The sequence below is a fragment of the Rothia sp. HMSC065G12 genome (assembly GCF_001811455.1).
In the GTDB taxonomy this organism is placed as follows: domain Bacteria; phylum Actinomycetota; class Actinomycetes; order Actinomycetales; family Micrococcaceae; genus Rothia; species Rothia dentocariosa.
Genome location: NZ_KV804814.1, coordinates 56456 through 114126, shown reverse-complemented (window position 1 = coordinate 114126; position 57671 = coordinate 56456). Strand labels below are relative to the sequence as shown.

Sequence of the window (57671 nt, the reverse complement as noted above, 5' to 3'; positions counted from 1 at the left end):
TCTGGACGGGTGAAATGGCAGGGTGGGTAGTGTCTGCCATAGAGAATACTCCCGCCTTGAAAATCGCTCGCCATGTGAGCGGACAGAGATAAGGAGAAATAGATGAGTTATGAGCTTTTGACGAACCGTAAAACCGAGAATCGTCATAAAAATTACCGCCAGGTCAACGATATTTTCTTCCTTGTTGTTCACTGGTGGGACGATAAAAAAGGACTGTCTTTTGATAGCAATGTGAATTTTTTGTGTAAGAATAACAATAAAGTTTCCGCACACTATGTTTCGGAGGGCGGTCGCGTAGCGCAGATCGCAGAAAACGAGGATGTAGCGCTTCATGCGGGTAACTGGAATATGAACGTTGCTTCAATCGGAGTCGAGAACCGTCCTGAGGCTGACTCCGATGACTTTGCGACCCTTGCCGAACTTATCGTAGATATTGAAACCAAGATTGGGCATACACTCTATATCATCGGACATCGGGATGTTGTCAGCAGGTTATGCCCCGGCGTGTACTATCCCCGCATTCCAGAGCTGATTAACCGTGTAAATACCATCAAGTCTCAGCGCGGAAACGCTCCCGCTCCTTTGACCGAAGAACAACGTGCAGATATGCTTTCTCGACTGCAGAACATTAAAAATAACCCCGGGTAGCTGTTATCGTGAGCGGTGGTGGAAGCCCCATTTTCAATGCTCACCGTGCTTTAGTCGTAACATCATGCTCATAGATACGAAGGTGTACCGTTGTCCGCAAAAACGGTACACCTTCGAGCTCTGTGATAACCAAGAGTTTTCCTGAACCTGCGTGCACTCCAAGCTAACCAGGTCAGGTGCGCACTTCGCCTCTGCACCCTAGAGAACGAGCCGTCGGCTAAAAGGCTCGTCGCAAGAAAATCCAGTGGATTTAAAGCTGCTTTAACGCTAGAATATTCGTTTGTGTATGCGCATGCTCACGCTTTCATGCGCCCGCACGGGTGACCGCGCCACGGTCACCGTCTGCTGGCGTACGCTCCTGTACGTCAGTTTCCCAGCTAAGAAAAGGACCCTAACATTGGCTCCCAAGAAGAAGGTCACCGGCCTTATTAAGCTGCAGATCCAGGCAGGCGCCGCTAACCCGGCTCCGCCCGTCGGCCCGGCACTGGGCTCGCACGGCGTGAACATCATGGAGTTCTGCAAGGCATACAACGCTGCTACCGAATCGCAGCGCGGTAACGTGATCCCCGTTGAAATTACCGTATACGAGGATCGTTCCTTCACCTTTATCACGAAGACCCCTCCAGCTGCTGAGCTTATCAAGAAGGCTGCTGGCGTTGCTAAGGGCTCGGCTGTTCCCCACACCACGAAGGTTGGTTCTATTACCGAGGCTCAGGCACGCGAAATTGCTGAGACCAAGATGCCCGACCTGAACGCGAACGACCTAGACGCCGCAACTAAGATCGTTGCCGGTACCGCTCGTTCCATGGGTATTACCGTCGAGTAATTAAGCCGTTTTCGGCACCGCGGTTTTCCGCATTTTAACTTGTAAATGCCCACGTTTGGGCGTGGGATGTGGCAGAGTCGAGCGCGGCTCACGAGACCACAACTGCATAAGGAGATAAGCAGATGGCAAAGCGCAGCAAGGCGTACAAGGCGGCTGAAGCCAAGATTGAAGAGGGCAAACTATACACCCCCGCTGAGGCAGTAGCCTTGGCGAAGGAGACTTCCTCCGCTAAAACTGATTCAACCGTTGAGGTAGCTCTGCGCCTCTCGGTTGACCCCCGTAAAGCCGATCAGATGGTTCGCGGCACCGTGAACCTTCCCCACGGCACCGGTAAGACTGCTCGCGTGGTTGTTATCGCAGCTGGCGATAAGGCAGCCGCAGCTGAGGCAGCGGGTGCTGACTTCGTGGGTTCGGACGAACTGATCGCTAAGATCGCTGGCGGCTGGACCGACTTCGATGCGGCAGTTGCAACCCCCGATATGATGGGCAAAGTTGGTCGCCTGGGTAAGGTTCTGGGTCCCCGTAACCTCATGCCGAACCCCAAGACCGGCACCGTGACCATGGACGTTGCGAAGGCTGTTGCAGACATCAAGGGTGGCAAGATCGACTTCCGCGTTGACCGCAACTCGAACCTGCACTTCATTATCGGCAAGGCATCCTTCTCCGCCGAGCAGCTGGAAGAGAACTTCAACACCGCTCTGGAAGAGATCAACCGTTTGAAGCCTTCCTCGGCTAAAGGACGCTACATCTCGAAGGCTACCGTTGCGACCACCTTCGGCCCCGGCATTCCGGTTGATCCCGCATCCGTAGTTTCGGCTGCAGCCTAAGGTTGGGATTCTAGGAAGCCTGTGGGCTTCTCAGATGTGAAAGAACCCGCCGCCCATGCGTACTGCACGCACGGGCAGCGGGTTTTCTTTATTCTGGCACCATATCCCACAAGATTTGTAGAAGAACCACCCAGCCTGAAGCAGGCTGGGTAACGAGCTAGAGGAACACGCTTCCGTTCCACTTTTTCGCTCCCATGGTATTTCCCAGCGGTTCTGCCGACATATCTATTCTGGATGAAGCCGCCGGGAATAAACGGAGCTTCTTTCCCCTTATGTTTCGTGGCGTTAAAACGCTGACACACGATCTTCGCATCGCTCTCGAAGGGGCGAGCGCCGCCGTATACTGTGCATATACCCCGGGAGGATTACATGAGTACTGCCGCCGCGCATCCCGTACCTTTGGGTACGCCTACCACCACAAAACCGTTCCCTATTCCGACGAGCTATTTTTCGGTAGCGCTGGGAACGAGTGCGCTGGGGTTGTCGTGGCGGTACGGTGCTACCGCAAATTTGGTACCGTCCTGGGTAGGGGAGAGTATACAGGCGCTCGCTTCGGCAACCTGGCTGGCGCTGATCGCGGCGTTTGCCGTCAAACTTATAACCCGTCGCGATGCGCTCCAGAGCGAACTTCGAGACCTCGTGATGTGCTGCTTTTTGGCGCTGGTTCCGGTCACCACCATTGAGGTCGGGATATCCGCATACCCCTATATGGCACTGCTCGGATACGCTTTGATTCTTATCGGTGTGCTGGGGCAGCTGGCATTTTCGATGTACCGCACCGCCGGACTCTGGCGTGGAACGCATACGGTTGCGGCGACAACCCCGGTCATCTACCTGCCAACGGTGGCCGCGAACTTTGCCTCCGCGTCCGGGTTAGGGGCGTTGGGGCACCGCGACTGGGCGATGCTGTTCTTCGGTATGGGGCTTCTCTCGTGGTTTAGCGTGGAGGCTGCAATCCTGGGCCGCCTGCGCACCGAACCTGCATTGGATCCTGCAGTACGCGGCATTATAGGGGTTCAGCTAGCCCCTCCGTTTGTGGGCGGTAATGCCTATCTGGCAGCTAATGGCGGGCACGTGGACTGGGTTTTCCTAGTGCTCACGGGTTATGGGGTACTTCAGCTGCTGTTCCTGCTTCGCTTAGTGCCGTGGGTTCTCAAGGCCGGGTACACCATGAGTCTGTGGGGATTCTCCTTCGGATTGGGCGCTATGGCGGGCACCGGAATGCACCTGGTCGCGGTTTCTCAGCTCGTGCAGCTCGGCTGGGCGCTGTGGATTCTTGGCACCGCACTGATCGCGGTGCTTTGGTTCGGGATGCTGATGCTGGCAATACGCGGCAGGCTTTTAGTGCGGTAGTTTCATCGAACACAGATCCTCAGGAACGTGCGGGCTGTAGCGCTGCTTTTCGGGTAGAACGCCGGGAGGTCATAATAGAAGCATGACAACTCAAGGTTCAACACCTCAACCTTCCTCAACGACGACTCACGGCGGGCTTCAGATTCGTGGCGTCGCGAAGAGTTTTGGGGCGGATGCTCACGTTCTGCGTGAGATCGACCTTGAGGTGGAGCCGGGCGAGATGGTGTCGCTGGTGGGTGCATCCGGAACCGGTAAATCTACGCTTTTGCGCATTATTGCGGGGCTTGAGGGAGCCAATGCCGGGCGTATTACCTATGCGGGCCAGCCGTTGAGCGCCGGGCAGGTAGGATTCGTTTTTCAGCACCCGATTCTGTACCCACATCTGTCGGTTCGTAAGAATATTCTTTTTCCAACTACCCTGCGCGGCTACCGCCAAAAGGTCGATAAAAATTACTATACGGATCTTATGGACGCGCTCCAGATTGGCGAGCTTCAGCACCGCAAACCCCAGGAACTCTCAGGCGGGCAGGCGCAGCGTGTGGGTATTGCGCGTGCCCTCATTCGCAAAGCACCTGTGGTTCTTTTCGATGAGCCATTGGCGAGTGTTGATGAGGAACTGAGTGCAAGTATTCGGGCGGATATTGCGCGTCTGCACGCCGAATACAAGTTCACGGGGCTGTACGTGACGCATGATCAGAATGAGGCGCTACAGCTTGGGCAGCGCGTGGCGGTTATGGACGCCGGTTACCTGGTGCAGGTCGATACCCCCGAGCATCTGTTGGCAAATCCGCATACGCTGCAGGCGGCGCGGTTGACAGCATCGCCAGCTCTGAACGAACTGACTCTCACGGAGGGGCAGCATCTTCCTGCTGGGGCTTCGCTCTATGTGCGTGCAACTTCGCTGCGGCGTGTAGAGGGCATTGTTGAGAACCCCTTGGAGAATACGATACCGGTGCAGGTTCAGGGGGTACTCCCGCAGGTGGGCGGCACACTCTACCGCGCTGTAACGCAGGCAGAGGCGACTTTATATGCCGCGTCGCATGACGGTTCGGCGCGAGTTCCTCTGAAGGTTTCCGGTGGGCAGCCCCTCGAATTTTTTGAGCCGGATGCGCTCGCGCTGCCCGTCCTTACATCGGGGGAGCGGGTACAGGTTCAGGTTCCCCCGCATCACTGTTTTATCTTTGCCGACGGCATGCGGCACTATCTGTAAAGCACAAGGTCCTAGAACTTCACCGGCCTCATGAACATAATGAGCTAAAGCAACCAGAACAGGCCTGGTCAGAAAATCGTTTTTATGGACGACAGGCCGAAGAACGGTTTTTCGCATAGGTACGCTTTCTGGGAAGGAAGAACTTGCTTTTGCCGATTTAACCTGTCATGATGATTAGACCAAAGACCGCCGGTCTAGAGCTATGTGCTGTGCGAATTTCGGTATCTTACCGTCACGAAATACAGCATAATCTCTGATAAGAGCAGATTTCCTATCGGGAAATCGCCGCCCGCGCAGGTGCCCGATGTGACAGTTGCATCCTATATGGATGCATTTTCATGCTGTCTGCCTCGTACGTCTGCGCGTCGGGGCATTTTTTATTGCTCCAAATACTGCACTTATTCGGCGACCTTACAAGAATCGGAAGAAGGAACTACCATGGCGACTCAGGAAAAGATCGCTGCAGTATCCGAGCTGAAGGAACTCTTCGAAGCCTCGAACGCAGTCATCCTGACCGAATACCGCGGTCTCACGGTGGCACAGCTCAAGGAGCTGCGCCGCGCACTCGGTGCTGAGACCGAATACGCCGTGGTGAAGAACACGCTTGCTGCTATTGCAGCAAAGGAAGTTGGCATCAACTCGTTTGAGGGTCAGCTTCAGGGTCCTTCCGCGCTGGCATTCATCAAGGGTGACCTCGTTGATGCCGCTAAGGGACTGCGTGACTTTGCCAAGGCAAACCCCCAGCTTATCGTGAAGACCGGTTACTACGAGGGTGAAACCCTGACCGAGGACGATGTGAAGCGCTACGCTGACCTCGAATCTCGCGAGGTTCTGCTGTCCAAGGTTGCCGGTGGCGCAAAGGCTGCTATTGCCCGCGTTGCCCAGGCTGTGGATGCACTGCGCGTCAAGCTGGAAGAGCAGGAAGGCGCAGCCCCCGCTGCAGCCGAGGAGGCTTCGGAGGAAGCATAAGCTCCCCGCACCTCACCGCGTGAAAACGCACCAAAACTTCAACCCGCCCGCCCGGGCAGGGTACTAATAAACCAGACCGCGGGCAAGACCCGCACCTGATAGTGAAGGAGCCACACATGGCTAAGCTGTCCATCGAAGAACTCATTGCAGCTTTCAAGGAACTGTCCCTCGTAGAGGTTTCTGAGTTCGTTAAGGCATTTGAGGAAGAGTTCGACGTTACCGCTGCAGCTCCCGTTGCAGTTGTAGCAGGCGGCGCTGGCGGCGGCGACGTTGCTGAAGAGAAGTCCGAATTCGACGTTATCCTCGAATCCGCTGGCGACAAGAAGATCGCCGTGATTAAGGAAGTTCGTGCCCTGACCTCCCTCGGCCTGAAGGAAGCAAAGGACCTCGTTGACGGCGCACCCAAGCCCATCCTCGAAGGTGCTTCCAAGGAAGACGCTGAGAAGGCTAAGGAGCAGCTTGAGGGCGCAGGCGCAACCGTTACCCTCAAGTAATCGATTTCTTCTCGATTCTTATTACGCTGGGCGGCGCATCCACTACGGATGCGCCGCCCAGCGGCTTTTTAATCCTTAAACACGAAACGTGTTGTTCTTACAATACACAGGAAGGAATCTAACCCCGGAGAAACCTTTAAGCTGTACGCCAGCTGTGGCGATGCTGAGTCTGCCTGTACATCGGACAATAAGAGGCGCATGACCCTAGGGAAGGCGTTCATAGGCTGGTATGATAAACGCTTGAACCCCCACGCAGAGGTATATTGCCAACAGCCGGGGGGAGCAGAGCACAGATATCTGAGAGTTGGAAAGATCGAGACCATGAGCCCGAAGAAAACCAAGACCTCAAAGAACGCATCGAAAGCACGCCCCGAACGAGACCTAGCCCTTGAGGCACAAGACGTTCTGGATACCTTCGGCGCTGCTGTTCGAGCGGACCGCGACTATCCGGCGCTGCATTTAGCGCCTCCGGTAGGAAGACTGAATGACCCCAACGGACTGGTCTATGACGGGCACAACTACCACGCCTTCTACCAGTACTCGCCGCTTCACCCCGAACGCAAAGTGTACTGGCGCCACGCCGTGAGCACCAACCTCGTAGATTGGAAAGACGTGGGGACCGCGCTGGTTCCGAATACCCGCTACGATTCCCACGGATGCTACTCGGGCTCGGGTATTCGCGTGAAGGGTGGTTTCGAGTTCTTCTACACGGGCAACGTCAAAGACTCCAAGAATAAGCGTGAAGCCTACCAGATTCTTGCCACCGCAGGTAAAGATGCGAGCCCCGTTCGCCAGCTTCCGCCGCTTATTTCTGGTCCTCACGATGGCTACACTGCTCATTATCGTGACCCTCACGTATTTGAGCGCGACGGAAAATGGTGGATGGTCATCGGCGCGCAGCGCAAAGATAAGACCGGCGCCGTGGTCGTGTACACCTCAAAGGATCGCCGCGACTGGAAATTCAAGGGCGAGCTGGGTATCAAGGCTAAAGAACTTGAGAAATGCTACATGTTCGAGTGCCCCTCCCTGCTGCAGCTGCGTGACGAAGTCACCGGCGAGATACGGGATGTGCTCATCTTCAGCCCGCAGGGTTTAAAACCGATGGGGGAGAAGTACCTCAACATCTACCAGAGCGGTTATATTGTGGGTAAGTTCAACCCGAAAACCCTCAAATTCAAGGTAGAAACCCCCTTTACTGAGCTGGATGCGGGCTTCGAATTCTACGCCCCGCAGACTATCTCGGGCACCGGAATCTCAGCGGCTCAGGACGCGCCCCACGACGAAACTGTGATGATCGCCTGGTTCGGCAATGCCGAGCAGGACGACCAGCCGTCCTGGTCGAAACGCTGGGTGCATATGATGACCTTCCCCCGCGAACTGCACTTGCGAGACGGTAAGCTCTATCAGCATCCTGTGCCTCAGCTTGACGACGCCATGCCGCTTCAACCAATCGAGCCAGACGAGAAAGGCAAGCTCAAAGAACTTAAGGATGCGCGCGTCTTCCGTCTACGCGGCCGCGTGAACGTTGCCGATGAGCGCGTGAAAATCAAGATTAAGGATACGCACGGCGTGGCGCTGAGTATCGTACTGGATCAGGATTTCGTGCAGATGGATCGCGGCGGAACCCGCTACACCGAGGGAGGCAGCCTGCGCCGCCGTACCCTCAAACGCGCTAAGACCCGCCAGTTCGAGCTGCTCGTCGATGGCTCGGCCGCCGAACTCTTCGTGGGCGGTAAGCTTGCGGCTTCGCTGGGTGCAGAGGTATTTAGCGCCCGCACCTTCTTCAAGGGTGAGAAACGCCGTGTTCGTCTGACCGGCGGGAAGGTTCTTTCGCTGGAGTATGCTCGGAAAAACTAGCCCCATTAGGGAGTTTCATAAGTAGAAAAAATATATTGTGCAGGAGCCTGGGGTTTCATGGTCCCAGGCTCCTATCTTTGGGTATACTGCATGCTAACATGTCAAGCGATTGACATATCACGAAACGGTGATTTTTCACCGCCTTTAACACAGACAGCACCTCGGGGTGCCAATCCAAAGGAGAGTAGCGTGGACCACAAATCAGTGGCAGAGCGCGTGCTGCAGGATGTCGGAGGCGTGGACAACATCCGCGCGGCGGCTCCTTTTGGACTGCTAGCACTTTATCCCTAAGGTTGCTAAGAGCGATACTGTCAAACGCGGTGATATTCTCGCCGAGTTCGATATTCCCGCCATCAAGGATGCCGGGTATGTGCTGGTGACCCCGCTGGTCATCACCAACGCGAAGAAACTCACCACCGCCGTACGTGATGCACAGACTTCGGGTGCCTCGGTTGCTGCCGGTGACAACCTGCTTCAAGTTGGCTTCAAAGAGAAAACTTCGGCATAGATTTCACTGAGCGAGACATAAATTTACGCTTAGAGGTGCATAAAGTGCGTGGCACCCCATCACGAAAATCTCTGATGGGGTGCCACGTTTTTCGTTGTGGTGACAATGGTTTCGCAGAATTCCGCGTTACATTGAATGGGGTGTGACGCTGTAGGGAAATGTGTCGTACCTCCTTGTTCGTTTCTGGTGAGTTAGATAACGTTATATATGTCAGTTTTTTCTGCATAAAAATGCAGAGATTGAGAGGGGATTGAGAACCCAGCCCAGCCGATAGCCAGTACCCATGAAAGGTGATCATCATGAATACCACCCCGTACACCGTCCGCCAAGCTCGTCCAGAAGAAATATCGCAGGTTCTTGACACGCTCACCGAGGCGTTCCTGAACGACCCCTATATGTACAAGGTCTTGGGCGAAAAACCGCAGGAAGATAAACTGCGCGCACGTTTTGAAGTCCAGCTCGAAGGCACTTATCTGCCTCGCGGATGTGTAGACGTCGCCGTTGATCTCGACGGAAAGATTCTGGGTACTGCCCTGTGGCTTTCCCCCGAAAATCAGCAGACCGATGTCAAACAAGAGCTTCGAGATAACGCGAAGTTCATGAGGATCTTGGGACCACGTACTATGCGGCATGTGATGGCTGAGAATCGTGAACTGCACAAGTACCGTCCGAAGTTTAAGCACTGGTATCTGCACACGATTGCGGTACGAAAGGCAGCTCAGGGTCTTGGGGTTGGAACGGAGCTCCTGCGCCACGCGATTGACCGTTTTGACGGTACCGCCGCATATTTGGAGGCATCCACCCCACGCAGTGCCGCTCTGTACGAGCGTCTTGGGTTCATTCCTATGGGCACCTTCGCCTCGGGAGACCCCTATATGGGCATGCTGTACCCTATGAATCTTGAAACCGCTCAGGATGATGAGCACAGCGTATCTGTCCGTGAAGAAGACTCTCACGACGAGGGACATTTCATGATGCGGGAGCTCGCCGGCTCCTCCTCATAGAACGTACCCAATTCATCGCCGCGTGTCTTGAGCACTCGCAATTCTGACGTTGCGAGGGTTCAAGACACGTATTTTTATCTGAAATATTTGAGAGGAAATACCTTAAAGCTTGAGCGGTCGTTTGGGCATATTAGACACGTGATACGGTGTATGCACAACACTCAATCTCGTGCAGGCCGCACCGTGCCACCCAACCGCAGGGTTACCGGCAGAATATCCTCACCGCCCCTAGCATCTGCGGGTTCTGCATCTTCCTCGGTCTCGGCTGCGATCGCCTCCGTTAAACGCCGAACGGCACGCTCGGCAAGAGCATCAATCGGCTGCACCACGCTCGCAAGTTCGGGCAGAAGCGTGTGAACCGTATCCGTGCCGTCAAAACCTATAACCTGAAATTCCTCGGCACTTGCACCCGGCGGCTCTGAGCCCAAGCCAAGGCGAGCGACGCATAGGTATCATTCGATGCGAAAACCGCCTCAACGGGTTGGGCGCCGCGATGCGCATCAAGGTATTCGTACAGCATGTTGCGCTGATGCTCCGATGACTCGTGAAACCCAAGCTCCAGAAAATCCGGTGATAGCCCGGCGGCGGTGAGTGCATCCGCATAACCTCTCTGCCGTAAATTCTGTTCACTGAGGGTCGAGGTAATGTGCAGTATACGCCGCGCCCCAGTGCCGATCAGATGCTCGGTCGCTTGCCGTGCGCCCGCATAATTATCGGAACGAATATTGGGGTAAGGACCGGTTTCGGGGCGATCAATAGCCACCAGCGGCGCCTGTACCTGAGGAAGCTGCGCGACAGCCTGCGAATGAGAGCCGGTAATAATTCCGTCCACCTGATGGGCAAAAAGCATATCTAAATAACGGTGCTCAAGCTCTGGCTGCTCATCGCTATTGCACAGAATCACCCGGTAACCCGCGTTCGCCAAACGCGACTCCAAACGGTACACCATTTCCCCATAAAAAGGATGCGCCACGGTCGGAAAAATAAGCCCGATAATATGCGAACGCCGTTCCTGAAGCGAACGGGCAATGGCATTAGGGCGATAACCTAGCTCGCGGATAGCCGTAAAAACCTTGTCACGAGTCTTCTGGCTCAAATAGCCGCGGTTATTCAACACTCGCGAGACTGTCGTGGGCGAAACCCCGGCACGGGCGGCAACATCGCCGAGTTTGGGCTGTGCCATAGCGCGTCCTTTCGCGTGTCAGATAATCTCCCAACACTATACAGCCTCCCGGATGCACCGAGAACCCTGTGCGAGCACGTGTTTACAGTACGGAATATCTTCCCTCGTGCGGCAAGTTTTTTACTGAGCGGGGATCGGGGTACTGAGGTAACGCGGCCCGTACAGCAGAACGATGTGCGGGCTAGAAAACAGGCACGAGAATTGCGTGCGTGCCCGCCCGCTGGCCGGTCGCATCCACGAGAGCGAAGTGGGTCGCCTGAGCCAGCCCTGAAAGCATATGAGAGGCTAGAGCGTCCAGAGGATACGCCTTACCCTCAGAAACCCGCACCGGCATGAGACGATGCTGAGAACGTTTGCGCAGAGGCGGAATATCTGTAGCGAGTTCGGCCCGATCAAGCGCTGGAATCGGCAGACCGCGCAGCCCCGCCAGGATTACGGGAAGATACGAATATAACGCCGTATACGCCGCTAACGGGTTACCGGGAAGACCCAGCACCAAACGCTCTTGTCCCGCATTCATACCCTCAGTGGGCGCGGGAATCTTTGCCGCCAACGCTGGATGCCCCGGTCGCACCTGCACCGACTCGAAAATATACTCGGCACCAATATCAGTAAGCGTCTGCCGCACCATGTCTACCCCGGACGTGCTCGACCCGCCCGTAAAAATCAGGATGCGCGCGGTCGAAGTCGTCACAAAGGTGTGGAATTCTTCGGCAATATCCGCAAGCCGTGCGGAAGGACGCACCTCGCACCCGGCGGCGGCGAGAGAGACTTCCAGAAAACCTCCGAACGCATCCCGAACCTGACCAGGAGAGGGCATGCCGAAGGTAATAACCTCGTTCCCCGTGAAAGCGCACCGCACCGGAACGTTCTTAAGCACGGGAAGCTCGTCAAAACCATTGACTCCCAAGAATGCCGCGCGCTGCGCCGTAATAAGATCGCCGCGAGAGCTTAGAATCGCGCCGGGAGAAAGCTCCGCGCCCGCATACCGGATATCTGTTCCGGGCTTCGGGGCAGTGTAACCCTCCGCCATGTCAAGATAGTGAATTCCCGAACCGAGCGCACCAGCACCCTCGTACCGGTGGGAATGCTCCTCACGCACAATCGCCTCGGTCCCCTCGGGCAGAAGCCCACCCGTGAGAATCGGGGTTGCCTCCCCAGCGGCAATCGGAACCGCCAGACGGTGAACGTTTGTGCGCGCATCCTCGGGGTAATCCGGCGATACGAGACGCCAGGGCGGTGCACCGGCGACCGCATACCCGTCCATCGCCGAAGAACTATAATGCGGCACAGGCATGCGCGCCGTCAGGTCTTCCGCCACATACCTGCCGATGGTCGCCTGCAGGGGGAGAGCCTCGGTGCTCAGCGTTGGGGTGAGCGCGCTCGCGGCGGTGTGAAGCAGTTCGCGTGCTTCATGCCAGGAAACGGCGGGTGGATGGTGGTGAGACATGGAATCCTCTGCTGAAGTTGATAGTTATTAGTAGTCGAGCCAGCGTGGAGTGCTGTAGCCGAGTTCGTGCGCCTGCTCCCAGGTATCGACGTCGGCAGTATGCGCGGGATCGAGCTCGACGGCGACCGGGGCAAGACGCTTCACAAAAGAGCGCACGGAGGCGTTTGTGCTGCCCTCTGCAAAGACTTCGCGTAGGGGTGCGAACCGGTAGATGCCAACGAGCGGTTGGAAGACTCCCTCCGCTACGCCCCAGTACCCCAGAGTTTCGGTTGATGCATCTACTATGTGCGCGAGAAGTTTCTTCACTGCGGGCGTTATCTGCGGGGTATCTACCCCCAAAATAAGGCACCACGCGGGAGGGGCCTTCTCGCGCGCCGCATAGGCTGCCGCGAGTTTTTCGAGTCCGGCATGAAGCGCCGCCGCAGGACCGGAATAGGGAGGGTCTTCGCGCGTATGCAGTGCATCCGATGGCACCGGCAAGGTTTCGGGGCCTACGACTACGCGCAGCTGTGCCTGCCCGGCGGCATCAAGCGCGCGTTCCAAAAGAGTGTGGGAACCATTGGAAAGTCCGGCCTTCGGGGTGTGATTGAGACGCGAAGATTTACCGCCCGCCACAATAATGGCGCAGAACGTGGGAATCTGGGCGGCGCGGGTTACCGAATGCTGGGTTCGTGTACCGTTATCCGGCGCACGTAATGGGTCATGTGGTGTGTGCACAGAGGTGAGACCTTCCGGGATGATAGCAGCAAGGGTAGCGTGGTGTGCATCCTGGCGGAAAACATGAAGCAACCGCCAAAAGCGAACGACAGCCCATAAGTCTGAGTTTACCCGCCAGCAAAGGGCGGCAGAACGTCTACGCGCGCATTATCGGTGAGCACGGTATCGAGCTCGGAACGGGTACCGTCGATCAGGAACGAGCACTGGTGCATAACCTGCGCGAGGGTCATGCCGGAGGCAGTTTTCCCGGTAAACGCCTCACCCAATTTTTCGACGAGCGCACGCAGGGTCGGCTCGACCAAATCTGTAAGGCTCACCTGTGTCTCGGCAACGCCGGATGCGGCACGTGCGGCAGCGAAGAAATGTATCTGCACGTTTTAACCTCCGATAGCGCTCATTGAGCGGCTTGCTTGAGCGAACTCTTCAATATCGAAATCAGCGTCTTCTTTGCCGTGAGCGCGCGGCTTGAACCACATACCTTCGCGCCACCGCAAGGCAATATCGCGGTCGCTGGCACCCGAACGCAGCAGGTCGAGCAGGTCGGTTTCGGAATCCGAGAAGAGGCAGGAACGGATTTTGCCGTCGGCGGTCAGGCGAGTGCGGGTGCACGCTCCGCAGAATGATTCGGTGACCGAGGCAATAATGCCCACGCGCCCAAGCGAAGCGGCATCTTCGCGCGGGAATCCGGCACTGTCGAGGGCGGTACCCAGCGGGTAGACCTCCCAAAGCTGGGCGGGGGAGTCGCCGCGTTTTTCGGCGACCGTGCCCAGAACGAAGTGTTCGGAGAGCATCGTGCGAATCTGTGCCGCCGTAATCGTTCCTTCACGCGTCCATTTGTGATCGGCATCTAGCGGCATCTGCTCGATAAACCGCAGCTGGTAGCCGCCGTCAAGTGCCCATTGCAGAAGTTCGGGGGCCTGAGCGTCGTTGATACCGGGCATGAGCACAGCGTTAATTTTGATGGGTTTTAGACCCGCTGCTGCCGCGCCGTCAATACCTTTAAGAACCGACCCCAGCTTATCGCGGCGGGTCAACTCGGCGAAGGTTTCGGGGCAGATGGTATCGAGCGAGACGTTAATACGGCTCAACCCGGCATCGGCGAGCGCCTGCGCACGTTTTTCAAGTCCTATGCCGTTGGTGGTGATCGCCAGCGGAATCGTGGGGTGTTCGCGGTGAATTCGCCCGATAATATCGACGAGGTCTGCGCGCACCAAGGGCTCCCCGCCGGTAAAACGAATTTCTTCGACTCCAAGTTCACGAATGGCGATGTCGGCAAGGCGTGCAATTTCAGCGGATGTCAGCAGATTATTTTTAGGCAGCCACTCCAAACCTTCGGCAGGCATGCAATAAATGCAACGAAGATTACATTTATCAATCAGCGAAATCCGCAAATCGGTGGCGATGCGCCCCCACCTATCTAAGAGCGGACCGCGGTTTGTAATATATGGGGTCTTGCGTGCGGGTTTATGTAAGGGCTTTTGGGCGTCACCAGAATTTTCGGGCGTAACAAAAGCCGTGTTCGCATCCTGCTCAGAAGCTAAGGTGCGTAACACGGGGCCCGCAATAAGCTGTGTCCGGCCTGAACCGGCGGTGTATGCCATGGAATGACCTCAAAGAAAATTCGTATATTAGAGGTGACAATTAGATTATTCCATGTCTGCGGGTATGAGGATAGTGTGCGTACCTTAAGTTACATCGAGCGCAAACGTACGGCACATTATTATCGCGGCGGGAATGCACGTTATTGTGCGTCATCACACCACAGGAAAGAAACATACACTATGAAAACTTCGTTGAAGGTTGCCAGTGCCAGCGCGGCACTTTTTGCCTCTGTCGCCATGACCGGATGCGGCTCCAACTCCTCTAACACCGATGCGTCTGCCTCTGCTTCTTCGGCAGCATCCGGATCCGTGTCTGGCAAGGTTGAGGTCTATGCGGCTGCTTCCTTGCGCAATGCGGGTACTGAGCTGAAGGAAGCATTCGAGAAGGAAAACCCCGGCGTTGAGATCACCTACTCCTTCGAAGGTTCATCCAAGCTGGTGCAGAAAATCGAGCAGGGCGCAAGCCCGGATCTCCTGATTACCGCCGATACCCAGAACATGGATAAGGCGGCTAAACTCGATGAGTTAAAGGACGCCAAGCGCGAGGTTATCGCCACCAATAAGCTGGTACTGGTCACCGCCGAGGGTAACCCCGGCAAGATTAACTCGCTGGACGATTTGAAGAACAGCGAAGGTGTTGTCGCCGTATGCAAGGTGAATGTACCCTGCGGTACCCTGGCGGACGAAGAGCTCAAGAAACACCATATTGAGCTTAAGAACGCGACCACCGAAGGCAATGTGAGCGAGGTGACCACCAAGGTCACTACCGGTAACGCGGATGCTGGCTTCATCTATACGACTGACCTTGCCGCCGCTAAGAAAGACGGCAAGAACCTGGGCTCGGTAGACCTGCCGGATGTTCCCAAGAACGAGTACCCCGCAGCACTGACCACCAAGGGTTCTTCCTCCGACGCTGCGAAGAAGTTCAACGAATGGCTCTCTTCGGATGAAGCCCAGAAGATTCTGGCGAAGTACGACTTCGAGTCTCCTCAGGCAAACTAGAATCTTCAGCGCACAACAGCTGTCACGTAACGGTCGCCTCCTGAAAGAACCTTGCGAGATTCTTGCAGGAGGCGGCTGTGTCGCCGCAGATTCCGAAAGACGTACCCGTGAAGAAACATACCGCTTTCACCGCCGTTCCCCGCTACTTTGCCGTTCCCGCACTCCTGGGTTTCCTGCTTATTCTGGGCCCGCTCGTGGGTTTGCTGTACAACATCCCCTGGATGCGCCTGCACGACATTATCGACAAAGAAGTTCTCGACGCCGCGCGTCTCTCGCTCACCACTGCCAGTATTTCGACGCTGATTTGCGGGCTTTTAGGCGCCCCCTTAGCGCTGGTGCTCTCTAAAGTGCTCAGCCGCTCGCGCCTGAAAAAATTTGGGGGAGTACTGTACGCGATTATTTATACGCCCGTGATCCTCTCCCCGGTGGTTTCGGGTTTGGGGCTACTCTTCTTCTGGGGACGTAAGGGCATGATCGGTGAGCATCTGTACCACTTGGGCATCATAATTCCTTTTACACCCACCGCAGTTATTCTTGCCCAAACTTTTGTGGCTCTGCCTTTCTTCGTGGCGACCGCCGTAACAACCCTGCAGGCTATTCCTGAAGAATATGAGCAGATAGCTCGGGTGGAAGGGGCAAAATCCTCCGAAATCACCTATAGGGTGCTCCTTCCCTTAGCAGCACCGGGAATTGCCACCGCTTTCCTGCTTTCCTTCGCACGTGCGCTCGGCGAATTCGGTGCCACCGTCACCTTCGCGGGTAATGTGCAGGGCAAAACCGAAACTATTCCGCTCGGTATCGAATTGGCGATTGCCGGCGGAAGCATGAGCTCCGCATTGGGTAACGCCCTCATGCTCATAAGCCTGTACGTGTGCATCTTTGGGCTGCTTGGCCTATTTTCCGTGGTGAAGAAACTGCGTGCCAAAGCCTCTTACAATAGCTAGTAGATAATTCATCACCATTTGGGAGTACAGATGCACAAGCCCCAGTTCGATGGCACCCCCAGCACCGAAGAGTATCGCGCCTATCTGGCGCTTTTACTGCGTGATACTTTTATTGGTCGCGCCGAAAATCTGCCGCTGGCGCGTGCTACCGACCGTATCCTTGCGCAGGATGTGCTGTCCAGGCTTGATGTACCGAGTTTCGATAACTCCCAGATGGATGGTTACGCCCTAACCGCCGAGGGCGCCAGCCGTGAGAACCGCATCTTTACGGTGGGGCGTGAAATTCCGGCGGGGCGGCCGCTGCAGCGTTCGCGCGCATCCGACGATTTAACCTACCCGATTATGACCGGTGCCCCCATTCCTAAGGGATATGTTGCGGTGGTGCCGGTTGAGCATTCTGAGCGCATCGAATATCCAGACTTACCCGAATCCTTCGGGCGTCCCAGCGAAAAAATTAGGCTCCCTAAAGCGCCCAAAGGGCAGTTTATACGTCGCCGTGGCGAAGACGTGGTGGCTGGGCAAATCATGGCGCGCTCTGGCGAACGCGTGACCCCCGCGTTACTGGGTACACTCGCCGCACAGGGGTATACCCGCGTGACAGTCGCTTGCGGGCCGCGTGTACTGGTGTGCACCGGCGGCGACGAGATTCGCCCCACCCTCACCGAAGACGGCGACGATACGGCCACAGAGCTCGCCTATGGCCAGATTTATGATGCTAACGGTCCCATGCTCACCTCAATGCTGGTCGAGGACGGCGCTGTGGTGCGGCGCATATCGATCGGAGACGACCCGGAGCTTCTGATCGAGCACTTGCGGGAAGAATATGAGACTTTCGCACCGGATATTATTATCACCTCCGGCGGGATCAGCCACGGCAAATACGAGGTTGTGCGCAATGCCATCGCTATGGCACCGTCTTTGGGGCTGCCAATTCCGCTTAGCTGGTTCGGACATGTGAGCCAGCAGCCTGGCGGTCCGCAAGGCGTGAATGTGCTGGATTTCAACGGGCACCGTCTGCCCATGATTTCTTTCCCAGGCAACCCTGTCAGTACCCTTATTTCCTATGTGCTGATGCTTCGCCCCTACCTGCGCGCGGGCGGTCCCTACGGTACTCCACACGAGGTTGCTTCGCGCATGGCGACTCTCGAAAATGCCCCGCGCGGCGTGCTCGTCATTGATAAACCGCTGACAGCACCGGCTAATAAACGCCAATTTTTGCGCGGTAACCTAGCGATGGTTGAATCCGAACCGGGAACCTACCAGGTGGAGCTATACCCCGATGTTTTGCCCGGATCGCATCTGCTGCATCACGCTGCGACCGCCGATGTGCTCATCGAACTGGCGCCGGGCACCACGTACACTGGGGGAGAAGCGGTGCGGTACCACCGCATCCGGCTTACGGATAACTAAACCCGGCTGAACCCTCACCCCAACACAGACCTTAAGGATAAACCGTGACTGAGAAGAATCTTCACCCCGATGCGGCACAGCCAGCTCAAGACTTGACTCATGTGCGCGCCGACGGGTCTGCCCATATGGTTGATGTGACTTTGAAAGACGTCACCACACGCACGGCGCTCGCTGAGGGAACCGTGCACACTCGTGCCGATGTGATCGCCAAGATTTTTGATGCCGATTTGCCTAAGGGTGATGCCCTGCCGGTTGCGCGTGTGGCGGGTATCATGGGCGCTAAACGTACTCCGGATATTATTCCGCTGTGCCACCCGCTGCCGCTGGGTAAAATTACTCTGGATTTTGAGCGTGGCGAGGACTATGTGCGCATTGTGGCGTCGGTGAAAACCCGGGGCGTTACCGGGGTTGAGATGGAGGCGCTGACCGCGGTCTCGACCGCAGCGCTGACGATTTTCGACATGATTAAGGCGGTCGATAAATACGCCGTGATCAGCAATATTCGGGTACTAGAGAAATCTGGCGGAAAATCCGGTGACTGGGCTGTTTAGCGTTTCGCACTTTGCTATTTTGTGAAGCCCCAGAAGGAAAACCTATGAACAACAGCATGAGAGGGAGCACATCGTGAGTGCAGAAGAAATCCAGCTTCCCGAGAATCTGACCGGGCTTGTTATCGTGGCGTCTACTCGCGCCGCCCGCGGTATCTATGAGGATAAATCGGGGCCTATCGCGGTTGAATGGCTGCGTTCACGCGGGTTTAAGACCCCGGACGCCGTCGTGATCGAAGACCGGCAGATTATCGACTACTTCAACTCCCTCATTGCCGATGGGAAGAAGAATAATAACCTGCCCACATTTATTCTCACCAGCGGCGGTACCGGGCTGAACACGGACGATCAGACCGTAGAGGCGGTACGCCCGCATCTGGATAAGGAAATCCCCGGAATTATGCACGCTTTCTGGGCGAACGGTCTGCAGAACGTATCTTCCGCCGTGCTCTCACGTGGGGTTGCGGGCGTGATCGATAAAACCTTCGTGATGACTCTGCCCGGGTCGCGCGGCGGAGTTAAAGATGGAGTGAAAACCCTGGACCCACTCGTGGAGCATATTTGCCGCCAGATGGAGGACTATCATGACCACTAAGCCGCAGGGGCTCGACCACAGTGGGGCGCATGGCGCTGAGCCCACCGGATCGGTAGTCATTTTCACCGATATTACCGAGGAAGCCTTAGAGCCGCTCGCCGCCGCCGCGAAGACTCAGGTCATGACAGAGGCCATGGGCGCCCTTGTTGTATTCGACGGCATTGTACGCAACCATGATCACGGCAGCGCGGTGCGCGGGCTTTCTTATAGTGCGCATCCGCAGGCAAAAGAATATATTGCGCGTGTTGTGCAGTCTGTAGCGGATGAGCTGGAGGGGGTTCGTCTGTGGGCAGTTCACCGCGTCGGTCCTATCGCTATAGGAGAGTCTGCGCTGACGGTGCTTGCCGCTGCGGCACATCGTGGGCGGGCCTTCGAGGCCTGCGAGGCGGTGGCTGACCGTGTGAAAGCCCAGGTTCCCATTTGGAAAGAACAGGAGCTGACAGACGGCAGCACCGAATGGGTGGGCATAGACACCTAGAGACTCAACACATATTCCCGCGAAAGATACCATCAGGATGAGCTTTATCCCAGACCCCGAAACCGCGCCGGATCCCGTAACTCAGCTGAGCGCGGCCGAACGTGCCTTCTATGCACGTCAGCTGATTCTGCCCGAGATCGGCATGGCGGGGCAGCTGAAGCTGAAGGCGGCACGGGTTGCGGTGCTCGGCGCCGGCGGGCTTGGTGCCCCCGCCCTGCTCTATCTTGCGGGAGCCGGGGCGGGCGAGATTATCATCATCGACGATGACTCCATTGAGGTCTCAAACCTGCACCGGCAGGTCATTCACACTTATGCACGGTCGGGAAACTCGAAGGCAGAGTCGGCTGCCGAAACGATGCGCGCGCTTAACCCCTTCATCACGGTGACCGTTATCCGAGAACGCCTCACCGACAGTAACGCTTTGACGCTCCTCACTGGCACGGATGCGGTGCTTGATGGCAGCGATAATTTTGAGGCTCGCTATGCGGTTTCGGCTGCGGCACAACAGTTGGGTATACCGCATATTTGGGCGGCAATGCTGGGTTTCGACGCACAGCTCAGCGTATTCTGGGCAGGTCATGGGCCGGTCTATGAAGACCTCTACCCGCAGTCCCCCGCACCGGGAAGCGTTCCTTCGTGCAGTACCGCCGGGGTTATCGGGGCGCTCGCCGGGGTAGTGGGCTCAGCGATGGCAATGGAGACTATTAAGGTCATCACGGGTTCCGGAAAGCCGCTGCTAGGTGAGGTTGGGCTATACTCCGCGTTAACAGGAAAATGGGAATATATACCTCTCTTAGCTTCGATGCAAGCAAAACCTAAGAAATCGGTAGAAACTCACCCTCAAGAGAGTCAAGACACTAAAAATCACTTAATATTTCGTCATAATTCAGGAAAATTGACGGGTAACCATCACACGCAAAAGTTAGAAGACATAACCCCTGTTCAAGCCCGGCAGCTTTCGCAGCACGAAAAAATGACTCTTGTCGACGTTCGTGAAGCTATCGAGTTTTCTTCTTTTGCGATCGATGGGGCAATCAATCTGCCTCTGACAGAAATCTTGGAAGCCGCCCGCGAAGGCCATCTTGCCGCGAAAATCCGCGAAAAAATTGACCCCGCATCGAAATATCTTGTGGTCTACTGCACGGGATATACACGGGCGTTGGAAGCGGCGCGGGATATTGCTGCCGCTACAGATACTCCCGTGCGTGTTTTAGTAGGTGGAATTTCCGGTTGGCTTACGGTCTGAATAACCCTATGGGTTCCCTAAAATAGAGAATATTTTTATATCGTATTTGGCATACCAATTTTGCGATATATTGGCTGTATGGAACAAGCATCACAAACCAAAGGTCCGGATGGACCCCTTACCGATCAGCTGATCAAATTCGGTAAGTTCTTCTCTCGCTGGGACGAGACTGATGACGGTCGTGCGGTTTTCCGTGAAGGCGGTCGCAAAGGCGATACCTTCTACCGCGACCGCTGGAGCCATGATAAAGAAGTTCGCTCAACCCACGGTGTGAACTGTACTGGCTCTTGCTCATGGAAGGTGTATGTCAAAGACGGCATTATCACCTGGGAAGCACAGCAGACCGACTATCCCACAGTCGGTCCCGACCGCCCCGAATACGAACCGCGCGGATGCCCCCGTGGCGCTGCATTCTCGTGGTACACCTACTCGCCGACCCGCGTGAAATACCCTTATGTGCGCGGTCTGCTCCTCGAAATGTACCGCGAAGCAAAAGCCCTGCACAGCGACCCGGTTGAAGCATTCCACTCCATCGTCTCCGACCCCGTCAAACGCAACCGCTACATCAGCGCGCGCGGTAAAGGCGGATTGGTGCGCTCCACCTGGGCAGAAGCGCTCGAAATCGTAGCCGCCGCCCACGTGCACACCATTAAGTACTACGGACCCGACCGCTGCACCGGCTTCACCCCGATTCCCGCAATGTCGATGGTCTCCTTCAGTGCCGGTGTGCGCTTTATCCAGCTCATCGGCGGCGTGATGACCAGCTTCTACGACTGGTATGCCGACCTTCCCGTAGCATCGCCGCAGGTCTTCGGCGACCAGACCGACGTACCCGAATCCGGTGACTGGTGGGATGCTTCCTACCTCATCATGTGGGGGTCAAACATCCCCGTCACCCGTACCCCGGATGCCCACTGGGTTGCCGAGGTGCGCTACCGCGGTACCAAGGTTGTCTCAGTCAGCCCTGACTATGCCGACAACACCAAATTCGCCGACGAATGGTTGCCCGCACAGGCAGGTACCGATGCTGCGCTCGCAATGGCTATGGGTCACGTGATTCTCAAGGAAAATTACGTGGATCAGCGCGTGGAGTTCTTCGAAGACTTTGCCCTGACCTACACCGACCTGCCCTTCTTGGTTACCCTCGAAACTCGTGAAGACGGCACGAAGGTTCCCTCGAAGTTCCTGACCGCCGCATCCCTGGCGGGGGAGCAGCACCAGGAAAACGCCGATTTCAAGACCGCCATGATGGATCGCGAAACCGGCGAGGTCTTTGTTCCCAACGGTACGATGGGTCACCGCTACTCCGAATCCGATCAGGGTAAATGGAACCTTGAATTGGACGGGCGCAAACCCATTCTCTCGATTCGCGATCTGCCGCAGGGCGAGTCCGCCGCTGTCGAGATCAAGATGCCGACCTTCGATAACCCCAAGGGCCACGGCGACATCATGACCCGCGGCGTGCCCGTCACCTACGTTGAGGGTCAGGAAGTTACCACCGTCTTCGACTTGATGCTTGCTACCTACGGTATCGGTCGCCCCGGCTTGCCCGGCGACTGGGCCAAGGATTACGAAGACTGGTCGATTCAGAACACCCCGGCATGGCAGGAGCAGATTACTTCAGTTCCGCCGGAGGCCGTTATTCGCGTGGCGCGCGAATTTGCGCAGAACGCTATTGACTCTCACGGTCGTTCTATGATTATCTTCGGTGCCGGTATTTGCCAGTGGTACCACGCGGATACAACCTACCGCGCTATCTTGGCTCTGCTGAACCTGACCGGCTGCCAGGGCCGCAACGGCGGCGGCTGGGCTCACTACGTGGGTCAGGAGAAGGCACGTCCGCTCACCGGTTTGACCAATATGGCAAACGCTTTGGACTGGAGCCGCCCGCCGCGTCATATGATCGGCACCGGTTTCTGGTACATGCATACCGACCAGTTCCGCCAGGACGGTTACTCCACCGATTACCTGCAGTCCCCGCTGGGCACCGGCGAGCTCAAGGGAGTACACACTGCGGATGTTGTCGCGCGCTCCACCCGTATGGGCTGGATGCCGTTCTACCCGCAGTTCCCCGAGAACTCGCTCGACCTCGCCGATAAGGCAGAGGCGGCAGTAGCGCGCGGAGAAGCCAAGGATAATGCCGATTATGTGGCACAGCGCCTGAACTCCGGCGACCTTGAATTCTCTGTTGAAGACGTCGATAATCCCGTGAACTGGCCGCGTACCCTGATGCTGTGGCGCTCAAACCTCTTCGGTTCCTCCGCTAAGGGTGAGAGCTACTTCCTCAAGCACCTTGTCGGCAGCATGGACAACGTGCAGGGCGCCGATCATGAGGAATCCATTCCGCGTGAGGTCACCTGGTACCAGGAAGCACCGCAAGGCAAGCTCGATCTGCTGGTCACCTCGGACTTCCGCATGACCACCACGACCCTGCTTTCGGATGTTGTGCTCCCCACCGCTACCTGGTACGAGAAGCACGATATTTCCTCGACCGATATGCACCCCTTCCTGCACGCGTTCTCGCCTGCTATCGACCCGCCGTGGGAAGCACGAACCGATCACGATACCTTCAAGGCTCTCTCATACGAGTTCACACGCCAGGCCAAGAAACACCTGGGCACCCGCAAGGATATTGTTTCGGTTCCGCTCCTGCACGATACCCCCGGTCAGATCAAGCAACCCGGCGGTCATGCACCCGACTGGAAGAGCACTCCCGGCATGTTAGGTGTTCCCGGTAAGAACATGCCGAACTTCATGACTGTCGAACGCGACTACAGCGCGATGTACGATATGTACACCTCTGTAGGCCCGCTTTTCGACAAGGTTGGTGCCACCACCAAATACGTGACGTACGATCTGAAGGACGAAGTCGCTCAGATGGCGAAGGAATTTGGTGTAATGGACTCCGGTAAGGGCGCGGGTCGTCCTGCACTGGATACCGACACCAAGCTCGCCGAGTCGATTTTGCGCATCTCTGGTACTTCCAACGGTGAGGTGGCCCTTAAGGGCTTCAAGGAACTTGAGAAGCAGACCGGTCTGCACCTGATGGATCTTGCCGAGGGTAACGAGGAACGTAAGATTACCTTCCCCATGACCCAGGCAGCCCCACAGTCCGTGATGACCTCTCCCGAGTGGTCCGGTTCGGAAACCGGCGGCCGCCGTTATGCGCCGTTCACCGTGAACATTGAAAAGAAGAAGCCGTTCCATACCCTAACCGGTCGTATGCACTTCTTCTTGGATCACGACTGGATGCACGAAATGGGCGAGGCGCTGCCGATTTACCGTCCCCCGCTGGATATGACCGGGCTCTTCAAAGAACCCGAAATCGGTACTACCGACGGCGTTTCGGTTGCAGTGCGTTACCTAACCCCGCACAACAAGTGGGCTATTCACTCCCAGTACTTCGACAACCAGCATATGCTGACCCTCTTCCGCGGTGGTCAGACTGCCTGGATGAGCCCCCAGGATGCCGAGAAGATCGGCGTCAAGGACGGCGAATGGATCGAATGTGTGAACACCAATGGTGTGTTCGTGGGTCGTGCGGTTGTCTCGCACCGTATGCCTGAGGGCGTGTGCTACGTGCACCACGCTCAGGAGCGTATGATGACGCCGAAGACCGAAACCACCGGCAAACGCGGCGGTATTCACAACTCGATGACCCGCATCCTACTCAAGCCGACCCACATGATTGGCGGCTACGCACACCTGGCATTCGCTTTCAACTATCTCGGACCGACCGGCAACCAACGTGACATTGTCTCGTATATTCGCCGTCGCAAGTCGCAGGAGGTTACATTCTAATGCGTGTTATGGCACAAGTTGCAATGGTGATGGCGCTTGATAAGTGCATTGGCTGCCACACCTGCTCCGTGACCTGTAAACAGGCATGGACAAACCGTTCCGGTACCGAGTATGTGTGGTTCAACAACGTTGAGACCCGCCCCGGTCAGGGCTACCCGCGCCGCTACGAGGACCAAGAAAAGTGGAAGGGCGGCTGGGTGCTGAACAAGCGTGGTCGTCTGGAGCTCAAGAGCGGTAACCGCTTCCAGAAGCTCTTCTCCATTTTCGCCTCGCCGATTCAGCCCGAGCTCAGCGACTACTATGAGCCCTGGACTTACGACTACCAGAATCTCACCACCGCACCTCTAGGCGATGACTTCCCCGTGGCTAAGCCGGTATCGATGATTACCGGTCAGGACGCCAAGATTCAATGGGGCCTGAACTGGGACGATAACCTGGGCGGCGCCCCCGAGCACGGTCACCTTGACCCGCTTGTGGAGAAGGTGCGCAAGAAGGCTGAGGACAAGATTAAATTCGAGTTCGAGCAGACCTTCATGTTCTACCTGCCGCGTATTTGTGAGCACTGCCTGAACCCGTCCTGTATGGCGGCATGCCCCTCCGGCGCTATCTACAAGCGAGCCGAGGACGGCATCGTGCTGGTCGATCAGGATCGCTGCCGTGGCTGGCGTCAGTGCATTACCGGCTGCCCCTACAAGAAGGTGTACTTCAACCACAAGACGGGTAAGGCAGAGAAATGTACGTTCTGCTACCCCCGTATCGAGGCCGGTATTCCGACCGTATGTGCCGAGACCTGCGTGGGTCGTATGCGCTATATCGGTATCTTCCTCTACGATGCAGACCGCGTGACTGAGGCAGCATCCGTTGCCGATGAGAAGGATCTGTACGAGTCGCAGCTTTCGCTTATGCTCGATCCTTCGGATCCCGAGATTATTCGTTTGGCACGCGAGAACGATATTCCCGAGGCGTGGATTACCGCAGCCCAGAAGTCGCCCGTGTACAAGCTGGCGAAGGAATGGAAGGTTGCGCTTCCGCTGCACCCCGAATACCGCACCATGCCGATGGTCTGGTACGTTCCGCCGCTGTCGCCGATTGTGGATCTGCTCAAGGACCAGGGACACGATGCTGAGAACAGTCAGAACCTGTTCGGCGCGATCGAGGCGCTGCGCATCCCCGTTGAATACCTTGCTGAGCTGTTTACCGCTGGCGATACCGAGGTCGTGACCTTCGTGCTCAAGCGCCTAGCCGCAATGCGCGCCTACATGCGTGACATTAATTTGGGCGGCGAAGGCAATGAAGAGATCGCAAACTCGGTGGGTATGACCGGTGCACAGATGTACGAAATGTACCGTCTGATGGCGATTGCTAAGTACAACGAGCGTTATGTGATTCCTCCGGCTCATATGGAGGATGCGCATAACCTCGAAGAGATGGGATGCTCGCTGAGCGTTGATGGTGGTCCCGGCATGTACGGTGACGCATTCAATGACATGGAAGGTCGCCCGACCCCCGTTTCGACTGGCGTATATGAGAGCTCTAACAAGGTGAGCCTCTTTAGCTGGGATGGGAACTCGCGTCCGGATGGTCTGTTCCCGAATACCACCGGAAAGAAGTAAGTAGTGGCTGGATTCTTTTCCAAGCTTATGGGCAAAGCCGATTCCGGGAATACCCCGGAATCGGCGCAAGCCGCGCACGATAACATTGATCCGTTTGATCGTGACTATGGTGCAGGTGAAGACCGAGACTCGGTGATTTACCAGGTCAGCGGCATGCTGTTGAGCTATCCGACGGAAGAAACTCTTGATCTTCTGCCGGAGTTTACGCGCTTGGCGCAGGCAACTGAGAATCCCGATTTCGTGCAGGCCGTGCAAACCGTTGCGGATTGGCTTACGGCTCGCGAGCTTGAAGAAGTTCAGAGTGACTACGTGCAGGAATACGACCTCTCCCGCAGGCACGCTCTGCACCTTTCTTACTGGACGGATGGCGATACTCGCCGTCGCGGCGAAACCCTTCTTCGATTTAAGAAAATGTATCGCGATTCGGGGATGCTCACCCGCCTTAACGGGGAACTTCCCGACTATTTACCTCTCGTCTTGGAGTTTGCGGCGCTGGTGGATCGTCGCCAGGGTCGCGCAGCGCTTCAAGCATACCGTCCCTCATTAGAGCTGCTTCGTTTAGCGCTTCGGGACGGAGACCTCCCACACTACGGGTTATTACAGAGTATCTGCAATACCCTCCCCGGTGTCTCTCCCGAGACTCAGGAACAGGTGCAGCAGATGGCGGGTTATGGCCCGCCCGTTGAGACCGTTGGTCTGAGCGGGTATGCCGATCCGCGGCTGACCCAAGTTAACCCTAATAATATTTAGACCCCTCAAATTAGGAGTACATCGTGTACGCACTCGCATCCGAGCACGCAGCACATGCGGTGCCTGTCGGCGAGCCGGGGATTGTAGACACCCTCCTGTGGGGCGTGCTTCCCTATGTCACTATTCTTGTTCTGATCGGCGGCACCATTTGGCGTTACCGTACCGATCAGTTTAGTTGGACCACTCGATCATCACAGATTTATGAATCCAAGATGCTGCGTCTGGGATCGCCTCTATTCCACTATGGTCTAGCCGCCGTGTTTATGGGACACGTGGGCGGTCTAGTGGTGCCTAAGATGCTCACAGACCTCGTGGTGGACGACCACACTTATCACATTGTCGCTTTGGTGGGCGGTTCCGCAGCCGCTGCAGCAACTATTCTTGGTTTGTTCCTGCTTCTGTGGCGTCGTCGTCGTAATGCACAGGTTTTCTCTGCAACGACGATGAACGATAAGTTTATGTACTTTGTGCTGGTCGCCGTCATTCTGGCGGGTACCGCCGCAACTTTGATTTCCGCTTTTGACCCCTCGGGCGGTCTGCCCCCGGTTAACGGGCATGAGGTGGAGTTCAACTACCGCACCTCCATTGCGGTGTGGTTCCGTTCTATCTTCTACTTCCACCCAGAGGTAGCGTTGATGGTGAATGTGCCTGTCGCCTTCAAGATTCACATCATTGTGGCTATGGTGCTGTTCATTATCTGGCCTTTCACTCGTTTGGTGCATGCACTGACCGTGCCGCTGCACTACCTGTTCCGTCCCTACACCATCTACCGTTCTCGCGGCAATGAGCGCGTGGGCGCACGTCGTGGTTGGGACAACCCGCAAGAGGCGCTCCCACGTGAGCGCGTCAATCGCTAACAATATACACACAACACATAACACAAAGAGGAATAATGAGTGCTCCCACTGCTGAGAGTTACGACCTAAAAAAGGGGCAGCTTTTTAACCTGCTGCTGGTTACCTTCGCCTCAACCGTTGGGTTCTGGGCGTGGACGATTGTCGGTCCGCTTGCGAAGTACTACGCCAAGCCGGATCAGATGCATTTGAACCCGGGAACTACGAGTTTGCTGGTTGCTATGCCTATCTTTATTGGTGCGATTGGGCGTATTCCGGTTGGTGGTCTAACCGATAAGTACGGTGGGCGCATCATGATGAGTCTGGTACTTGCCGTCAGCACTCCGCTGGTGCTCTTGGTCGGTGTTGCCGGCTCGATGAAGTCGTTCCCCCTGATATTGGTCTTCTCGTTCCTGCTGGGTATCGCCGGTACCGTGTTCGCGGTGGGTATTCCGTTCAGCTCCGCTTGGTACCCGCCCGCTCGTAAGGGCTTTGCAACCGGTGTTTTCGGCGCTGGTATGGTCGGTACCGCTCTGTCAGCGTTCTTTACTCCGCGCCTGATGAACCTCGTGGGTTATATGAATACCCACTACATCATTGCGGCTCTGTGCGCGGTAACCGCCATTATCTCATTCTTGTTCCTGCGTGATTCACCGGCTACCGCTAACCGCGAGGTTACCCCGCTGATGCCGAAGATCATTCGGGCGTTCAAGGTGAAGTCAACCTGGCAGCTGTGCTTCCTGTACTCGGTAGTATTCGGTGGCTTTGTGGCGTTCTCGAACTACCTGCCGACCTACCTGAACAATATCTACAGTTTCAACTCTGAAGATGCTGGTGCTCGTGCCGCAGGCTTCGCGGCGGCTGCCGTGATCGCTCGTCCCTTCGGCGGTATCTTGGCTGATAAGTTTGGTCCGAAGATTATTACCTTCATTGCGTTGGGCGGTGTGTCGGTTTTGGCTCTGGTTACCGCATTTCAGCCGGATGCTGAGCATGTCTACGGTCCCATCTTCTTGGCGATGGCAGCTCTGCTGGGCTTGGGTTCCGGCTCGGTCTTCGGTTGGGTTGGCCGCGCGGCTGACCCGAAGAACGTGGGTGCGGTCTCCGGCGTGATCGCTGCTGCCGGCGCTCTTGGCGGCTTCTTCCCGCCGCTGGTGATGGGTGCAACCTACGATGCCGCACATCGTAACTACTTTATCGGTCTAACTCTGTTGGCTGTAACTGCAGCTGTGGCCTTTGCATCGGCATTCTTGGTCAAGCATGGCGGTAAGCCGGAACATCATAAGGCTGATGCCGTAGCGAAGTAGTAGCTGAGTTTTTCACTCAATTGTTTGTTTCCATGGCTCTGGCCGTTCCCTGCTCTGAGGGAGCGGCCAGAGCTTTTTACGTGAGTTTCGTACCCTAAAACCAATATGGGGTGGCGGTCACAAATTCGGAACAGATGGCTCTGAACGTAAATACCTCTAATTTATTGATTACAATGCAGGTTTTGGCCGACGCTGCCGGTGGTCTAGGCGGGTTCTTCCCGCCGCTGGTGATGGGTGCAGCCTACGACGCTGCCGCAAACAGCTACTTTTAACGGATAGATGCTCTTATCTGTAACGGCTGCCGCCAGAGGGGGGGGATGACGCTCCTGTATGTGGCGGTAAGAAATCGCTCGCCGTGCCGTAACAGGTGGTCGCATGTATGCCGATAAACCCTTATAACATACGTGTCACAGGGCATATGTAGCTAGAAGTTTGAGCCCACAATATGGGAAAATTAGTACTGTATATACACAACAGTACTGTTGTGAACCGCTAACGGTTTGCGCCGAATAGGAGAAGATATTATGTCTTTCATCGATCGTCATCTCGGCCCCCGTTCCGCAGACGCTGAGCAGATGCTCAAAGCCCTGGGATATGATTCCCTGGGAGCTCTGATGGACGACGCTGTCCCGCCTCAGATTCGCCTTCACGGCGAGCTTGATCTTCCCGATCCGTTGACAGAGCAGGATGCACTCGCCAAGATCGCCGAGTATGCCGCCGAGAACAAAGTTTATACGCAGATGATTGGCGAAGGCTATTACGATGCCGTAACCCCCGCCGTTCTGCGCCGCAACATTCTTGAAAACCCCGGATTTTACACCTCGTACACCCCCTACCAGGCTGAAATTTCGCAGGGTCGTCTGGAGGCTCTGCTGAATTTCCAGAACGTGGTTATGGAACTCACCGGCCTGGATATTGCGAATGCTTCCCTACTCGATGAGGCAAGCGCGGTTGCGGAGGCGGTTGTGATGATGCACCGCGCCAACCGTAAGGTTAAGAACGGTTTCTTCGCGATTGATTCTCGGTGCCTACCGCAGGTTCTTGCCGTGGTACGCGGTCGTGCCGAACTTCTTGACATTCCGTTCGTGGTCACCGATTTCTCGGAGGGGCTGCCCGAGGGCGATCTGTACGGTGTGGTGCTTGCATACCCCGCATCCGACGGGGAAATTCGTGACATTGAACCGCTGGTGAAAGCGGCCAAGGAACGTAACGCCCTAGTGACCGTGGACGCCGATTTGTTGGCGCTCACCCTGCTGAAGTCTCCGGGGGAACTCGGTGCCGATATTGCAGTGGGCAATACCCAGCGTTTCGGTTTGCCCTTCTTCTTTGGTGGTCCGCATGCCGCCTACATGGCCGTGCATAAGGGTATGGAACGCACTATGCCAGGCCGTCTGGTCGGTGTGTCGCAGGATTCCGCCGGTAAGCCTTCGTACCGTTTGTCTCTGCAAACCCGCGAACAGCACATTCGTCGCGAGAAAGCTACCAGTAACATCTGTACCGCCCAGGCTTTGCTGGCGATTGTTGCCGGTGCTTACGCTGTGTATCACGGTCCCGAGGGGCTGCGCGCTATTGCCGAACGTCTGCATACTAACGCGGCTCGTGTAGCGACAGCCCTGGAAAGCGTCGGATACGGTATTGCCTTTGAGCATTTCTTTGACACCGTGGTGATTGATGCACCGGCTCGCGCAGATGAGCTCGTTGCCAAGGCGCTTGAGGCTGGTATTAACATTCGCCGTATCAACGAGAACCGCGTGGGTATTTCGGTCGGTGAATCTCATAATGACCGGGTTTTGGAGCGTCTGGTAAAGGCATTTGGCGCAGAACTTCCCTCCGAGGCAGATGCCAAGTTCAGCATTCCCGCAAATCTGCTCCGTACCGATGAATACATGCAGCACCCCGTCTTCCATAAGTACCGTTCCGAGACCGAGATGATGCGTTACCTGCGCCACCTCTCTGATAAGGATTTGGCTCTGGACCGCACGATGATTCCTCTGGGCTCGTGCACTATGAAGCTCAATGCCGCGGCGGAAATGGAGCCGATTTCCTGGCCCGAATTTGCGAATATTCACCCGCTCGCACCCGCCGATCAGGCTCAGGGCTGGCATAAGCTCATCAAGGAACTTTCCGACTGGCTGGTTGCTATCACCGGATACGATGTCGTGTCTTTGCAGCCGAACTCCGGTGCAACCGGTGAGTACGGTGGTCTGCGTGCTATTCGTGCCTACCACGAGGCTAACGGTGATCACGAGCGTGATACCGTGCTTATTCCGCTTTCGGCGCACGGCACGAATGCCGCATCCGCAGCGCTTGCTGGGCTCAAGGTTGCGGGTGTGGCGACCGCATCCGACGGTTCGATTGATGTTGATGATCTGAAGACGAAGATCGAGAAGTACGGCGATAAGATCGCTGGCATCATGATTACTTATCCCTCGACGCACGGCGTGTTTGAGCCTCAGGTATCTGAGGTTTGCGAGCTTGTGCATGCCGCGGGCGGTCAGGTTTACCTGGATGGTGCAAACCTGAACGCGCAGATGGGCTTCGCACAGCCGGGTAAGTTCGGCGGCGATATTTCCCATCTGAACCTGCACAAGACCTTCTCCATCCCACACGGCGGTGGCGGTCCCGGTGTTGGGCCTCTCGCTGCTCGTGAGCATCTGGCGAAGTACCTTCCCGGCGATGCCGCGACTGCGGATGCCGAAGGCAAGCTGCCTAGCGGCGCGGCACTTCCGATTGCGCAGGCGTTCTTTGGCTCTGCTGGTGTGCTTCCCATCAGCTGGATGTACATTGCTATGAGCGGTGCTGAGGGCTTGAAAAAGTCCTCGGAATACGCGGTGCTGAACGCAAACTATGTGGCGAAAAAGCTCAACGATAAGTTCCCTGTGCTCTACACCGGCAACGCAAACCTGGTGGGTCACGAGTGCATCCTAGATATTCGTGAGCTTACCGACCGCTCCCATGTGACCGCCGAAGACGTGTGTAAGCGTCTGATGGACTTCGGTTTCCATGCGCCTACTCTGGCATTCCCAGTTCCGGGAACTTTGATGATGGAGCCGACCGAATCGGAGTCGAAGGAAGAACTCGATCGCTTTATTGAGGCGATGGAGACTATCTACGGCGAAATTCTTGAGGTTGCCGAAGGCAAGGTCGCAGTGGAAGATTCCGTGCTGCGCAACGCTCCGCATACGGTGGATGTTGTTTCTGCCGACGAGTGGGATCGCCCGTACAGCCGTACCCAGGCTGCCTTCCCGGTTCCTTCGCTTCGCGCCAACAAGTACTTTACGCCTGTGGGTCGTATTGACGGTGCGGGCGGAGATCGTCACTTCGTTTGCGAATGCCCTCCGATGGAGGCATTCGATCTTGAAGCTCACGCCGAGTAGCTTCGATGATTCGATGAACTTCTGTGTGTCCCGCGTTTTTCGCCTGTTTGTTAGGAGGCGGGGGAGCGGGGCGCCCGGAAGGCTTACCGTACACACATAAAATAGAATGAATGTTCTTAAAAACAAGAATAATCGTTCTGGTATAAACCGTTCTGGCACAAAGCAGTGTATATGACTATGTACTAAGGAGAAACATGTCACCCAAGAAGACCGCACTCTACCCCGTCCACGAAAAGCTAGGCGCCGCATTTACCGACTTCGGCGGCTGGGATATGCCGCTCAAATACGCCAACGATGTTGCCGAGCATCAGGCTGTGCGCACCCGCGCCGGTATTTTCGACCTCTCCCACATGGGCGAGTTCCGCATCACCGGGCCCGATGCCGCTGCATTCCTCGACTACGCTCTGGTCTCCAACATGTCCGTACTCAAGCCTGGTCGCGCCAAGTACTCGATTCTCGCCAACGACAAGGGCGGCGTGATTGACGACCTTATCACCTACCGCTTGGGCGACGAAGAATTCTTGGTTGTGCCCAATGCCGCCAATATTGATAACGATTTTGCGGCCATGAGCGAGCGTCTGGGTAATTTTGATGTGAAGTTCGTCAACGAATCTGACGACACCTCCCTGATTGCTGTGCAAGGACCGCGTGCCGAAGAAATTCTGCTTGCGGCTGGTGCCTCCGATGAGGATGCGGTACGCGAGCTCAAATACTACGCCTCCGTTCCGGTCACCATTGCCGGGGTAGATGTACTTCTGGCACGTACCGGCTACACCGGCGAGGACGGTTTCGAGCTCTTTGTACCGAACGCCAACGCTGTGAAACTGTGGGATGCGCTCGCCGCCGCTGGTGAGCCCTTTGGCTTGACCCCGGCAGGTTTGGCGGCACGCGATTCGCTGCGTTTGGAAGCTGGTATGCCGCTGTACGGTCATGAGCTGGGCCTGGATATTACCCCATTCGAGTCCGGCTTGGGTCGCCTAGTTGAGATCGCTTTGGAGAAGAAGACCGCCGATTTCGTGGGCCGCACCGCCCTGACCGAACTGGCGAAGTCCCCGTCGGAGCGTATCCTGGTTGGGCTGAAAGCTCAGGCAAAGCGCCCGGCACGTGCGGGTTCGTTCCTCGTCGATGCCGAGGGTAATCAAATCGGTGAGGTAACCTCCGGTATTCCTTCCCCGACCCTGGGTTACCCGATAGCAATGGCACTGGTGAAGCGCGAATTCTCTGAGGTCGGTTCCGAGGTGGATGTGGATATTCGCGGTAAGCGTGCAACTTTTGACGTGGTCTCGCTTCCGTTCTACAAGCGCGAGAAGTAAATACTGCTTCATCTCAGGTAACCCGAGCAAGAGGCATAGGGCGGGTGAATGTGCTGAGGTATATTTACTCGCCCTTCAGCATGCCTGTGTCGGTATATCGACTCGAAGTTTATCGCACAGGCAAGCCCGGGCGCGCACGCAAACATAATCTCGCCTTAGTTTATCCATGACTTGAAGTAAGCTAGGATAAACTCAGCAGGTTGCAAGATGCTCGGTGAGCATAAACCTCAGGGAAAACCAGCAGACAATGAAGGCTGCATACCGTCTTCGGGCGGTTACACCGTGAGAATATAAACGGACGAACCGCCGCATATAAAACCTGGCGGGCAAGCGCATACTCACACAGATGAAGGAATAATGTGGCACTAGATACTGGCGTTCCAAGTAGTGTGCAAAAACAAGCTGAAGCGCTCGAATACGATATCAGCGTGTTCGAGCTTTTTAGCATCGGCATAGGTCCTTCCAGCTCCCACACCGTAGGGCCGATGCGCGCCTCCAATCGTTTTATCGCCGAACTTATTGACACCAACCTGCTCTCACGCATCACGAAAGTGCATATTGACCTGTATGGATCACTCGCCGCAACCGGGGCAGGGCACGGCACCATGAGCGCGGCGCTCAAAGGGTTGTGCGGGCATGTGCCCGAAACTATCTGCCTCACCGAGGCAGACGCCATGATCGAGCGTAATAGCGTGGACGGCACTCTGCCGCTCGCCGGGTATCCTTCCAGTATGTACGGTGCGACGGCTCCCTGTGGCGAGGAGGGCAAAGTTTACGGACCGGTTCTGAACTACCGAGAACTCGATATAACCCTGCGCCCCTTGACCGTGCTTCCGCGCCACACAAACGGTATTAAGATCTCCGCATTCGAGGGCGAGAAGATGCTTTTGGAGCGCACCTATTTTTCCATCGGTGGTGGATTTATTGTCGAAGGTGACGAGCCCGCAACCGGGGGAGCATCCCTGGAACACCCACCCTACCCGTTCGGTTCCGGCGCCGAGCTCCTAGATATGGCGAACGAGGCCGGGATGAGTATTGCCCAACTCAAAATGACGAACGAATGTTCGCTTCGCAGCGAGGCCGAGGTACGTCAAGGAATTCTGCACATCTACAAGGTTATGAAGGAATGCATCGGGTCTTCACTATCGCGTGTCGGTTACCTGCCTGGACCCCTCAAGGTACGCTGCCGCGCCGGGGCATGGCACCGCGACCTGATAACCGAAGACCCCAATAAATCGCCCGAATACGCCATCGACTGGGTGAACCTAATCGCGCTCGCCGTGAACGAAGAGAATGCGTTTGGCGGCCGCGTGGTGACGGCGCCGACGAATGGTGCATCCGGCATTATTCCGGCGGTTTTGCACTATGCGATGAACTATACGCCCGGAATACGGCATTGCGGTCGGGGCAAGCGTGAGGATGCGGTGATCGACTTTTTCTTGGCCGCCGCCGCAATCGGGGTGCTGTATAAGAAGCGTGCCTCGATTTCCGGTGCCGAGGTGGGATGCCAGGGAGAGGTCGGCAGCGCCAGCTCGATGGCCGCCGCCGGTCTTGCTCAGGTTTTGGGCGGTACGAACGAGCAGATTGAAAACGCCGCAGAGATTGCGATGGAGCATAACCTGGGGCTGACCTGTGACCCTGTGGGCGGGCTGGTGCAGATTCCGTGCATTGAACGCAACGCGATGGCCGCGTCGAACGCGGTCACGGCGGCACGCATGGCACTGCGCGGTGATGGTGTGCATCGTGTTTCCCTAGACCAAGTGATCGAAACGATGCGCCAAACCGGCATGGATATGTCACACCATTACAAGGAAACCTCAATGGGTGGCCTGGCGGTTAACGTGGTGGAGTGTTAGCTCCAAAACGGTGGGGGAGCGCTCGCCCGGAAGCCGCAGGGGCATTCAGGGCGAGCGTTTTCTTTATCTTTTATCGTGCAATCGGCTAGAACACCGGTCGAGTGGTTACCGGTACGGCGAAAGACTGGCGGTCTCCCACCCAACCGTTTGTTGGTACCATGCTCTCCAGGGCGGCTAAATCTTCTGCCTCTAGGTGGTAGCGCATAGCCGCAGCATTTTCTTGTGCCCTCTGCGCCTTGCGTGTTCCGGGGATAGGAACAACATCGTCGCCCTGCGCAAGAAGCCACGCCAGAGCCAGCTGGGCCACGGTCATGGAGCGGGACTGCGCGAACGAGGCGAGGGCATCAACTTGGCGCATATTAGCAGTGAGACTGGAACCGTTAAACCGTGGGTCATTCGCCCGGAAGGGGCTTTCGGCAACGCTGGTGGTGTTGAGACTTCCGCCAAGCAAGCCGCGGCCTAGAGGGCTATAGGGGACTAGGCCCACACCCAGCTGGCGTGCCGCTGGCACAATATTTACTTCAGGTTCACGCCACATGAGCGACCATTCGAATTGCACGGCGGCAATCGGATGGATAGCGTGGGCACGGCGCAACTGGTCAGCTGTCACCTCAGACACTCCAAGATGGCGTACTTTCCCTTGGGACAATAACAATGTGCTGATTGTGGTGGAAGCCGAGACCGAGTGGGATGTTGAGCACGGTATGATGATGGTGCTCCAAAACGGCACGAAACTGGTGAAAGTGGGTATGGCGGTTGAGTCTTACACCAACCCTGACGGCAGTATTTTCTTGCGCGAAGAATAGGTTTAGCAGGGGAGAGTAAGAGGGCGCTCATACGCGATTTCAAAAGCCTAGGAAATATACCGCGGAAGCTTCTGGAAGGGCTATAAAAAGCTCACTTGAATCCGGCGCTTGCATCTGCTGTACGGGTGTGGTAGACAAACGCGCGAGCATAGTGTATTGTTAATATTTACGCTTTCCCTGACCTTTGTGCCTTCATATAGCGGTGGGCACGGGCTGAAGGTGACGTTAAACCGTTCGACATCTACTAGCTTTGCACACCGTTTTCGGGGTCTTCATCATGATGTCTTACGGCTCTGTCGCCGGGAGGCAGATTGCTAACAGACATGTCTGTGGAAGGATCCCCATTTTGGTCGCTTCGAGCACCTCTAACCATGACGCCGCTAACGGTGCGGAAAACAATTCCGACCGTCGTATCTCATTCGCAAAAATTAGTGAACCGCTCAAGGTTCCCAACCTGCTGGCTATCCAGACCGACAGCTTCGACCGCCTCGTGGGTAACGAGCGCTGGGCAAAGCGTCTGGAAAATGCTCAGGCAACAGGTGACACCTCTATACCTGAGAAATCCGGTCTTGCTGAGATCTTCGAGGAGATTTCCCCGATTCGTGATTTCCAGGAAACCATGCAGCTGTCCTTCTCGGATCCGGAATTTTCCGATCCCAAGTACACCATGGAAGAGTGCAAGGATCGTGACGCAACCTATGCGGCACCCCTGTACGTTAAAGCTGAATTCATGAACCTGACCACCGGTGAGGTTAAGCAGCAGACCCTCTTCATGGGCGACTTCCCGCTCATGACCGAATCCGGTACCTTCGTGATTAACGGTACCGAGCGTGTGGTCGTTTCCCAGCTGGTGCGTTCACCCGGTGCATACTTCGAGAAGGCACCCGACCGCACCTCCGATAAGGACATCTACTCAGCACGCGTTATTCCTTCGCGCGGTGCATGGTTTGAGCTTGAAATAGACAAGCGCGATCAGGTGGGTGTGCGCCTGGACCGCAAGCGTAAGCAGTCTGTGACCGTGCTGTTGAAGGCTCTGGGATGGACCGAGGCAAAGATCCTTGCCGAGTTCGGGAACTATGATTCTATTCGTGCAACCCTAGAGAAGGACTCCGTCTCAACCCGGGACGAGGCTCTGCTCGATATCTACCGTAAGCTCCGCCCGGGCGAGCCCCCGACGGTAGAGGCCGCACAGGCGTTGCTCGACAACATGTACTTCACCCCGCGCCGCTATGATCTGGCGAAGGTTGGCCGTTACAAGGTGAACCGTAAGCTCGGTGTAGATGTTCCTCTTGATTCCCCCGAGGCATCGGTACTCAGCCAGGACGACATCGCTCAGATGATTCACTACCTGTGCGCCCTGCACGCTCAGGAGAGCAGCATCCCCGGTAAGCGTGACGGCAAGGAAATTTCCGTTAAGATCGATATCGATGATATTGACCACTTCGGTAACCGCCGCATCCGCACTGTGGGCGAGTTGATTGAGAACCAGATTCGCACCGGTCTTTCCCGCATGGAGCGTGTGGTGCGTGAGCGTATGACCACTCAGGACGTTGATTCCATCACCCCGCAGTCCTTGGTGAACATCCGTCCCGTGGTTGCAGCGATTAAAGAGTTCTTCGGTACTTCGCAGCTTTCGCAGTTCATGGATCAGAACAACCCGCTGGCTGGGCTAACCCACAAGCGTCGTCTTTCGGCGCTGGGCCCCGGCGGTCTTTCCCGCGACCGCGCGGGCATGGAAGTGCGCGACGTGCACCCCTCGCACTACGGTCGTATGTGCCCCATCGAAACCCCTGAAGGTCCGAACATTGGTCTGATCGGTTCGTTGGCAACCTACGGGCGTATCAACTCTTACGGCTTTATCGAGACTCCCTACCGCGTGGTTGAAGATGGTAAGGTCACCGACAAGGTGCGTTACCTGACTGCCGACGACGAGAAGAGCGTTATTATTGCGCAGGCAAACGCCCCGCTGACTAACGAGCGTACCTTTGCTGAGGACGAGGTTCTCTGCCGTGCAGGCGATGGTTCTGGTGAGGCCGTGCTGGTTGCTCCTGGCGCTGTGCAGTACATGGACGTTTCCCCGCGTCAGATGGTGTCTGTGGCAACCGCTCTAATTCCCTACCTTGAGCACGATGACGCAAACCGTGCGTTGATGGGCGCTAACATGCAGCGCCAGGCTGTGCCGCTGTTGGAGTCTGAGGCTCCTGTCGTTGGTACCGGTATGGAGAAGTACGCTGCGCTTGACTCCGGCGATTCCGTGCTGGCGAAGAAGGCTGGCGTGGTATCCGAGGTATCGGCCGATCTGGTGTTGGTCCGCAACGATGACGGCACCACCAGCTCGTACCCGATCATGAAGTTCTCCCGTTCGAACCCGGGCAACTGCTACAACCAGCGTGTTGTGGTGAAGGTCGGTCAGCGTGTGGAGGAGCGTGACGTTATCGCGGACGGCCCTTCGACCGACGGCGGCGAGCTCGCACTGGGTAAGAACCTGCTCGTGGCATACATGCCCTGGGAAGGTCTGAACTATGAGGATGCGATTATCCTCTCCCAGCGCATGGTTTCCGAGGACGTGCTGACCTCGATTCATATCGAAGAGCACGAAATCGACGCTCGTGACACCAAGCTGGGTCCCGAAGAAATTACCCGCGATATTCCCAACGTTTCTGAGGAAGTTCTCTCTGCACTGGATGACCGCGGTATTATCCACATTGGTGCCGAGGTTGAGGCTGGCGACATCCTGGTCGGTAAGGTAACCCCCAAGGGCGAGACCGAGCTGACCCCTGAAGAGCGCCTGCTGCGCGCAATCTTCGGCGAGAAGTCCCGCGAAGTTCGTGATACTTCTCTGAAGGTTCCCCACGGTGAATCCGGTACCGTGATCGGCGTTCGCATCTTCGACCGCGAAAGCGACGATGAAGACGATCTGCCCCCGGGCGTTAACAAGCTTGTGCGCGTGTACGTTGCGCAGAAGCGTAAGATTACCGACGGCGACAAGCTCGCAGGTCGCCACGGTAACAAGGGCGTTATTTCCAAAATCCTGCCGGTCGAAGACATGCCCTTCTTGGAAGACGGTACTCCCGTTGATGTCATTCTGAACCCGTTGGGCGTGCCCGGTCGTATGAACATCGGCCAGGTGCTTGAGGTTCACACCGGCTGGCTCGCTAAGCAGGGTTGGAAGATTGAGGGTGACCCGGCGTGGCTGAAGAATATGCCGAACTTCCCGAAGGAATCCGGACCCACCCGCCTGGCAACCCCTGTGTTCGACGGCGCTCATGAGGACGAGCTCTTCGACTTGATGGATCACGCGAACCCGAACCGTGACGGCGATCGTCTGATTACTCGCTCCGGCAAGGCACGTCTGATTGACGGTCGTTCGGGTGAGCCGTTCCCTGACCCGATTTCGGTGGGCTACCAGTACATCCTGAAGCTGCACCACCTGGTGGACGACAAGATTCACGCTCGCTCCACCGGTCCTTACTCGATGATTACCCAGCAGCCGTTGGGCGGTAAGGCACAATTCGGCGGTCAGCGCTTCGGTGAGATGGAAGTGTGGGCGCTGGAAGCATACGGCGCCGCCTACACCCTGCAGGAAATCTTGACCGTCAAGTCTGACGATGTGGCCGGTCGTGTGAAGGTTTACGAGGCGATCGTCAAGGGCGAGAATATCCCCGAGCCGGGCATCCCTGAATCCTTCAAGGTTCTTATTAAAGAAATGCAGTCACTGTGCCTGAACGTCGAGGTACTTTCTACCGACGGGAAGACCATTGAAATGAGCGACTCGGAGGAAGAAGGCTTCCGGGCAGCAGAAGATATGGGCGTGAGCCTAACCCACGAGGAGCCCAGCTCTGTGGACGAGCTCTAATCACAGCCCCTCCTTCGCGGGCAGGGCGTAGTCACGCACGATTTTCGCCCCGCCCATCAACCCCAAGTCTTCGAAACTACAGAAAGAGATTAGGACCGATATGTCCAACGAATCTTCGCTTGGTTTGATGCGAATTGGTCTTGCCACCGCCGACGATATCCGTCGTTGGTCTTATGGCGAGGTCAAGAAACCCGAGACCATCAACTACCGTACCCTGAAGCCGGAGAAGGAAGGCCTCTTCGACGAGCGCATCTTTGGTCCCACCAAGGACTGGGAGTGCTACTGCGGTAAATACAAGCGCGTGCGCTTCAAGGGTATTGTGTGTGAGCGCTGCGGCGTTGAAGTGACCCGCTCTAAAGTGCGCCGTGAGCGCATGGGCCATATTGAACTGGCTGCACCCGTCACCCACATCTGGTACTTCAAGGGCGTTCCTTCACGCCTGGGCTACCTGCTTGATTTGGCACCGAAAGACCTGGAAAAGGTCATCTACTTCGCCGCCTACATGATCACGAGCGTGGATGAGGAAGCTCGTCACGAGGATCTGCCGAACCTGCAGGCGGCACACGACCGTGAAAAGCGTGAGCTGGAGTCTCAGCGTGACGCCGATATTGCCGCTATTTCCCGCGAAGTTGAGCAGGAATTGGCCCGTATTGAAGCCGAGGGCGGCAAGAAGACAGCCGAAAAGCGTAAGCTACGCGATAATGCAGAGCGTCAGATGGCTTCTGTTCGTAAGCGCGCCGACCGTGAAATTGAGCACCTGGAGAAGGTTTGGGATCGCTTTAAGAACCTGAAGGTTGCTGACCTTGAGGGTGATGAGGCGCTCTACCGCTCCATGATCGATAAGTACGGCCTGTACTTTGAGGGTGCAATGGGTGCTGAGGCTATCAAGAAGCGCCTGGAAACCTTCGATCTAGAGGCCGAAGCTGAGGCCCTGAAAGAGGTCATTCAGACCGGTAAGGGTCAGAAGAAGACCCGCGCGCTCAAGCGTCTGAAGGTTGTAAACGCCTTCCTGACCACTAATAACTCCCCGCTGGGTATGGTGCTGGATGTTGTTCCGGTTATTCCGCCGGAGCTGCGCCCGATGGTTCAGCTCGATGGCGGTCGCTTTGCGACTTCCGATCTGAACGACCTGTACCGTCGTGTGATCAACCGTAACAACCGCCTCAAGCGTCTGCTGGAGCTTGGCGCTCCCGAGATCATTGTGAATAACGAAAAGCGTATGCTGCAGGAAGCTGTGGATTCGCTCTTCGATAACGGTCGTCGTGGTCGCCCCGTGACCGGTCCCGGTAACCGCCCGCTGAAGTCGCTCTCCGATATGCTCAAGGGTAAGCAGGGTCGTTTCCGCCAGAACCTGCTCGGTAAGCGCGTGGACTACTCCGGCCGTTCCGTGATCGTGGTTGGTCCGCAGCTGGAAATGCATCAGTGCGGTCTGCCGAAGCAGATGGCGCTGGAGCTGTTCAAGCCCTTCGTCATGAAGCGCCTGGTGGAGCTTTCGCACGCGCAGAACATTAAGAGTGCTAAGCGTATGGTTGAGCGTTTCCGCCCGCAGGTGTGGGATGTTCTCGAAGAGATCATTACCGAGCATCCTGTGCTGCTGAACCGTGCACCTACCCTGCACCGTCTGGGTATTCAGGCGTTCGAGCCGAAGCTGGTTGAGGGTAAGGCTATTCAGCTGCATCCGCTCGTGTGTTCTGCGTTCAACGCTGACTTCGACGGCGACCAGATGGCGGTTCACCTGCCGCTCTCGCCCGAGGCTCAGGCTGAGGCACGCATCTTGATGCTCTCCTCGAACAACATCTTGAAGCCTTCGGACGGTCGTCCGGTAGCTGTGCCTTCGCAGGATATGATCATTGGCTTGTACCACTTGACCACCACACGCGAAGGTGAGAAGAACGAGGGTCACGCATTCTCGTCGATCGCTGAAGCTCTGATGGCGATGGATCGTCACGATATTGAGCTGTACACCAAGATTAAGGTGCGTCTCTCTGGTGATGAGTTTGTAGCGCCCGAGGGTTGGGAAGCCCCTGAGGTTTACACGCCTGGCGATCCGATTCTGCTGGAGTGCACTGTCGGTCAGATTCTGTTCAACCAGACTTTGCCGAAGGATTACCCGTGGTTCTCTGGCGTCGCAGATAAGAAGGGGCTGGGCAAGCTCATTAACGATCTTGCTGAGAAGTACCCGATGGATATCGTGGCGCGTACCCTGGATAACCTCAAGAACGCTGGCTTCTACTGGGCTTCGCGTTCGGGCGTGACCGTCGCCGTTTCTGATATCGCGACCCCGGCGACTAAGCCCGCGATTATGGAACGCTACGAAAAGCAGGCCTCCGCGATTGAGGATGAGTTTGATGTCGGTATGATTGGCGACGACGAGCGCCGTGAGGAACTCATCAAGATTTGGACCGAAGCTACCGATACGGTCGCTGAGGCTATGCGCGAGAATCTGAGCGACAACGGTGGTCTGAATACCATCTACCGCATGGTTACCTCTGGTGCACGTGGTAACTGGATGCAGGTTCGTCAGATTGCGGGTATCCGCGGTCTGGTGTCTAACCCGAAGGGCGAGATTATGCCCCGCCCGATTAAGTCCTCCTACCGTGAAGGGCTGTCGGTGTTGGAGTACTTCATCGCAACTCACGGTGCTCGTAAGGGTCTTGCCGATACCGCGCTGCGTACCGCTAACTCGGGTTACCTGACCCGCCGTCTGGTGGACGTTTCGCAGGATGTGATCGTGCGTGAACACGACTGCGGTACTCGCCGTGGTTTGGTACTTCCGCTGATCGATGCCGACGGCAACCTCCACCCGGATGTTGAGACTTCTATCCACGGTCGTACCTTGGCAATTGATGTCAAGGATTCTGACGGTAACGTCATCGCATCCGCTGGTGAAGATGTTTCGGATGTGCTGATCGAGAAGCTGTTCAAGGCTGGCGTGAAGGAACTGCGTGTTCGTTCTGTGCTGACCTGCGAGTCCAGCATCGGCGTATGCGCCCTGTGCTACGGACGCTCGATGGCATCGAACGTTCTGGTTGATATTGGCGAGGCTGTGGGCATTATCGCGGCTCAGTCCATTGGTGAGCCCGGTACTCAGCTGACTATGCGTACCTTCCACACCGGTGGTGTTGCATCGGCTGACGATATTACCCAGGGTCTGCCCCGTATTCAGGAGCTCTTCGAGGCTCGCACCCCTAAGGGCGTGGCACCGATTTCTGAGGTTTCCGGCCGTGTGACCATTGAGGACACCGAAAAGTCGTACAAGATCGTCGTTACCCCGGATGATGGTTCCGAACCGCAGTCTTACACGGTTCTTCGCCGTGCGGCTTCGAAGCTGCAGACCGGCGACCACGTTCAGGTGGGCGATCAGCTGGCTGCTGGTGCGGTTGATCCGAAGGAGGTTCTGCGTATTCGCGGTCCTCGTGAGGCGCAGAAGCACCTGGTGAGCGAGGTTCAGGGCGTGTACAAGTCTCAGGGTGTAGAGATCCACGATAAGCACGTTGAGGTTATTGTGCGTCAGATGCTCCGCCGTGTGACCGTCATTGAGTCTGGTGATACCGAGCTGCTGCCCGGTGAACTCGTGGACAACATTGTGTTCCAGAAGGCTAACCGTAAGGCGCTCGTTGAGGGCAAGAAGCCTGCCGCTGGCCGTCCTGAGATGATGGGTATTACCAAGGCGTCGCTGGCCACCGAGTCCTGGCTGTCTGCCGCATCCTTCCAGGAGACCACTCGCGTTCTCACCCAGGCTGCTATGGAGGCTAAGACCGATCCGCTGCTTGGTCTGAAGGAGAACGTCATCATCGGTAAGCTGGTTCCCGCCGGTACCGGTTTGGCTCGCTACAACGATATTGAGGTTGAGCCCAGCCAGAAGGCGCGTGAGGAGCAGATGCAGGCGTTCGATGGCTTCGGCTACCAGAGCGCGTTTACCCAGCTGGGTGAAGATCCGTACCCCTACGCCAACAGCGGCTACATGGCTGTTCCCTTGGATGAGTACGGTCGCGGTCTTGAGTAAGAATCACATGTGGGGTTCGTAAAGACTCGATCATGAATCGGGCCTAGTAGCCTAGATGATGGAGGCGGTTTCGGGAAGTTCCCGAGACCGCCTCCTGACGTTAGCTAGGGGAGAGGAGCATCCTATCCCAGTATTAAGTGATGAATACCATAATATATTTACTATGCTGGGCGGTGTTCTCTCCGAGTTCAGCTAGATTAACAGGATTTTAACCTGTATAGTCTTTATCCGAAGTACCTAGCCTCGGCGTGGAATTCACCACCGTGATTCCTTGTGATAGTTAATCGTGAGGTCTTGGGTCAACGAATCAATGGCAGTATGGATACCGTCCTTTGGTGTTGCCTGTGTGCTGACACCTAAATGCCATTTTTAAGTGTGCCCAAAAACTTTTTCATCAGAAATAAGTTTAAACTCGCTGAGAGCAAGAACCCGTATGCCTAGATGGGCTGAGGGCTTCTGTAACCGAGAGCATTTCGTGGTAACACAAAATGCCAGTAAGTTCCCAAGGACTTGAAGACAGATAAGTCCACATAGTAACGGAGAAAACGTGCCTACTATTCAGCAGCTGGTCCGTAAGGGCCGGACTCCCAAGGTCGTTAAGACCAAGGCGCCCGCACTGAAGGGCAATCCTATGAAGCGTGGCGTGTGCACCCGTGTGTACACCACCACCCCGAAGAAGCCGAACTCGGCACTGCGTAAAGTCGCTCGTGTCAAGCTTAACGGTGGTATCGAGGTTACCGCATACATTCCCGGTGAGGGTCACAACCTGCAGGAGCACTCGATTGTGCTCGTTCGCGGTGGCCGTGTGAAAGACCTCCCTGGTGTTCGTTACAAGATCGTTCGTGGTGCTCTGGATACCCAGGGTGTTAAGGGTCGCGGCCAGGCTCGCTCCCGCTACGGCGCTAAAAAGGAGAAGAAGTAATGCCTCGTAAGGGTCCCGCTCCCAAGCGTCCCCTCGTAAACGATCCTGTTTACGGTTCTGCGCTGGTTACCCAGCTCATTAACAAGGTTCTGTTGGACGGCAAGAAGTCCGTGGCAGAGCGCATCGTATACGGTGCTCTTGAGGGTGTTGAGAAGAAGACCGGCTCTGATCCGGTCGTCACCCTGAAGAAGGCTATGGACAATATCAAGCCCTCGCTTGAGGTTCGTTCCCGCCGTGTTGGTGGTGCAACCTACCAGGTGCCGGTCGAGGTCCGCCCCGGCCGTTCCACCGCTCTGGCTCTTCGCTGGTTGGTTGGCTTCTCGAAGCAGCGCCGCGAAAAGACTATGACTGAGCGTCTGATGAACGAGATCCTGGATGCCTCCAACGGTCTCGGCGCCGCTGTCAAGCGCCGCGAGGACACTCACAAGATGGCCGAGTCCAACAAGGCCTTCGCACACTACCGTTGGTAATTCTCTGTTCATAGCTTGTCGAGGTTATGGAGCCTGGCAGGCTTTCGGAGTATCTCATTTAGGGAGAAAAACGTGGCACTTGATGTGTACACTGACCTGAACAAGGTCCGCAACATCGGTATTATGGCGCATATTGACGCCGGTAAGACCACTACTACTGAGCGCATCCTGTTCTACACCGGTATTAACCACAAAATCGGTGAGACTCACGATGGTGCGTCAACTATGGACTGGATGGCTCAGGAGCAGGAGCGAGGTATTACTATTACCTCCGCAGCTACTACCTGCTTCTGGAAAGGCAACCAGATCAATATTATCGACACCCCCGGTCACGTTGACTTCACCGTTGAGGTGGAGCGTTCGCTGCGCGTGCTTGACGGCGCTGTAGCGGTATTTGACGGTAAGGAAGGTGTTGAGCCTCAGTCTGAGACCGTGTGGCGTCAGGCTGATAAGTACGACGTTCCCCGCATCTGCTTCGTTAACAAGATGGACAAGATGGGTGCGGACTTCTACTTCACCGTTCAGACTATTATTGATCGTCTGGGCGCTAAGCCGATCGTTATTCAGCTACCCATTGGTGCTGAGAGCGATTTCGTTGGCGTGGTTGACCTGCTCGAAATGAAGGCATACGTATGGCCCGGCGACTCTAAGGGCGACGTGACCATGGGGGCAGAGTACGAGACTCGGGAGATCCCTGCTGACCTGCAGGCTAAGGCTGAAGAGTACCGCGCAGAGCTGATCGAGGCTGTTGCCGAGTCCAGCGAGGAACTTATGGAGAAGTACCTCGAAGGTGAAGAACTCACGATTGATGAGCTCAAGGCTGGTATTCGCCAGCTGACCATCAACGGCGAGGCATTCCCCGTGCTCTGCGGTTCCGCATTCAAGAACCGTGGTGTTCAGCCCATGCTGGATGCTGTGATCGACTACCTGCCTTCCCCGCTGGATGTTCCCGACGTTGAGGGATCCAACCCCGCCGATGAGGAAGAGAAACTGTCTCGTAAGGCTTCCGTTGATGAGCCTTTCGCGGCCCTGGCTTTCAAGGTTGCAGCTCACCCGTTCTATGGTCAGCTCACCTATACCCGCGTGTACTCTGGGCACGCGGCTCAGGGTCAGCAGGTTCTTAACTCGACTAAGGGTAAGAAGGAACGTCTCGGTAAGCTCTTCCAGATGCACTCCAACAAGGAGAACCCGGTTGAGGAAATTACCGCAGGTCACATTTATGCGGCGATCGGTCTGAAGGATACGACTACCGGTGATACTCTGTGCGATCCTGCAAACCCGATCGTGCTTGAGTCGATGACCTTCCCCGCTCCCGTGATCTTCGTGGCAATTGAGCCTAAGACCAAGGGCGACCAGGAGAAGATGTCGACCGCAATTCAGAAGCTCTCCGCTGAGGATCCCACCTTCACCGTGTCGCTGAACGAAGAGACCGGTCAGACCGAGATCGGCGGTATGGGTGAGCTTCACTTGGACATCATTGTTGACCGTATGAAGCGTGAGTTCAAGGTTGAGGCTAACGTTGGTAAGCCTCAGGTTGCATACCGCGAGACTATCAAGAAGACCGTTGAGAAGGTCGACTACACCCACAAGAAGCAGACCGGTGGTTCCGGTCAGTTCGCGAAGGTGCAGGTTTCCTTCGAGCCGCTGCCTCTGGATGGCGAGGAACTGTATGAGTTTGAGGATAAGGTGACCGGTGGTCGCGTGCCTCGCGAGTACATTCCTTCTGTCGACGCTGGTATTCAGGACGCTATGAAGTTTGGTGTTCTGGCCGGTTATCCGATGGTCGGCGTGAAAGCAACCCTGATCGACGGTGCCTACCACGATGTCGATTCCTCTGAAATGGCGTTCAAGATCGCTGGTTCTATGGTCTTCAAGGAAGGCGCTAAGCGCGCTAACCCTGTCCTGCTGGAACCGCTGATGGACGTTGAGGTGCGTACCCCCGAGGAGTACATGGGCGACGTTATTGGCGACCTGAACTCTCGTCGTGGTCACGTGCGTTCCATGGAGGATGCATCCGGCGTCAAGATCGTCAAGGCTCTCGTACCGTTGACCGAGATGTTCGGCTACATTGGCGACCTGCGTGGTAAGACCCAGGGTCGTGCAGTGTTCTCGATGGCATTCGACAGCTACGGCGAGGTTCCCAAGAACGTCGCTGACGAGATCATTCAGAAGAGCCGCGGCGAGTAATTTCCCGTCTCTTCTCTGAGGGTCGCGGGTTGAGATGCCCGTGACCCCTCACTAAAATTTTTAAATAAAAATCCACCATTGAAGGCATGGACAGTTTCATCTCTGCCGCGTAATCCGCTATTCTAGACGCTAGACCGTTTTTTGCGGGTTGCGCCGGAGCGAAGATCCGGGTGCATGTTTTCAATACGTTCTAGGAGGAACACTCTTGGCTAAGGCTAAGTTCGAGCGCTCCAAGCCTCACGTTAACGTCGGTACCATTGGTCACGTTGACCACGGTAAGACCACCCTGACCGCTGCTATCTCCAAGGTTCTGGCTGACAAGTACCCGGACCTGAACGAACAGCGCGACTTCGGTATGATCGACAGCGCTCCTGAGGAGCGCCAGCGCGGTATTACCATTAACATCGCTCACATTGAGTACCAGACTGAGAAGCGTCACTACGCACACGTTGACGCTCCCGGTCACGCTGACTACGTCAAGAACATGATTACCGGTGCTGCACAGATGGACGGCGCAATCCTCGTGGTTGCTGCTACCGACGGTCCCATGGCGCAGACCCGTGAGCACGTGCTGCTCGCTCGCCAGGTTGGCGTTCCCACCCTGCTGGTGGCACTGAACAAGGCTGACATGGTTGATGACGAAGAGCTTCTCGACCTCGTCGAGATGGAGGTTCGTGACCTCCTCTCCTCGCAGGAGTTCGACGGTGATGACGCTCCCGTGATCCGCGTGTCTGCTCTGAAGGCTCTCGAAGGTGACCCCGAGTGGGTTGCTAAGGTCGAGGAGCTTATGGAAGCAGTTGACACCTACATTCCGGATCCGGTTCGTGAGACCGACAAGCCCTTCCTTATGCCCATTGAGGACGTCTTCACCATTACCGGTCGCGGTACCGTTGTGACCGGTCGTGCAGAGCGCGGTACCCTGAAGATCAACTCTGAGGTTGAGATCGTTGGTATCCGCCCCATCCAGAAGACCACCGTGACCGGTATCGAGATGTTCCACAAGCAGCTCGACGAAGCATGGGCAGGCGAGAACTGTGGTCTGCTTCTGCGTGGTCTCAAGCGTGACGATGTTGAGCGTGGTCAGGTTGTTGTGGAGCCGGGTTCCATCACCCCCCACACCGAGTTCGAGGCAAACGTCTACATCCTCTCCAAGGATGAGGGCGGCCGTCACAACCCGTTCTACTCGAACTACCGTCCTCAGTTCTACTTCCGTACCACTGACGTGACCGGTGTTATTAAGCTGCCCGAGGGCACCGAGATGGTTATGCCCGGTGACAACACCGAGATGACCGTTGAGCTGATCCAGCCCATCGCTATGGAAGAGGGCCTCGGCTTCGCTATCCGTGAGGGTGGCCGCACCGTTGGTTCGGGCCGCGTTACCAAGATCATCAAGTAATTGCCGTAGCAACGACAATTCGCTGATGATGCGTTGAACAGTTTGATCTTTCAACGCTAGCGATTTTAGAAGTCCCCCTGCATCATTGAATGCAGGGGGACTTCTACGTTTAACACTCCGCAGTCCTGGAGAGAGGGTGCTTCTATGAGCGATAGTTTATGTTTGGCATCTAACCCCAGTGGCAGTACACCCCCTGACCATAAGCACGGCTGGGGAGGGCGTGCCAGGGTGGATTGGGCACCTTCTTTTAGCGTGTCCTGCTTGGGCAGGCTTTTCTAGAACACGCTAAAAGGCAACGGGGTAAATAGTCCGGGATTGCATTACTTCACTTTACCCGTGCCTCCCTTATCCTCTCCATAAAAAGAGTCTTGATAGTGAATGAAGCAAAGTTTCCAATGCTTTGTTCACCATCACGGCTCTTTTGTAGGAGCTAGAACATCAGGAATATTCTAGGCTTGACTATTTCCGTTCGGATTGTTGTGCTGTTGTGAATATCCAGGATACTGTGCCTGACTATTGGGCTGGTTATAGCCTTGGTAAGGTTGCTGCCCTGCCCATGGAGCCTGTCCGTAAGGTGCGGATGCGCCATTCGGAGGAACGAATCCGGCAGGCGCGCCCTGATACGGGTTCTGCGGAAGAATGGGAGCCTGCTTATCCGCTGAAGGCCCCTGATCGCGAGCCAGCAAACGCCATACAACACCAGCAATGAGAAGTACCGAGATAATCATAAGCGTGAGCGGGTTGAGCCCGTTAAGTAGAAGCGCAAGATCTACCGTAACAAGAGCCGCGCTGACAAATACCCAGATACGGTCAAGAACAACGCTGACGAGTGCAGTCAGGAGAATGCCCAAGAGCATGATGACCGCACCTTGCTGAAGGTAACCAGTGCCCCATGCCATGATGGTGAGGAGCCCCTGTAATCCTATAGCCGTGTAGAGCAACGCCGCAGAGATACCCTGCTGAGCGGGGCGTTTCTCGATGAGGTTTCGGAGTATCTTAGAAGCCACGACAGCAAGCAGAATGAGGATCGCAGCTTCCAAAAGGCTCTGGAAGAACCCTGTCACCGAGAAATCCAGAAGAATTCGTGTAGTAAATGCCACCGGCGCGGCAACGATGGCTGTTGGCAGCATGCGCTTAGTGCTGACGGAAGCAAAGCTCAAAGCTGTAAGACCCCACAGCAGAGCGCTCTGTACCATATCTTCGGAAGCAATCGAAGCAAAAGTCCAGAAGGCGATAGCTATGATCGCCGGAACCATCAAAAAGGTGTTGTGCGGGCCGTAGAATCGGGTGCTGTCATTGCGCTGAGAAACCAAATAGTTTTTCGAGGATCGGGTAGGCCCGTGGAGCGGAAGTTGAATAACCTTTGCTGAGTTCTCCAACTGCACGTTGAGAGGCTGAAGCGAATCATACTTGCCGGGGATCTCGCGCTTCAGCAGGGTTGTTAGACCGTAGAGGACCGCACCGCATAGGGTAGCGGCAAGACCCTGGTAGATAACATATTCAGAGAACCGTGCATGATTGAGGTTCAGCATATGATTGGTAACGGTATAACCTGTCAAAAGCAACGCGATAGAGGCGCATACTCGGAGCATAGCCAGGTTTGCTGCTTCCCCGAGCCCCCACAGCACTAGAACAGCAAGGGGGCAGAAGATGGCGGTGAACAGAGCGTTGTCTGAGTACACAAAGGGAGCAATGAAACCGGGCAGGCACGCTGTGTAGAAGATAATGTAAAACACAGTTCGTTCGCGTGGCTGGCGGCGAGTCATGTACAGAATTCCACTCAGCAGACCTTGAATAAGGAGCAGCCCAGAGGCAGTGAGGAACACCTGATCAGAGGCAATGCTATTGGAAGCCCACAGCACAATGACTGACCACAACATCGGGAACCTAGACGTCATAAACATAATATGACGTTCCGAGGTTTCTTGAGGAATAATGTAAGACATTCCAAACATATAGATGCTGGTCAGAACCAGAACCCCGACTGCCCACCAGTCCCCAGTGGGGAAGAGGTAGTTCATCGATGTTGCTGCAACGCCTAAACCGCATAACGTGAGATAGATGCAGATGAGAGGCACAATCTTTTGATCTTTATACGCGCTCGATGCTCGGAGCGTCAAGAAGCCAAGAGCCAGAACCGCGAGAAGAGCGACAACATAGAGCGAGGTATCAAGGGGTGGGTCAACAACCTCGCGGGGAGTCCACGTGAAGATCGAACGCAGCAGAAAGAATACAACTGCCATGACAAGGTACACCAGAATTTCCCGGAAGGCTGTCAGAGAACGTTTCTGGGGTAGCATCTCGTAACGGAGCGCGGCGAACAACCCAAGAGCGGTAATGGTGAGAGCACCTGCTAGGAGGATACCTCGTACGCCCCATCCGAGCTGAAGCGTAAAGAGCAGGTGCATGGTACCTAGGAAGAGGAATATCTTCGTTGTACTCGATACAAGGAGCTGAGGCAGCTGAAGCTTGCGGGCGGTAAGCATGAGAATGCCCGCTGTTACGAAGTACAGGTAGAAAGCGGATTCGTGCTGGCCTAGCAACATTAGGCTTAACCCACTGCTTATTCCAGTGATCAGGTATACGTACTCCTGAGCAAGAAGATATTTGCGGTAGGCAACAATAATACCCACGCAAAGCACAGCAAATACCCATGCACGCGGAAAGGTAACACCGTCTAGATGTACAAGCAGCATAAATTCTAGCCCAGTTGGGAAAGAATTTATATTGGTCAGAAGTACATGTGGCATTTCGATAAAAGTGACGAATGCAGCAAAAATAATGCTTATATAGGTATCAATCCGAACATCCCAGCGCATGATGGGATGCTTAGGTAGATTCGCTTTCATTTCACGCTGCATAAGGGGGTACCCTCCCAAGACTGCGAGAAGGTGCAGCGCATATAGGCCCATGAGGACAACTATGACGGTAATGGGCCTCTCTAAGCCCCAGCCGAAACTGATCAGGGCGATGAACGGGTAGAGGCGAGCCTGAACGTAGTAGTCAAGCTTGTGTTCCAGAGCGGTAAAGACGAAAGCGTGAGCCGACATAACGGAGAAGACTATGCCCATATCAGAGCTGCTCATCTGCGGTATAAAGAAGAGCACAACGACCGCTGTGACGGGAACGAAAATACGGGAGGATTCTAAAAGACCCTCACGCAAACCGGTAGGTACAAGGCGCGAATTCAGGCGTATGAGCAGGCCCAGGATAATGGCGAGTACCGTGAGCGCGACGAAGTACCACACAAAGGGGAGAGCGGCTACGTTCGTGGCGGCAAGCGCATCCGAGACGAAGAAAGAAATAAGAACATAAGCCATCACCCTGTTGCGCATAAAAGAGCAGGCCAGAATAATCGCAGCTGTGCCAACGAGTGAGACCAGCAGCCAGATGAGGCTTCCGTCATTCCAAAGTCCCAGAACATAGGTTGCGATACCGGTAAGGGGTAAAAGTGCTAAACCTGTGGCGGTGAATGAGTAGGATGCGATGCGCAAACGTACCACGGTTTTGTAGGTAATAAGACCTGCGCTGTAGAAAAGTAAACTACCTAATCCTAGGCCAGCTACACGAAGAATAACGCTGGTCCTATCCTGCGAGGTGATCGAAGTGATGAACAGCGCCGCAGAACCGATGAGGAGCAATGAGCCCAAGTAAAGCAAGACATTGAGGAAAAGATCTTCGGCACGGCGGCGTGTCAAAGAACGGGTGGTCTGCTGGGGAGCCTGCATCGTTGCCTGTGATGGATCAGAATACCACGTTGTTTGTGGGTTTTGGCCCTGCCAAGGCATCTGTGCCTGAGGGTATGAATACCCGGCTGGTGTCTGAGGAGACTGCCCTGAACCCTGTGGCTGAGTGCCGGAGGGGAATTCGTGGTTGGGGGTAGACATGATATTTACTCCTTTAATGATTTACCTATTTTCACCATAGACGAATGCGGAGCATAGATTCTTTGATTTGATGCTTTATTCGGCATAGAGGTTTCTGGAAAAAGAATGAGAGAATCCTGAGTGTGAAATAACCGCATTTTAAGGATCAATTCTGGTTTTCGAGATTTCCTCTTGATAAATTCTCTGGACACTCAAACGATATGAAAAAATAAAATAATGAACCTCAGCATGAGAGTCAGGCAGGACTGCGAAGCAAAGGCATGTATCCTTGCCAGTAATTGTGTTTTTAACAACAACCTTTGAATCTGCTTGCGTGAGATGGTGAGTTTTGAGAGAATGGACGACGTTGTAAAAGCGTTTATCTGTTCTAGATAAGCCCACATATGACCCGGTCCGAGGAATGAAGGGACGAGTCTGTCTTACGGCAGGCGACACGCCCGAGTTCGGGGGTCGGTGCCCATGCGGGGTGAGGAACCCGGTTTCACCGGATTCAGTCCGTGGTGGGCGGCGCACGTGATGAATATATCGCGTTCCTTAAGCGCCATGATAAGGGGCACAAGCTCCGATACAGGGAATACATCAAGAAAGAGAGTCCGACAGATGGCGGGACAGAAAATCCGCATCCGTCTGAAGTCCTATGATCACGAGGTCATTGATTCTTCGGCACGGAAAATCGTCGAAACGGTAAAGGGTGCAGGCGCAACTGTGGTTGGCCCCGTGCCGTTGCCGACCGAGAAGAACGTATACTGCGTTATTCGTTCTCCCCATAAGTACAAGGACAGCCGCGAGCACTTCGAGATGCGTACGCACAAGCGTCTGATCGACGTTGTTGATCCGACCCCTAAGGCTGTTGATGCCCTCATGCGTCTTGACCTGCCGGCAGACGTGAACATCGAGATCAAGCTGTAGAGGATCGCATCTCATGACTAACAAATTCGAGCGCCAGGTGAAGGGTCTGCTGGGTACTAAACTTGGCATGACTCAGGTCTGGGACGAGGACGGCAAAGTTGTGCCGGTGACCGTCGTCAAGGCCGATTCTAACGTTATTACTCAGATCCGTAACCAGGAAACTGACGGCTACCACGCTGTGCAGATCGGTTTCGGTTCCATCGATTCTCGCAAGGTTACCAAGCCTCTGGCTGGTCACTTCGAGAAGGCCGGTGTTACTCCCCGTCGTCACCTCGTCGAACTGCGCACCGCAGACGCTGCTGAGTATTCCCTCGGTCAGGAATTGACCGTTGAGATGTTCGAGCCCGGTCAGAAGGTAGACGTCGTTGGCAAGACCAAGGGTAAGGGTTTCGCAGGTGTTATGAAGCGTCACGGCTTCAAGGGTGTTGGCGCATCGCACGGTCAGCACAAGAACCACCGTAAGCCCGGTTCCATTGGTGGTGCATCCTATCCCGCACGCGTGTTCAAGGGTATGCGCATGGCTGGCCGTATGGGCGCAGCTCGTCACACCACTTTGAACCTGACTATCCAGGGTGTGGACGCAGAGAACAATGTCCTGCTGATCAAGGGTGCAATCCCCGGTCCTAAGGGCGGCGTTGTTCTGGTTCGTACCGCTGTGAAGGGAGCCTAGTACATCATGGCTGTCAAAACCCTTAAGGTAGATCTGCCCGCAGAGATTTTCGACGCGCAGGCATCCGTACCCCTGCTGCACCAGGTTGTCGTTGCACAGCTTGCTGCCGCACGTCAGGGTACACATAAGACCAAGAACCGTGGTGAAGTTTCCGGTGCAGGTCGCAAGCCCTTCAAGCAGAAGGGTACCGGTAATGCACGTCAGGGCTCCATCCGCGCTCCGCATATGACCGGTGGTGGCGTGGTGCACGGTCCGACCCCGCGTAACTACGCACAGCGCACCCCCAAGAAGATGATCGCCGCAGCACTGCGTGGCGCTCTCTCTGACCGCGCTCGTCACGACCGCATCCACGTGGTGGAGAACTTCATCTCTGGTGAGACTCCCTCGACTAAGGCTGCTAAGGCTGCATTCGCAGAGCTTACCGATCGCAAGAATGTTCTGTTCGTTATCGATCGTGCAGAGGATGTGCTGGCACTGTCCGCACGTAACCTGCAGAAAGTTCACGTGCTCTACGCAGATCAGCTCAACACCTACGATGTGCTGGTTTCGGATGATGTAGTCTTCACCAAGGCGGCATACGACGCATTCGTAGCTGCTAATCAGAAGAAGGAGGGCGCTAAGTAATGAGCGTTTCCACCAAGTCTGTGTACGACGTAATTATCGCTCCTGTTGTTTCTGAAAAGAGCTATGGACAGATCGACGAAGACAAATACACTTTCGAGGTCGCTCCGGACTCAAACAAGCTTGAAATCAAGCAGGCTATCGAAACAATCTGGGACGTCAAGGTTGCTTCCATCAATACTATGAACCGTAAGGGAAAGCGGAAGCGCACCCGTTTCGGTTGGGGCTCTCGTAAGGACACCAAACGTGCCATCGTGACCCTCAAGGAAGGCCGTATCGACATCTTCGGCGGTCCGCAGGCATAAGGCTCGCGGAGACCACTTTAACGAAGGAAAGAAATATCTCACATGGGTATTCGTAAGTATAAGCCGACGACCCCGGGTCGCCGCGGTTCGAGCGTTGCTGATTTCGTTGAAATCACCCGCTCCACCCCGGAAAAGTCCCTGCTTCGTCCGCTTCACAAGACCGGCGGCCGTAACAACACCGGTCGTATCACCACTCGTCATAAGGGTGGCGGACACAAGCGTCAGTACCGTCTGATCGACTTCCGCCGTCACGATAAAGACGGGGTGAATGCACGCGTTGCGCACATCGAGTACGATCCAAACCGTACCGCACGCATCGCACTTCTGCACTACTTCGATGGTTCTAAGCGCTACATTATCGCTCCGAACAGGCTCTCTCAGGGCGACATCGTCGAGTCTGGCCCTTCAGCCGACATCAAGCCCGGCAACAACCTGCCCCTGCGTAACATCCCCGTAGGTACCGTGCTCCACTGTGTTGAGCTCCGTCCCGGTGGTGGCGCAAAGCTGGCACGTTCCGCTGGTGCTTCGGTTCAGCTGGTTGCTAAGGAAGGCAAGTACGGTCAGCTCCGTCTGCCCTCCGGCGAAATCCGTAACGTGGATGTTCGCTGCCGTGCAACCGTGGGCGAGGTTGGCAACGCAGAGCAGTCCAACATCAACTGGGGTAAGGCAGGCCGCAACCGCTGGAAGGGCATCCGTCCGACCGTTCGCGGTGTGGTTATGAACCCGGTTGACCACCCGCATGGTGGTGGTGAGGGTAAGACCTCCGGTGGTCGTCACCCGGTTAACCCCAACGGTAAGCCCGAGGGCCGCACTCGTCGTCCCAATAAGGAAAGCGACAAGCTCATCGTTCGTCGCCGTCGTACTGGCAAGAAGCGCTAAGGAGCCTGACACATGCCTCGTAGTTTGAAGAAGGGCCCTTTCGTTGATCAGCACCTCTACCTGAAGGTAGCGGCTCAGAACGAGAAGGGCACCAAGAATGTTATTAAGACTTGGTCCCGTCGCTCGATGATTATTCCCGATATGCTCGGGCACACCATCGCAGTGTACGACGGACGCAAGCACGTACCGGTATTCATTACCGAGTCGATGGTTGGGCACAAGCTCGGCGAGTTTGCACCCACCCGCACTTTCCGCAGCCATGTGAAGGACGACCGTAAGGGTAAGCGTCGCTAATCGGATAATCCGATCAGTTACGTTTCCTTTTCGGCATAAGACGAAAGAGAGATAGGCAATGGAAGCCAAGGCATCAGCGCGTTTTGTTCGCGTTACGCCTATGAAGGCCCGCCGTGTCGTCAACCTGATCCGTGGTAAGCAAGCGGAAGAGGCTCTGGCGATTCTGAAATTCGCACCCCAGGGTGCTTCAGAACCGGTATATAAAATCGTTGCTTCGGCAGTAGCAAACGCTCGCCAGAAGGCGACCCAGGAAGGTCTGCCGTTCCGCGAGGAAGAGCTGTTCATCAGCGAAGCATTCGTGAATGAAGGTCCGACCATGAAGCGCATTCAGCCCCGCGCGCAGGGTCGTGCATCCCGTATCAATAAGCGCACCAGCCACATCACCGTGGTAGTTGCTACCCCGGAGAAGGAGGAGGACCGCTAAATGGGTCAGAAAATTCACCCGAACGGTTTCCGACTGGGCATTACCACCGAGCACGTCTCCAAGTGGTTCGCTGATTCCAACAAGCCCGGCGAGCGTTACGCAGACTTCGTTCGCGAAGATGTGAAGATCCGCGAGCTTTTGGCAAAGAACCTGGATCGTGCGGGCGTTGCAAAGGTTGAGATTGAGCGTACCCGTGACCGTGTGCGTGTGGATATCCACACCGCGCGTCCCGGTATCGTCATCGGCCGCCGTGGCGCTGAAGCAGACCGCATCCGTGGCGAGCTTGAGAAACTGACCGGCAAGCAGATTCAGCTGAACATTC

At 55.9% G+C, this 57671-nt stretch carries 47 protein-coding genes and 2 pseudogenes (1 of these 49 cut by a window edge); 42 read left to right on the top strand and 7 right to left on the bottom strand.

Annotation, left to right across the window (positions count from 1 at the left end; genetic code table 11):
- Positions 1-102: 102 nt before the first annotated feature.
- The 11 genes and pseudogenes from HMPREF2804_RS04790 (at position 103) to HMPREF2804_RS04750 (ending at position 9696) form a co-directional block, all read left to right on the top strand.
- Positions 103-648, top strand: a complete 546-nt coding sequence (locus HMPREF2804_RS04790) for a peptidoglycan recognition protein family protein (RefSeq protein ID WP_004005334.1) — start codon at positions 103-105, stop codon at positions 646-648.
- A 397-nt stretch (positions 649-1045) separates the two neighbouring features.
- The gene (gene rplK, locus HMPREF2804_RS04785) at positions 1046-1474 is read left to right on the top strand and encodes a 50S ribosomal protein L11 (RefSeq protein WP_004005333.1); all 429 of its coding nucleotides are present in this window, start codon (positions 1046-1048) and stop codon (positions 1472-1474) included.
- Between the two features lie 122 nt (positions 1475-1596).
- Positions 1597-2301 (top strand): 50S ribosomal protein L1, encoded by a 705-nt coding sequence (gene rplA, locus HMPREF2804_RS04780; RefSeq protein WP_013397650.1) that lies wholly within the window; start codon positions 1597-1599, stop codon positions 2299-2301.
- A gap of 369 nt (positions 2302-2670) precedes the next feature.
- Positions 2671-3654 (top strand): dicarboxylate transporter/tellurite-resistance protein TehA, encoded by a 984-nt coding sequence (gene tehA / locus HMPREF2804_RS04775; protein WP_070627510.1) that lies wholly within the window; start codon positions 2671-2673, stop codon positions 3652-3654.
- A gap of 82 nt (positions 3655-3736) precedes the next feature.
- Positions 3737-4864, top strand: coding sequence for an ABC transporter ATP-binding protein (locus HMPREF2804_RS04770; protein WP_070627508.1), 1128 nt, complete (start codon positions 3737-3739; stop codon positions 4862-4864).
- A 438-nt stretch (positions 4865-5302) separates the two neighbouring features.
- Positions 5303-5833, top strand: coding sequence for a 50S ribosomal protein L10 (rplJ, locus tag HMPREF2804_RS04765; protein WP_004005327.1), 531 nt, complete (start codon positions 5303-5305; stop codon positions 5831-5833).
- 116 nt (positions 5834-5949) lie between these two features.
- Positions 5950-6327 carry a 50S ribosomal protein L7/L12 gene (gene rplL, locus HMPREF2804_RS04760; protein ID WP_048779622.1) on the top strand — a complete coding sequence of 126 codons (378 nt, stop codon included), beginning with the start codon at positions 5950-5952 and terminating at the stop codon, positions 6325-6327.
- 321 nt (positions 6328-6648) lie between these two features.
- Entirely contained in the window at positions 6649-8184 is a 1536-nt protein-coding gene (locus HMPREF2804_RS04755) for a glycoside hydrolase family 32 protein (protein WP_070627506.1), read from the top strand.
- Between the two features lie 283 nt (positions 8185-8467).
- A pseudogene (locus HMPREF2804_RS11450) lies at positions 8468-8533 on the top strand (hypothetical protein); the annotation flags it as partial.
- Positions 8534-8554: 21 nt separating this feature from the next.
- Complete coding sequence (locus HMPREF2804_RS11295; protein WP_246824150.1) at positions 8555-8692, top strand: hypothetical protein; 138 nt, start codon at positions 8555-8557, stop codon at positions 8690-8692.
- A gap of 299 nt (positions 8693-8991) precedes the next feature.
- Positions 8992-9696 (top strand): GNAT family N-acetyltransferase, encoded by a 705-nt coding sequence (locus tag HMPREF2804_RS04750; RefSeq protein WP_070627504.1) that lies wholly within the window; start codon positions 8992-8994, stop codon positions 9694-9696.
- A 161-nt stretch (positions 9697-9857) separates the two neighbouring features.
- Here HMPREF2804_RS04750 and HMPREF2804_RS04745 read toward each other — a convergent pair.
- The 5 genes and pseudogenes from HMPREF2804_RS04745 to moaA form a co-directional block, all read right to left on the bottom strand.
- Positions 9858-10879: pseudogene (locus HMPREF2804_RS04745) on the bottom strand (LacI family DNA-binding transcriptional regulator).
- Between the two features lie 181 nt (positions 10880-11060).
- The gene (locus tag HMPREF2804_RS04740) at positions 11061-12329 is read right to left on the bottom strand and encodes a molybdopterin molybdotransferase MoeA (RefSeq protein WP_070627502.1); all 1269 of its coding nucleotides are present in this window, start codon (positions 12327-12329) and stop codon (positions 11061-11063) included.
- 27 nt (positions 12330-12356) lie between these two features.
- On the bottom strand, positions 12357-13046 hold the full coding sequence (locus tag HMPREF2804_RS04735; protein WP_246824149.1) for a molybdenum cofactor guanylyltransferase: 690 nt from the start codon (positions 13044-13046) through the stop codon (positions 12357-12359).
- Positions 13047-13153: 107 nt separating this feature from the next.
- Positions 13154-13420, bottom strand: coding sequence for a MoaD/ThiS family protein (locus tag HMPREF2804_RS04730; protein WP_004005316.1), 267 nt, complete (start codon positions 13418-13420; stop codon positions 13154-13156).
- A 3-nt stretch (positions 13421-13423) separates the two neighbouring features.
- A complete protein-coding gene (gene moaA / locus HMPREF2804_RS04725; protein WP_070627500.1) occupies positions 13424-14647 on the bottom strand; it encodes a GTP 3',8-cyclase MoaA in 1224 nt (407 codons plus the stop codon).
- Between the two features lie 180 nt (positions 14648-14827).
- Between moaA and modA the strand changes: the two genes are divergently transcribed.
- From modA to HMPREF2804_RS04650, 16 genes are all read left to right on the top strand, one after another.
- Positions 14828-15649 (top strand): molybdate ABC transporter substrate-binding protein, encoded by an 822-nt coding sequence (gene modA, locus HMPREF2804_RS04720; RefSeq protein ID WP_070627498.1) that lies wholly within the window; start codon positions 14828-14830, stop codon positions 15647-15649.
- Positions 15650-15726: 77 nt separating this feature from the next.
- A complete protein-coding gene (locus tag HMPREF2804_RS04715; RefSeq protein WP_048754775.1) occupies positions 15727-16593 on the top strand; it encodes a molybdate ABC transporter permease subunit in 867 nt (288 codons plus the stop codon).
- Positions 16594-16623: 30 nt separating this feature from the next.
- On the top strand, positions 16624-18003 hold the full coding sequence (locus HMPREF2804_RS04710) for a molybdopterin molybdotransferase MoeA (RefSeq protein ID WP_070627496.1): 1380 nt from the start codon (positions 16624-16626) through the stop codon (positions 18001-18003).
- 44 nt (positions 18004-18047) lie between these two features.
- Entirely contained in the window at positions 18048-18554 is a 507-nt protein-coding gene (gene moaC / locus HMPREF2804_RS04705) for a cyclic pyranopterin monophosphate synthase MoaC (protein WP_070449058.1), read from the top strand.
- A gap of 73 nt (positions 18555-18627) precedes the next feature.
- A complete protein-coding gene (locus HMPREF2804_RS04700) occupies positions 18628-19146 on the top strand; it encodes a MogA/MoaB family molybdenum cofactor biosynthesis protein (protein ID WP_037231153.1) in 519 nt (172 codons plus the stop codon).
- The gene (locus HMPREF2804_RS04695; protein WP_070627494.1) at positions 19136-19624 is read left to right on the top strand and encodes a molybdenum cofactor biosynthesis protein MoaE; all 489 of its coding nucleotides are present in this window, start codon (positions 19136-19138) and stop codon (positions 19622-19624) included. Before HMPREF2804_RS04700 ends, HMPREF2804_RS04695 begins: the two co-directional genes overlap by 11 nt.
- Positions 19625-19661: 37 nt before the next feature.
- The gene (locus HMPREF2804_RS04690) at positions 19662-20870 is read left to right on the top strand and encodes a ThiF family adenylyltransferase (protein WP_070627492.1); all 1209 of its coding nucleotides are present in this window, start codon (positions 19662-19664) and stop codon (positions 20868-20870) included.
- A 78-nt stretch (positions 20871-20948) separates the two neighbouring features.
- A complete protein-coding gene (locus tag HMPREF2804_RS04685) occupies positions 20949-24671 on the top strand; it encodes a nitrate reductase subunit alpha (protein ID WP_004005308.1) in 3723 nt (1240 codons plus the stop codon).
- The gene (gene narH / locus HMPREF2804_RS04680) at positions 24671-26284 is read left to right on the top strand and encodes a nitrate reductase subunit beta (RefSeq protein WP_048751150.1); all 1614 of its coding nucleotides are present in this window, start codon (positions 24671-24673) and stop codon (positions 26282-26284) included. Before HMPREF2804_RS04685 ends, narH begins: the two co-directional genes overlap by 1 nt.
- A 3-nt stretch (positions 26285-26287) precedes the next feature.
- Positions 26288-27034 (top strand): nitrate reductase molybdenum cofactor assembly chaperone, encoded by a 747-nt coding sequence (gene narJ, locus HMPREF2804_RS04675; protein WP_041321532.1) that lies wholly within the window; start codon positions 26288-26290, stop codon positions 27032-27034.
- Positions 27035-27057: 23 nt separating this feature from the next.
- A complete protein-coding gene (gene narI, locus HMPREF2804_RS04670; protein ID WP_013397629.1) occupies positions 27058-27891 on the top strand; it encodes a respiratory nitrate reductase subunit gamma in 834 nt (277 codons plus the stop codon).
- 35 nt (positions 27892-27926) lie between these two features.
- A complete protein-coding gene (locus HMPREF2804_RS04665) occupies positions 27927-29171 on the top strand; it encodes an MFS transporter (protein WP_070627490.1) in 1245 nt (414 codons plus the stop codon).
- Between the two features lie 134 nt (positions 29172-29305).
- Positions 29306-29443, top strand: a complete 138-nt coding sequence (locus HMPREF2804_RS11090) for a hypothetical protein (RefSeq protein WP_168162142.1) — start codon at positions 29306-29308, stop codon at positions 29441-29443.
- A 252-nt stretch (positions 29444-29695) separates the two neighbouring features.
- Positions 29696-32548 carry an aminomethyl-transferring glycine dehydrogenase gene (gcvP, locus tag HMPREF2804_RS04660; protein ID WP_070627488.1) on the top strand — a complete coding sequence of 951 codons (2853 nt, stop codon included), beginning with the start codon at positions 29696-29698 and terminating at the stop codon, positions 32546-32548.
- Positions 32549-32742: 194 nt separating this feature from the next.
- Positions 32743-33861: a glycine cleavage system aminomethyltransferase GcvT gene (gene gcvT, locus HMPREF2804_RS04655; RefSeq protein ID WP_070627486.1), complete on the top strand. Its 1119-nt coding sequence runs from the start codon at positions 32743-32745 to the stop codon at positions 33859-33861.
- 359 nt (positions 33862-34220) lie between these two features.
- The gene (locus HMPREF2804_RS04650) at positions 34221-35717 is read left to right on the top strand and encodes an L-serine ammonia-lyase (RefSeq protein ID WP_070627485.1); all 1497 of its coding nucleotides are present in this window, start codon (positions 34221-34223) and stop codon (positions 35715-35717) included.
- A gap of 85 nt (positions 35718-35802) precedes the next feature.
- Here the strand turns inward: HMPREF2804_RS04650 and HMPREF2804_RS04645 are convergent, their stop codons facing one another.
- A complete protein-coding gene (locus HMPREF2804_RS04645; RefSeq protein WP_246824147.1) occupies positions 35803-36327 on the bottom strand; it encodes an aldo/keto reductase in 525 nt (174 codons plus the stop codon).
- Positions 36328-36373: 46 nt separating this feature from the next.
- Here HMPREF2804_RS04645 and HMPREF2804_RS11085 point away from each other — a divergent pair, with 46 nt between their 5' ends.
- The 7 genes from HMPREF2804_RS11085 (at position 36374) to tuf (ending at position 49360) form a co-directional block, all read left to right on the top strand.
- Positions 36374-36523, top strand: a complete 150-nt coding sequence (locus HMPREF2804_RS11085) for a DUF6985 domain-containing protein (RefSeq protein ID WP_168164906.1) — start codon at positions 36374-36376, stop codon at positions 36521-36523.
- A gap of 346 nt (positions 36524-36869) precedes the next feature.
- A complete protein-coding gene (gene rpoB / locus HMPREF2804_RS04640; RefSeq protein ID WP_070627483.1) occupies positions 36870-40379 on the top strand; it encodes a DNA-directed RNA polymerase subunit beta in 3510 nt (1169 codons plus the stop codon).
- Positions 40380-40479: 100 nt separating this feature from the next.
- Complete coding sequence (locus HMPREF2804_RS04635; RefSeq protein WP_070449040.1) at positions 40480-44385, top strand: DNA-directed RNA polymerase subunit beta'; 3906 nt, start codon at positions 40480-40482, stop codon at positions 44383-44385.
- Positions 44386-44932: 547 nt separating this feature from the next.
- On the top strand, positions 44933-45307 hold the full coding sequence (rpsL, locus tag HMPREF2804_RS04630) for a 30S ribosomal protein S12 (RefSeq protein WP_004005292.1): 375 nt from the start codon (positions 44933-44935) through the stop codon (positions 45305-45307).
- Entirely contained in the window at positions 45307-45777 is a 471-nt protein-coding gene (rpsG, locus tag HMPREF2804_RS04625; protein WP_004005291.1) for a 30S ribosomal protein S7, read from the top strand. The genes rpsL and rpsG overlap by 1 nt, the downstream gene beginning before the upstream one ends.
- A 72-nt stretch (positions 45778-45849) precedes the next feature.
- Entirely contained in the window at positions 45850-47964 is a 2115-nt protein-coding gene (gene fusA, locus HMPREF2804_RS04620) for an elongation factor G (RefSeq protein ID WP_070627481.1), read from the top strand.
- Positions 47965-48169: 205 nt separating this feature from the next.
- Positions 48170-49360 carry an elongation factor Tu gene (gene tuf, locus HMPREF2804_RS04615; protein ID WP_004005289.1) on the top strand — a complete coding sequence of 397 codons (1191 nt, stop codon included), beginning with the start codon at positions 48170-48172 and terminating at the stop codon, positions 49358-49360.
- Positions 49361-49809: 449 nt separating this feature from the next.
- Here the strand turns inward: tuf and HMPREF2804_RS04610 are convergent, their stop codons facing one another.
- A complete protein-coding gene (locus HMPREF2804_RS04610) occupies positions 49810-53247 on the bottom strand; it encodes a hypothetical protein (RefSeq protein ID WP_246824145.1) in 3438 nt (1145 codons plus the stop codon).
- Positions 53248-53847: 600 nt separating this feature from the next.
- Here HMPREF2804_RS04610 and rpsJ point away from each other — a divergent pair.
- The 8 genes in view from rpsJ to rpsC are tightly spaced (at most 58 nt apart) and all read left to right on the top strand, a layout consistent with a single transcriptional unit that may run on beyond the window.
- Complete coding sequence (gene rpsJ / locus HMPREF2804_RS04605; protein WP_004005287.1) at positions 53848-54156, top strand: 30S ribosomal protein S10; 309 nt, start codon at positions 53848-53850, stop codon at positions 54154-54156.
- 13 nt (positions 54157-54169) lie between these two features.
- Complete coding sequence (gene rplC, locus HMPREF2804_RS04600; protein WP_004005286.1) at positions 54170-54826, top strand: 50S ribosomal protein L3; 657 nt, start codon at positions 54170-54172, stop codon at positions 54824-54826.
- Positions 54827-54832: 6 nt separating this feature from the next.
- The gene (gene rplD / locus HMPREF2804_RS04595) at positions 54833-55450 is read left to right on the top strand and encodes a 50S ribosomal protein L4 (RefSeq protein ID WP_004005285.1); all 618 of its coding nucleotides are present in this window, start codon (positions 54833-54835) and stop codon (positions 55448-55450) included.
- Positions 55450-55752, top strand: a complete 303-nt coding sequence (gene rplW / locus HMPREF2804_RS04590) for a 50S ribosomal protein L23 (protein ID WP_004005284.1) — start codon at positions 55450-55452, stop codon at positions 55750-55752. Before rplD ends, rplW begins: the two co-directional genes overlap by 1 nt.
- A gap of 42 nt (positions 55753-55794) precedes the next feature.
- Positions 55795-56631: a 50S ribosomal protein L2 gene (gene rplB / locus HMPREF2804_RS04585; protein ID WP_004005283.1), complete on the top strand. Its 837-nt coding sequence runs from the start codon at positions 55795-55797 to the stop codon at positions 56629-56631.
- A gap of 12 nt (positions 56632-56643) precedes the next feature.
- Positions 56644-56925, top strand: a complete 282-nt coding sequence (rpsS, locus tag HMPREF2804_RS04580) for a 30S ribosomal protein S19 (RefSeq protein ID WP_004005282.1) — start codon at positions 56644-56646, stop codon at positions 56923-56925.
- 58 nt (positions 56926-56983) lie between these two features.
- Entirely contained in the window at positions 56984-57349 is a 366-nt protein-coding gene (gene rplV / locus HMPREF2804_RS04575; protein WP_070627479.1) for a 50S ribosomal protein L22, read from the top strand.
- Positions 57350-57671 carry the start of a 30S ribosomal protein S3 gene (rpsC, locus tag HMPREF2804_RS04570; protein WP_004005280.1) on the top strand. The gene runs 476 nt beyond the window's last position, so the window shows 322 of its 798 coding nt (coding positions 1-322); its start codon is at positions 57350-57352; its stop codon lies off the right edge, out of view.

Bases quoted from the DNA above. Each gene is read 5' to 3' on its own strand.
- rpsJ (WP_004005287.1), top strand. From the start codon at position 53,848: ATGGCGGGACAGAAAATCCGCATCCGTCTGAAGTCCTATGATCACGAG.
- HMPREF2804_RS04635 (WP_070449040.1), top strand. From the start codon at position 40,480: ATGTCCAACGAATCTTCGCTTGGTTTGATGCGAATTGGTCTTGCCACC.
- rplA (WP_013397650.1), top strand. From the start codon at position 1,597: ATGGCAAAGCGCAGCAAGGCGTACAAGGCGGCTGAAGCCAAGATTGAA.
- HMPREF2804_RS04665 (WP_070627490.1), top strand. From the start codon at position 27,927: ATGAGTGCTCCCACTGCTGAGAGTTACGACCTAAAAAAGGGGCAGCTT.
- HMPREF2804_RS04755 (WP_070627506.1), top strand. From the start codon at position 6,649: ATGAGCCCGAAGAAAACCAAGACCTCAAAGAACGCATCGAAAGCACGC.
- HMPREF2804_RS04690 (WP_070627492.1), top strand. From the start codon at position 19,662: ATGAGCTTTATCCCAGACCCCGAAACCGCGCCGGATCCCGTAACTCAG.
- HMPREF2804_RS04740 (WP_070627502.1), bottom strand. From the start codon at position 12,329: ATGTCTCACCACCATCCACCCGCCGTTTCCTGGCATGAAGCACGCGAA.
- gcvP (WP_070627488.1), top strand. From the start codon at position 29,696: ATGTCTTTCATCGATCGTCATCTCGGCCCCCGTTCCGCAGACGCTGAG.
- HMPREF2804_RS04770 (WP_070627508.1), top strand. From the start codon at position 3,737: ATGACAACTCAAGGTTCAACACCTCAACCTTCCTCAACGACGACTCAC.
- rplB (WP_004005283.1), top strand. From the start codon at position 55,795: ATGGGTATTCGTAAGTATAAGCCGACGACCCCGGGTCGCCGCGGTTCG.
- HMPREF2804_RS11090 (WP_168162142.1), top strand. From the start codon at position 29,306: ATGGCTCTGAACGTAAATACCTCTAATTTATTGATTACAATGCAGGTT.
- HMPREF2804_RS04710 (WP_070627496.1), top strand. From the start codon at position 16,624: ATGCACAAGCCCCAGTTCGATGGCACCCCCAGCACCGAAGAGTATCGC.
- rplC (WP_004005286.1), top strand. From the start codon at position 54,170: ATGACTAACAAATTCGAGCGCCAGGTGAAGGGTCTGCTGGGTACTAAA.
- moaA (WP_070627500.1), bottom strand. From the start codon at position 14,647: ATGGCATACACCGCCGGTTCAGGCCGGACACAGCTTATTGCGGGCCCC.
- HMPREF2804_RS04695 (WP_070627494.1), top strand. From the start codon at position 19,136: ATGACCACTAAGCCGCAGGGGCTCGACCACAGTGGGGCGCATGGCGCT.
- rplW (WP_004005284.1), top strand. From the start codon at position 55,450: ATGAGCGTTTCCACCAAGTCTGTGTACGACGTAATTATCGCTCCTGTT.
- HMPREF2804_RS04685 (WP_004005308.1), top strand. From the start codon at position 20,949: ATGGAACAAGCATCACAAACCAAAGGTCCGGATGGACCCCTTACCGAT.
- modA (WP_070627498.1), top strand. From the start codon at position 14,828: ATGAAAACTTCGTTGAAGGTTGCCAGTGCCAGCGCGGCACTTTTTGCC.
- HMPREF2804_RS04750 (WP_070627504.1), top strand. From the start codon at position 8,992: ATGAATACCACCCCGTACACCGTCCGCCAAGCTCGTCCAGAAGAAATA.
- rplJ (WP_004005327.1), top strand. From the start codon at position 5,303: ATGGCGACTCAGGAAAAGATCGCTGCAGTATCCGAGCTGAAGGAACTC.
- rplV (WP_070627479.1), top strand. From the start codon at position 56,984: ATGGAAGCCAAGGCATCAGCGCGTTTTGTTCGCGTTACGCCTATGAAG.
- HMPREF2804_RS04610 (WP_246824145.1), bottom strand. From the start codon at position 53,247: ATGTCTACCCCCAACCACGAATTCCCCTCCGGCACTCAGCCACAGGGT.
- narH (WP_048751150.1), top strand. From the start codon at position 24,671: ATGCGTGTTATGGCACAAGTTGCAATGGTGATGGCGCTTGATAAGTGC.
- gcvT (WP_070627486.1), top strand. From the start codon at position 32,743: ATGTCACCCAAGAAGACCGCACTCTACCCCGTCCACGAAAAGCTAGGC.
- tehA (WP_070627510.1), top strand. From the start codon at position 2,671: ATGAGTACTGCCGCCGCGCATCCCGTACCTTTGGGTACGCCTACCACC.
- HMPREF2804_RS04790 (WP_004005334.1), top strand. From the start codon at position 103: ATGAGTTATGAGCTTTTGACGAACCGTAAAACCGAGAATCGTCATAAA.
- rplL (WP_048779622.1), top strand. From the start codon at position 5,950: ATGGCTAAGCTGTCCATCGAAGAACTCATTGCAGCTTTCAAGGAACTG.
- rpsG (WP_004005291.1), top strand. From the start codon at position 45,307: ATGCCTCGTAAGGGTCCCGCTCCCAAGCGTCCCCTCGTAAACGATCCT.
- rplD (WP_004005285.1), top strand. From the start codon at position 54,833: ATGGCTGTCAAAACCCTTAAGGTAGATCTGCCCGCAGAGATTTTCGAC.
- rpsS (WP_004005282.1), top strand. From the start codon at position 56,644: ATGCCTCGTAGTTTGAAGAAGGGCCCTTTCGTTGATCAGCACCTCTAC.